Annotated in this window: 55 protein-coding genes and 1 tRNA gene; 23 read left to right on the top strand and 33 right to left on the bottom strand. The window is 40.8% G+C overall.

The window, feature by feature from the left end:
• The first annotated feature begins 13 nt into the window (after positions 1-13).
• Both EHO65_RS04115 and EHO65_RS04110 read left to right on the top strand, forming a co-directional pair.
• Entirely contained in the window at positions 14-1,231 is a 1,218-nt protein-coding gene (locus EHO65_RS04115; RefSeq protein WP_135772885.1) for a hypothetical protein, read from the top strand.
• Complete coding sequence (locus tag EHO65_RS04110; protein WP_100769381.1) at positions 1,231-1,695, top strand: chemotaxis protein CheX; 465 nt, start codon at positions 1,231-1,233, stop codon at positions 1,693-1,695. The genes EHO65_RS04115 and EHO65_RS04110 overlap by 1 nt, the downstream gene beginning before the upstream one ends.
• Here the strand turns inward: EHO65_RS04110 and EHO65_RS04105 are convergent.
• On the bottom strand, positions 1,692-2,666 hold the full coding sequence (locus EHO65_RS04105) for a tetratricopeptide repeat protein (protein ID WP_135772884.1): 975 nt from the start codon (positions 2,664-2,666) through the stop codon (positions 1,692-1,694). The two genes, EHO65_RS04110 and EHO65_RS04105, sit on opposite strands and share 4 nt — an antisense overlap.
• A 1-nt stretch (position 2,667) precedes the next feature.
• Positions 2,668-3,273: an LIC_11485 family protein gene (locus EHO65_RS04100; RefSeq protein WP_135772883.1), complete on the bottom strand. Its 606-nt coding sequence runs from the start codon at positions 3,271-3,273 to the stop codon at positions 2,668-2,670.
• Between the two features lie 211 nt (positions 3,274-3,484).
• On the opposite strand from EHO65_RS04100, the gene EHO65_RS04095 reads away from it, so the two are divergent.
• On the top strand, positions 3,485-5,203 hold the full coding sequence (locus EHO65_RS04095) for a DUF342 domain-containing protein (protein ID WP_135772882.1): 1,719 nt from the start codon (positions 3,485-3,487) through the stop codon (positions 5,201-5,203).
• 62 nt (positions 5,204-5,265) lie between these two features.
• Here the strand turns inward: EHO65_RS04095 and EHO65_RS04090 are convergent, their stop codons facing one another.
• The 3 genes from EHO65_RS04090 to xerD form a co-directional block, all read right to left on the bottom strand.
• The gene (locus tag EHO65_RS04090) at positions 5,266-5,670 is read right to left on the bottom strand and encodes an LA_2478/LA_2722/LA_4182 family protein (protein WP_135772881.1); all 405 of its coding nucleotides are present in this window, start codon (positions 5,668-5,670) and stop codon (positions 5,266-5,268) included.
• A gap of 61 nt (positions 5,671-5,731) precedes the next feature.
• Positions 5,732-6,157 (bottom strand): ATP-binding protein, encoded by a 426-nt coding sequence (locus tag EHO65_RS04085; RefSeq protein WP_135626253.1) that lies wholly within the window; start codon positions 6,155-6,157, stop codon positions 5,732-5,734.
• A 17-nt stretch (positions 6,158-6,174) separates the two neighbouring features.
• Positions 6,175-7,071, bottom strand: coding sequence for a site-specific tyrosine recombinase XerD (xerD, locus tag EHO65_RS04080; RefSeq protein WP_040507921.1), 897 nt, complete (start codon positions 7,069-7,071; stop codon positions 6,175-6,177).
• A gap of 172 nt (positions 7,072-7,243) precedes the next feature.
• Here xerD and EHO65_RS04075 point away from each other — a divergent pair, with 172 nt between their 5' ends.
• Both EHO65_RS04075 and EHO65_RS04070 read left to right on the top strand, forming a co-directional pair.
• On the top strand, positions 7,244-7,792 hold the full coding sequence (locus EHO65_RS04075) for a tetratricopeptide repeat protein (protein ID WP_135772880.1): 549 nt from the start codon (positions 7,244-7,246) through the stop codon (positions 7,790-7,792).
• Entirely contained in the window at positions 7,789-8,844 is a 1,056-nt protein-coding gene (locus EHO65_RS04070; RefSeq protein WP_135772879.1) for an LA_2486 family SGNH/GDSL-type esterase, read from the top strand. Before EHO65_RS04075 ends, EHO65_RS04070 begins: the two co-directional genes overlap by 4 nt.
• 164 nt (positions 8,845-9,008) lie before the next feature.
• On the opposite strand, the gene EHO65_RS04065 is transcribed toward EHO65_RS04070, so the two are convergent.
• A complete protein-coding gene (locus EHO65_RS04065; protein WP_135772878.1) occupies positions 9,009-10,439 on the bottom strand; it encodes an MBOAT family O-acyltransferase in 1,431 nt (476 codons plus the stop codon).
• A complete protein-coding gene (locus EHO65_RS04060; RefSeq protein WP_135772877.1) occupies positions 10,429-11,739 on the bottom strand; it encodes an LA_2490 family SGNH/GDSL-type esterase in 1,311 nt (436 codons plus the stop codon). Before EHO65_RS04060 ends, EHO65_RS04065 begins: the two co-directional genes overlap by 11 nt.
• Before the next feature lie 170 nt (positions 11,740-11,909).
• Between EHO65_RS04060 and trxB the strand changes: the two genes are divergently transcribed.
• A complete protein-coding gene (trxB, locus tag EHO65_RS04055; protein ID WP_135772876.1) occupies positions 11,910-12,857 on the top strand; it encodes a thioredoxin-disulfide reductase in 948 nt (315 codons plus the stop codon).
• 17 nt (positions 12,858-12,874) lie between these two features.
• On the opposite strand, the gene EHO65_RS04050 is transcribed toward trxB, so the two are convergent.
• On the bottom strand, positions 12,875-13,597 hold the full coding sequence (locus EHO65_RS04050; RefSeq protein WP_135772875.1) for a hypothetical protein: 723 nt from the start codon (positions 13,595-13,597) through the stop codon (positions 12,875-12,877).
• A 30-nt stretch (positions 13,598-13,627) separates the two neighbouring features.
• Positions 13,628-14,506, bottom strand: coding sequence for an early set domain-containing protein (locus tag EHO65_RS04045; RefSeq protein ID WP_135772874.1), 879 nt, complete (start codon positions 14,504-14,506; stop codon positions 13,628-13,630).
• Between the two features lie 122 nt (positions 14,507-14,628).
• On the opposite strand from EHO65_RS04045, the gene EHO65_RS04040 reads away from it, so the two are divergent.
• On the top strand, positions 14,629-18,369 hold the full coding sequence (locus EHO65_RS04040) for a tetratricopeptide repeat protein (protein ID WP_135772873.1): 3,741 nt from the start codon (positions 14,629-14,631) through the stop codon (positions 18,367-18,369).
• A 42-nt stretch (positions 18,370-18,411) separates the two neighbouring features.
• Here EHO65_RS04040 and EHO65_RS04035 read toward each other — a convergent pair whose 3' ends face one another.
• From EHO65_RS04035 to thiS, 4 genes are all read right to left on the bottom strand, one after another.
• Complete coding sequence (locus EHO65_RS04035) at positions 18,412-18,927, bottom strand: hypothetical protein (protein WP_135772872.1); 516 nt, start codon at positions 18,925-18,927, stop codon at positions 18,412-18,414.
• Between the two features lie 338 nt (positions 18,928-19,265).
• Complete coding sequence (locus tag EHO65_RS04030; protein ID WP_135772871.1) at positions 19,266-20,096, bottom strand: WecB/TagA/CpsF family glycosyltransferase; 831 nt, start codon at positions 20,094-20,096, stop codon at positions 19,266-19,268.
• A gap of 73 nt (positions 20,097-20,169) precedes the next feature.
• Positions 20,170-20,838 carry a thiamine phosphate synthase gene (locus tag EHO65_RS04025; protein WP_135772870.1) on the bottom strand — a complete coding sequence of 223 codons (669 nt, stop codon included), beginning with the start codon at positions 20,836-20,838 and terminating at the stop codon, positions 20,170-20,172.
• Positions 20,839-20,845: 7 nt separating this feature from the next.
• Positions 20,846-21,046, bottom strand: coding sequence for a sulfur carrier protein ThiS (thiS, locus tag EHO65_RS04020; protein WP_100724740.1), 201 nt, complete (start codon positions 21,044-21,046; stop codon positions 20,846-20,848).
• A 102-nt stretch (positions 21,047-21,148) separates the two neighbouring features.
• Between thiS and EHO65_RS04015 the strand changes: the two genes are divergently transcribed.
• Positions 21,149-21,487, top strand: a complete 339-nt coding sequence (locus EHO65_RS04015; RefSeq protein ID WP_135772869.1) for a hypothetical protein — start codon at positions 21,149-21,151, stop codon at positions 21,485-21,487.
• Here EHO65_RS04015 and EHO65_RS04010 read toward each other — a convergent pair whose 3' ends face one another.
• From EHO65_RS04010 to guaB, 3 genes are all read right to left on the bottom strand, one after another.
• Entirely contained in the window at positions 21,488-22,186 is a 699-nt protein-coding gene (locus EHO65_RS04010) for a 16S rRNA (uracil(1498)-N(3))-methyltransferase (RefSeq protein ID WP_135772868.1), read from the bottom strand.
• Positions 22,186-22,929: an outer membrane lipoprotein-sorting protein gene (locus EHO65_RS04005; protein WP_135772867.1), complete on the bottom strand. Its 744-nt coding sequence runs from the start codon at positions 22,927-22,929 to the stop codon at positions 22,186-22,188. The genes EHO65_RS04010 and EHO65_RS04005 overlap by 1 nt, the downstream gene beginning before the upstream one ends.
• A gap of 81 nt (positions 22,930-23,010) precedes the next feature.
• The gene (guaB, locus tag EHO65_RS04000) at positions 23,011-24,537 is read right to left on the bottom strand and encodes an IMP dehydrogenase (protein WP_135772866.1); all 1,527 of its coding nucleotides are present in this window, start codon (positions 24,535-24,537) and stop codon (positions 23,011-23,013) included.
• An 88-nt stretch (positions 24,538-24,625) separates the two neighbouring features.
• Between guaB and EHO65_RS03995 the strand changes: the two genes are divergently transcribed.
• Together EHO65_RS03995 and EHO65_RS03990 are read left to right on the top strand one after the other, a co-directional pair.
• A complete protein-coding gene (locus tag EHO65_RS03995; protein ID WP_135772865.1) occupies positions 24,626-25,786 on the top strand; it encodes a DUF1577 domain-containing protein in 1,161 nt (386 codons plus the stop codon).
• 123 nt (positions 25,787-25,909) lie between these two features.
• Complete coding sequence (locus tag EHO65_RS03990; RefSeq protein WP_135772864.1) at positions 25,910-26,770, top strand: fatty acid desaturase; 861 nt, start codon at positions 25,910-25,912, stop codon at positions 26,768-26,770.
• Here EHO65_RS03990 and EHO65_RS03985 read toward each other — a convergent pair.
• Positions 26,767-28,050, bottom strand: coding sequence for an EAL domain-containing protein (locus EHO65_RS03985; RefSeq protein ID WP_208743964.1), 1,284 nt, complete (start codon positions 28,048-28,050; stop codon positions 26,767-26,769). The genes EHO65_RS03990 and EHO65_RS03985 overlap by 4 nt on opposite strands.
• A 95-nt stretch (positions 28,051-28,145) precedes the next feature.
• Complete coding sequence (locus EHO65_RS03980; RefSeq protein ID WP_244243427.1) at positions 28,146-29,792, bottom strand: hypothetical protein; 1,647 nt, start codon at positions 29,790-29,792, stop codon at positions 28,146-28,148.
• Between the two features lie 120 nt (positions 29,793-29,912).
• Here EHO65_RS03980 and EHO65_RS03975 point away from each other — a divergent pair, with 120 nt between their 5' ends.
• The gene (locus EHO65_RS03975; protein WP_135772861.1) at positions 29,913-31,454 is read left to right on the top strand and encodes an LA_3751/LA_3752 family putative glycosyltransferase; all 1,542 of its coding nucleotides are present in this window, start codon (positions 29,913-29,915) and stop codon (positions 31,452-31,454) included.
• 69 nt (positions 31,455-31,523) lie between these two features.
• Here EHO65_RS03975 and EHO65_RS03970 read toward each other — a convergent pair whose 3' ends face one another.
• The 3 genes from EHO65_RS03970 to EHO65_RS03960 all read right to left on the bottom strand — a co-directional run bounded on the left by EHO65_RS03970 (position 31,524) and on the right by EHO65_RS03960 (position 34,624).
• The gene (locus EHO65_RS03970; protein WP_135772860.1) at positions 31,524-33,017 is read right to left on the bottom strand and encodes an FAD-binding oxidoreductase; all 1,494 of its coding nucleotides are present in this window, start codon (positions 33,015-33,017) and stop codon (positions 31,524-31,526) included.
• 17 nt (positions 33,018-33,034) lie between these two features.
• Positions 33,035-33,760, bottom strand: coding sequence for an SDR family NAD(P)-dependent oxidoreductase (locus EHO65_RS03965; RefSeq protein ID WP_135772859.1), 726 nt, complete (start codon positions 33,758-33,760; stop codon positions 33,035-33,037).
• A 75-nt stretch (positions 33,761-33,835) separates the two neighbouring features.
• Complete coding sequence (locus tag EHO65_RS03960; RefSeq protein ID WP_208743962.1) at positions 33,836-34,624, bottom strand: arginyltransferase; 789 nt, start codon at positions 34,622-34,624, stop codon at positions 33,836-33,838.
• 70 nt (positions 34,625-34,694) lie between these two features.
• Here EHO65_RS03960 and EHO65_RS03955 point away from each other — a divergent pair, with 70 nt between their 5' ends.
• From EHO65_RS03955 to EHO65_RS03935, 5 genes are all read left to right on the top strand, one after another.
• Positions 34,695-35,006: a hypothetical protein gene (locus EHO65_RS03955; protein ID WP_135772857.1), complete on the top strand. Its 312-nt coding sequence runs from the start codon at positions 34,695-34,697 to the stop codon at positions 35,004-35,006.
• A 5-nt stretch (positions 35,007-35,011) separates the two neighbouring features.
• The gene (locus EHO65_RS03950; RefSeq protein WP_135772856.1) at positions 35,012-35,407 is read left to right on the top strand and encodes a ribonuclease HI family protein; all 396 of its coding nucleotides are present in this window, start codon (positions 35,012-35,014) and stop codon (positions 35,405-35,407) included.
• 205 nt (positions 35,408-35,612) lie between these two features.
• Complete coding sequence (locus EHO65_RS03945; protein ID WP_135772855.1) at positions 35,613-35,951, top strand: hypothetical protein; 339 nt, start codon at positions 35,613-35,615, stop codon at positions 35,949-35,951.
• A complete protein-coding gene (locus EHO65_RS03940; protein WP_135772854.1) occupies positions 35,948-37,243 on the top strand; it encodes a CCA tRNA nucleotidyltransferase in 1,296 nt (431 codons plus the stop codon). Before EHO65_RS03945 ends, EHO65_RS03940 begins: the two co-directional genes overlap by 4 nt.
• Before the next feature lie 278 nt (positions 37,244-37,521).
• Positions 37,522-39,081 (top strand): outer membrane beta-barrel protein, encoded by a 1,560-nt coding sequence (locus tag EHO65_RS03935; protein ID WP_425269321.1) that lies wholly within the window; start codon positions 37,522-37,524, stop codon positions 39,079-39,081.
• A gap of 111 nt (positions 39,082-39,192) precedes the next feature.
• On the opposite strand, the gene EHO65_RS19875 is transcribed toward EHO65_RS03935, so the two are convergent.
• The 11 genes from EHO65_RS19875 to EHO65_RS03885 all read right to left on the bottom strand — a co-directional run bounded on the left by EHO65_RS19875 (position 39,193) and on the right by EHO65_RS03885 (position 51,572).
• On the bottom strand, positions 39,193-39,336 hold the full coding sequence (locus EHO65_RS19875; RefSeq protein ID WP_167482003.1) for a hypothetical protein: 144 nt from the start codon (positions 39,334-39,336) through the stop codon (positions 39,193-39,195).
• Positions 39,337-39,525: 189 nt separating this feature from the next.
• On the bottom strand, positions 39,526-39,927 hold the full coding sequence (locus EHO65_RS03930) for a hypothetical protein (RefSeq protein WP_135772853.1): 402 nt from the start codon (positions 39,925-39,927) through the stop codon (positions 39,526-39,528).
• 37 nt (positions 39,928-39,964) lie between these two features.
• Complete coding sequence (locus EHO65_RS03925) at positions 39,965-43,261, bottom strand: efflux RND transporter permease subunit (protein WP_135772852.1); 3,297 nt, start codon at positions 43,259-43,261, stop codon at positions 39,965-39,967.
• The gene (locus EHO65_RS03920) at positions 43,261-43,995 is read right to left on the bottom strand and encodes a hypothetical protein (protein WP_135772851.1); all 735 of its coding nucleotides are present in this window, start codon (positions 43,993-43,995) and stop codon (positions 43,261-43,263) included. Before EHO65_RS03920 ends, EHO65_RS03925 begins: the two co-directional genes overlap by 1 nt.
• A 5-nt stretch (positions 43,996-44,000) precedes the next feature.
• Complete coding sequence (locus tag EHO65_RS03915; RefSeq protein WP_135772850.1) at positions 44,001-44,996, bottom strand: efflux RND transporter periplasmic adaptor subunit; 996 nt, start codon at positions 44,994-44,996, stop codon at positions 44,001-44,003.
• Positions 44,993-46,411, bottom strand: coding sequence for a TolC family protein (locus EHO65_RS03910; protein WP_135772849.1), 1,419 nt, complete (start codon positions 46,409-46,411; stop codon positions 44,993-44,995). Before EHO65_RS03910 ends, EHO65_RS03915 begins: the two co-directional genes overlap by 4 nt.
• Positions 46,412-46,520: 109 nt before the next feature.
• Positions 46,521-46,877, bottom strand: coding sequence for a hypothetical protein (locus tag EHO65_RS03905; RefSeq protein ID WP_244243426.1), 357 nt, complete (start codon positions 46,875-46,877; stop codon positions 46,521-46,523).
• A gap of 107 nt (positions 46,878-46,984) precedes the next feature.
• Positions 46,985-47,470, bottom strand: coding sequence for a hypothetical protein (locus EHO65_RS03900; RefSeq protein ID WP_135772848.1), 486 nt, complete (start codon positions 47,468-47,470; stop codon positions 46,985-46,987).
• Positions 47,467-50,184, bottom strand: coding sequence for a preprotein translocase subunit SecA (secA, locus tag EHO65_RS03895; protein WP_135772847.1), 2,718 nt, complete (start codon positions 50,182-50,184; stop codon positions 47,467-47,469). Before secA ends, EHO65_RS03900 begins: the two co-directional genes overlap by 4 nt.
• 66 nt (positions 50,185-50,250) lie before the next feature.
• Positions 50,251-50,946 carry a type 1 glutamine amidotransferase gene (locus EHO65_RS03890; protein WP_135772846.1) on the bottom strand — a complete coding sequence of 232 codons (696 nt, stop codon included), beginning with the start codon at positions 50,944-50,946 and terminating at the stop codon, positions 50,251-50,253.
• A complete protein-coding gene (locus tag EHO65_RS03885; protein ID WP_135772845.1) occupies positions 50,943-51,572 on the bottom strand; it encodes a TlpA family protein disulfide reductase in 630 nt (209 codons plus the stop codon). Before EHO65_RS03885 ends, EHO65_RS03890 begins: the two co-directional genes overlap by 4 nt.
• 86 nt (positions 51,573-51,658) lie before the next feature.
• Between EHO65_RS03885 and EHO65_RS19870 the strand changes: the two genes are divergently transcribed.
• The 7 genes from EHO65_RS19870 (at position 51,659) to EHO65_RS03850 (ending at position 56,592) form a co-directional block, all read left to right on the top strand.
• Positions 51,659-52,198, top strand: a complete 540-nt coding sequence (locus EHO65_RS19870) for a DNA primase (RefSeq protein WP_208743961.1) — start codon at positions 51,659-51,661, stop codon at positions 52,196-52,198.
• A gap of 195 nt (positions 52,199-52,393) precedes the next feature.
• On the top strand, positions 52,394-53,572 hold the full coding sequence (locus EHO65_RS03875) for a 6-hydroxymethylpterin diphosphokinase MptE-like protein (protein ID WP_244243425.1): 1,179 nt from the start codon (positions 52,394-52,396) through the stop codon (positions 53,570-53,572).
• 110 nt (positions 53,573-53,682) lie between these two features.
• Entirely contained in the window at positions 53,683-54,174 is a 492-nt protein-coding gene (locus EHO65_RS03870) for a response regulator (protein WP_135626220.1), read from the top strand.
• On the top strand, positions 54,107-55,486 hold the full coding sequence (locus EHO65_RS03865) for a HEAT repeat domain-containing protein (RefSeq protein WP_135772843.1): 1,380 nt from the start codon (positions 54,107-54,109) through the stop codon (positions 55,484-55,486). Before EHO65_RS03870 ends, EHO65_RS03865 begins: the two co-directional genes overlap by 68 nt.
• Positions 55,486-55,977: an LIC_11959 family protein gene (locus tag EHO65_RS03860; protein WP_135772842.1), complete on the top strand. Its 492-nt coding sequence runs from the start codon at positions 55,486-55,488 to the stop codon at positions 55,975-55,977. The genes EHO65_RS03865 and EHO65_RS03860 overlap by 1 nt, the downstream gene beginning before the upstream one ends.
• On the top strand, positions 55,974-56,474 hold the full coding sequence (locus tag EHO65_RS03855) for a hypothetical protein (protein WP_135772841.1): 501 nt from the start codon (positions 55,974-55,976) through the stop codon (positions 56,472-56,474). Before EHO65_RS03860 ends, EHO65_RS03855 begins: the two co-directional genes overlap by 4 nt.
• Positions 56,475-56,518: 44 nt before the next feature.
• Positions 56,519-56,592, top strand: a tRNA-Ile gene (locus EHO65_RS03850).
• 597 nt (positions 56,593-57,189) lie between these two features.
• Here EHO65_RS03850 and EHO65_RS03845 read toward each other — a convergent pair.
• Complete coding sequence (locus EHO65_RS03845; RefSeq protein WP_135772840.1) at positions 57,190-57,519, bottom strand: hypothetical protein; 330 nt, start codon at positions 57,517-57,519, stop codon at positions 57,190-57,192.
• Positions 57,520-57,671: the final 152 nt, after the last annotated feature.

Below are 57,671 nucleotides of genomic sequence, written 5' to 3'. Positions count from 1 at the left end.
TGAACGTAGTTTTATGACAAATCCAGACGGAATTTCACTTAAAGATATTTTATTCAAAGTCGGATCAGCAGTTTTTTTGGGAATTCTTGTCCTGATGCTGATCATCATGCTATTAAAGCCAGATGTGGAACAAGTAGGTATAGATATGCTGGCCGGAAAGGCAAGCATCACCATGGGAAGCATTGACGACCAAAGCGTCCCAATCGATTCATTCAACGCAGCAAAAAGATTTTGTATCCAGATGTACCAAGGACAAGGTTCCGAGTCACTTTGGGCAGACTGTGCCTTCCAATCTTTAAAAGGCCAATATATCTTCCGCAAAATCGGAAATTCAGTAGGTTTTACAATCACTGAGGAATCCGAAAGAACTGCTCTTTGGGAAGAAGCTAAAAGAGTTTCTAAAAATTCTCTCCAAGGTGCAGGATATTCTGAAGAAGATCTGAAAAAACCGGAAGAAATTTATCGTCAGTTCCTCCAGCAGGCACCTCTACGTTTTAGGATTGATTATAAAGTGTCCCAGGCTCTTTTCCAAAACTTCCTTCCGACTGAGATCCGACGCACGGATGGAGAGCTAAATATACTCTCCGAAGCTTCCGGTGCAAGAGTGGATCTGGATGCGGTTTTATACACGGAAGAAGATCTAGTTAAAGCCTCCGAAAGAAATCTGGAGCCTACAGACATTCAGTTGAAAGAGCTGTACGACAAAGAGTCCTTAGACCCAAATACCTTAAAAGGTAAAGATGGTAAGCCTGTACCATTCGAGGAAAGAAAAACAGTCCTCAGAAGTAAGTTCTTATTAGAAGCACGTAAAAACTCTTTAGAGTCTTTAAAAGCAAAACTAGTCGCTCTACAAAACGAGCCGGACGGTTTGCAAAAGATCGCTACACTTTTAGGTAGACAAACTGTTTCCCTGAAAGGTAAATCTTTAGCCGATCTGAAAAAGATCAGTGTTGGTAAAGATGTATTCTCCTTAAGTTCCGACAAAAAATTCTTACAGGATTTGAGCCTTCCAGGTTTGACCCAAAAGAAAAATATCGGACCATATAGAGAAGGAGAAAAATATGCAATTGTTTCCTTCTCCGGAGTCAAATTAGGAACTCCTGATCCTTCATTCCTGAGAACCAGGGATAATGGCTCCTTACTTACTGCAATACTCATGGAAATTCCACAATCCCTAGAGGAAAGTATCAAAGTCGAACGAGCATCCGTTAGATCCGTTTCGGAGGAATAATGCAAATCCGCGCCGAGTTAGTAAACCCATTCCTGGAAGCAGCTACAATTGTCTTCCGGGATATATTACAGACCGACCTGATCCGTGGAAAGATCGGGATCAAAGACACTCCGGAAACCAATCTAGAACTTGCGATTATCATCGGAGTTTTAGGGACGTTTAACGGAGAAGTGATCTACGGTTTGAACTACGACGCGGCTTATAAAATTTCCAAAAAACTGATGCCTGGAATGAGCGACGACGATATCAAGAACGAATACAAGGACATCTTAGGTGAGATCGCAAACATGACCACAGGTAACGCGATGAATATTTTCGCAACTGCAGGTCAATCGATCGAGATCACTGCTCCGAATATCGTGGATGCAAAAAATGAAACGATCAAGATCCCTAAAAAACAAGCTCTTGGTATCAGTCTATTTTCCAAATTCGGAAAATTAGAAGTAAACGTAGCCTTAACTTAAAGATCGCTTCTCGCGAAAGATTCCATTTCCGTTCTCAAGGGGGAATACACTCCTTGGGATTCGGAAACAGACTTATCCAAATATTTTCTTAAAAACCTTTTTGCCCATTCACCTTCTCCAGCCTTATAACTGGATTTAAAGAGTAAATAAGCTCCTAGTTCCTTTTCTTCTCTTTGTCTTTTGAATTCTCTGGAGTTTGTATCATCTGCGTTCGGAAAAGTTTTGCCGAAACTATTCCAAAAATCCATAAGATAACTGCGAGCGTCGGAATATCTTCCCATCCTAAAAAGCATATCACCTAATTGTAATAAAGCCCTGGATCTATATTCGCCGTCTCCCTCGGTTGCGGTTCTCAGAAGAATGGATTCTGCTTCCGAATTTTTACCCTGAGCCCTAAGAGATCTTGCGGTTTCCAAAGAAGTTTTCCATCTGGAATCATCTTCCGCCGGAGCTTCCGCATTGGATTCAGGAGCCTTTGAGTTTTCTAATTTAGATAATTCTAATTTTGCCTGAGAACTTGCAGTTCCTTCTGTTGAAGCGGCTTTACCAAATTCTTCTTTAGCTGCATCTTTTTGTCCATTTCTAAGACGTAAAAGCCCTCGCTCGTATGCGGCTCTACTCGGATCAGTGCTCTCCTTCTTCTTGCCATTCTTTTTATCTTTTTTTTCCGCAAGATTCGGAAGTTTTGTTTTTTTCTCTTTTGCAGGTTCTAAAACAGTCTGTCTTGTTTCCCCAATCTTCGGTTCTTCGCCGGTAATCGTTGCATTTTCAGAAACTGCTTCTGTTCCAGCTTGTTCCGGTTTTTGTTCTGAAACTATATAACTCGCATCGATAGGAGGAAGCGGCTCATCCGGAGAAGTTCCCCTGGAGGAAACACTTCCCTCATTTGGTTCCGGAATCGGCAGAGGAAAATCTGCTACAATCTGATTTGCAAAAAGTAGGATACTTAAAGAAAGTACAATATGTTTCATCTCATTCTCCCCTAGGTCTTTGTTCTTTTCTAGGAGGACGGCTCAACCTGGACTCTTCCTTTTCTGCTGGAAGTTCCCTATTAGGCTGCTTAGTGTTAGGTTCCAAACGAGGAGAATCCGAGCCCTTATCACTCGGAGCTAAATCCTCCCGAGCAGGCCTTTCGTTTTCCGTAGGAAAGAAAACCCTAGGATCTCCTTCCTTCATTTTAGAATTACGTATTGTGTCCGACTCTTCCAGCTCAGTTTTAGGGGCAGAAGGGTCCATCTTCGGTTTTTCCAAACCGTATCTTTCGATATCCAAAGAAGAACTTCCCGAGTCCGAGTAAGAAGGATCACTCCATCTTACGTCCTTTCTTTTCCGATTGTATTCCCTTTCTATATCTTCTAAAAATAATGCCTTACGATCCAGTTCCTTGGCCTGATCTTCTTCTCCCGCCAAAGCTAGCCCTTTCTGGAAACTGAACCAGCCTAGAACAACTGCGACCAGGACCGCCAAGCTGAGAGCTGCGGTACCTATCGTCTTTACCACTTTTGGAGGTAGATTTCCCAAAATCTGGTCTATCGATACCCTGATATTGGTTAAAATGGAGAATGGATTGAATGCCATAGTACTACCCTAGGATCATCGGCCGTTTTCGGGGTTTTTCAAGGACATAATTTTTCAAAAAAGGAAGGGTTGTAGTAACTTCGACAGACGAGATCCAGTCTGAAAAATGACAAATTTCGGAGTTTTTCAGTCCTCAAGCATTAAGTCTTTTTACAGGTTTTCGATTGTAAAAAATAGGATGGGACTTACTCTCCAACAACGGCCCCCCAGGATGAGCGACTCGATCCGCAATTTTACCGAATCATTATTAAAAGATCTAGAAGAGAACGAAAACGGATTTTTCAAGGTGGAAAATCTGGACGGCCTCGCCTATCTCACCATCTTCCCCGCAGGAAAAAAAGGAAAGGAAGTAGAATATCGCGAAATTCTAAAACGATTAGAAGTTTTTAAGATTTCCGGGATCGCTGAAGAAGAAGTCAAACGTATCTTAAAGTCCAAAGATTCGGAGCCACATCTGATCGGAAAATGGCCAGGCAAACCGGAAGCTTCCAGCCTGGACCTGAAAATTTCAGAAGATAAAATGACAGTCTATGGGATACTTCATCCGCCAAAATTCGGCGGAAAATTATTAACTAGGGACGAAATACTTTCTCAACTACAAACAGGCGGGATCGTTTTTGGAATTATAGAAGAATCATTAGTCAAACTTTCTCAGGCAGAAGATTACGGAAAAAGAATATTAATCGCCCAAGGAGAATCTCCTATCCCAGGAAAAGACGGAGATATCCGAATCCTGTTCCAACATCCAGGCACGCCTACTCTAGAAGAAGACGAATTCGGAAGAGTAGATTTCAAAAATATTCAGATTATCCAAAGTGTGAAGAAGAATCAAAAACTTGCTGAAAAAGTTTCTCCTTCTCCCGGTAAACCAGGTAAAAACGTAAAAGGAGAAGTTCTTCCATTCGAAGAAGGTAAATTAGCAGAATGGAAATTAGGTCCTAATGTTAAAATTTCCGAAGATGGGAATTTAGTACAATCTCTCATAGATGGCCGGCCTCTTGTAGATCGTTTCGGAGTCATTCGTGTCGATGAGGTTTGTTTACTTGAAAATGTGGACTTCTCCACTGGAAACATAAACTTTCCGGGAACGATCATTGTAGAAGAATCAATCGCTGACGGTTTTACTCTCGAAACGGATGGTTCCATCATAGTTAAAAAATCAGTAGGCAAAGTTTTCCTAAAAGCAAAAGGAGATATCGTTCTTTCCGGAGGATTTATGGGAAGAAACGGCGGAATGATAGAATCGGGTTCCGATATTTATGCAAAATTTATAGAACAAGGAAAGATGATCGCTAAAAATTCAATCTTCATCGAAGAAGCTGCGATGCACTCGGAATTAATAGCGGGAGAATCCGTAGTTGTCAGAGGTGGAAGAGGAGAAATCATCGGAGGCCAATGTGTTGCAGGCAAAATGATCACCTGCACCAAACTCGGAGCAATAGTAGAGACCAGAACAGTACTTAGTTGCGGAATGCCTCCGGAACTTCTTTCAGAATTAGAGGATCTAAAATCAGAAATCCGCAAAAATCAGGATATATTAAAAAAAGTAGATACTAGTATCCAAAAACTAAGCGACGATTCCCAAAGAAGAAGTTTAAGCCCGGAAGAAAAAGACAGCTTACCTAAACTACAAGCAATTCGCCAAAAGTACAGCTCCATCCTGGAAAACTTATTTGCTCAGGAACAATCTGCAATTTTATCCTTCGATCCTGATAAAAATTCATTCATAGAAGTAGAAAGAGAAATTTTCCCAGGTGTAGAAGCTAACTTGGGCAGAAACAAAAAGTTTAGCGTAAAACTAAAAGAAATCCCAGGTCCTTCTTTTTTATACTTAGGAGGAGATGGACAAATCGCTCATTCTAAAGTAAAACCAAAACGACTTGGACTTTTACAGGAAGAACCTTCAGAATCTGAATCTTCGCTAGATTAGAAAATTTTAACCGTTCAAGCGGTTTTACACTAAAGGTAATTTAATTCATTTAAAATTAAATCTCAGTTCCCGTCAGGAAATAATTCCCGGCAAGAAGGGATCCCGCCGGCTTGTTCCATTTCCGAACAAGGAGTTTTTAGAAGATCGTCCATACAACGTTTTACTTTTCCAATCTGTTGGTCGGTTACTTTCTCATAATCGTCAGGGAGAATGGATTGGTTACTTTGTTCGGCCATACATTGGTCTAACGAAGAAAATCCCGACCTGGCCGCGCTCTGTTCTCCGGAAGGAAGTGATTCCAGGTATTGAGCGGAACATTCTAAATTCTTTTTACATAACTCTTTAATATAGTTTTGGCTTAGTTCCTTCACTTCTTCTTTAGATAAAGAAGGTCCCTTTCTGCAGGAAAGAATAAAGATCGAAAATACTAGTATAGAGATGAATTTCATTTGGATCACTGAAAACATATGCTCGGATTATACAGAATAGACGGACAATTCTATTATTCTGCAAGCCGTTCTTTTTTAATTATTTCATTTTTGTGAGAATCAGACGATTCCCTTTTCCGGACTGGTCTATATAAAAATGATCCGTTAGTTTTCTGACCAGATAGAGGCCGATCCCTTCTTCTCTATAATCTCCGGGATCGTATCCTCTGATCTCGGAAATATTTTTTTGAACTCCGAAATCCCTGATCCGGACCTCCATACGATTTTCGAGAACCGTCACTTCTAAAAAGATCGGATAATTCGTTTTTCCAAGATAAGCGTGTTTGATCACATTTAAAAGACATTCCCCCACTGCCAATTTCAGATCGGCAGCATCGTAGAGTGAAAATCCGGATTCTCTTGCTAGGTTATAAACGAAATTCCGCGCTACGGTCACGTAACGCGGATGGGAAGGAACTTGTATCCGAAATTGATTCGAATAGTCGGTTTTTTTGATCTCGGCCAAAATTAGGTCCGGTGAAATTATCCTCTAGGATGGAATTTCTTATGAACTTCCTTCAGAGTTTTATTCGCCATATGAGTGTAGATCTGGGTAGTCGAAATATCGATATGCCCCAAAAGTTCCTGAACCGATTTTAGATCCGCGTGGTTTTCCAACAAGTGGGTCGCGAAAGAGTGTCTCAGAGTGTGAGGAGTCACTTTTTTCTTGATGCTTGTTCTTTTGATATAATGGTTCAGAAGTCTCCAAACGGATTTCCTATTGATGAAAGATCCTTTTTTGGAAACAAACAGATAATCGCAATTTCTGTTTTTCAGAATATAAGGTCTGCTTTGTTTTAAGTAACGATTTAGAATATCCAAAGATTTCTCACCGAATGGAACTAGTCTTTGGCGTCCGCCTTTACCTTCTACAGTCAGGGTCATTCCCGACATATCCATATCAGTTAGTCTTAGGTTGCATGCTTCGGAGATCCTAAGTCCGGAAGAATACAGAAGTTCGAAAATACATTTGTCTCTGAGTTCGTAGAGATTATCCTCTTTGATCACATTGAACAATTCCTCGATCTCTTCTTGTGTCAGATAATCGGGAATGGATCTCATCACCTCAGGAGTTTCAATCTTCTCCGTTGGATTCGAATCCAGCTTCTTTTCGTCTTTTAGAAATTTATAAAATTGGCGGATGGCAACCACTTCGCGAGCGATTGTCTTTGCGGAAATTTTACGATTCCTTTCTTCGTTCAAGAAACGAACTATGTCGTTCGCTTGGACTTCAAGGAAGTCAAGATGTTCCTTCTCGAGGAAGTTCTTAAACTTGTTAAGGTCGTATCCATACGAGTAAATGGAATTGTCGCTCAGACCCTTCTCAACCGAGAGGTATTCTTGAAAATTTTGGAGTAGATTCTTATGAGAAGATGTCACTTTCTTAGTCCCGCTTCCGATTATTACAGTACTAAATCCTTCGGACAAATTCTCCCTCGAGATTGAAACTTTTTTAAGATTGCGGCACGAGGAGGCCCGTAAATTGTACAAATTCGACGGGCTGACATAACAAAAAACTGCCCTTTTTCTTATCCCCTAAGGGAAAAAAACTATGGAAATGAGACAGAAGTTCCGATACGCCATAATTTTGCTTATGTCCCAAATTGCTTTGAATTGTGATTCCTCAGGGGAACTAGCAAGCAAAGCGAGAGAAAAAGAAGCACAAGGCAACACTGCAGAGGCATTATATTATTACGATTTAGCACTTAGAGAAAATCCTGAAAATTTTACAGCGAATAAAAATTTAGGAATTCTTTTAGCAGAAAGCGGAGAAGCACCCGGATCCGCTGCACTCTATTTAGAAAAAGCTCTCAAAAAGGATCCTAAAAATCCTGAGATACTTCTATATCTTTTGGAAATTTATTTATTAGCAGGCTCGAAAGACGAGACTGAAACTGTTTTGAGAGGATTTTCGGAAAGTTGGGACAAGGATAGAGAGAGTCTCGCCAAGTTTTTAAGCTCCTGTATCTTAGATTCCAAAAAGAATGTTTCTGAAAGAAAGCGTTTTGTAGAAAACCGTATCCCTGAATCCAACCCTGCTTCAAAGAGGCTCTTTGCACTTTGTGGAAAAAAACTCTATGAGGAAATCCAAGGCAAATGAGAGAGGTCACCTACGCTCGAAAGATCCGATTTCAGTTTTTATTATATTCGATTTTTCTATTTTTCCTTTTAGAAGTTGCACTTAGACTTCCGTACTTCCCTTCCGTTCAATTCAGATTAGATGATAAAAAACTACATTGCCTCCAAACTTCGGGAAATTTACTTTCCATTCCTTGGATGAGGCTTTGTCCAAACCAAAGTTTGGACCTTTATCATCCAGAAAAGAATATTCAATACCATGTTTCTACGGATTTTAGAGGAGAAAGGATTACCTCTGCGGTTAATGCAACCATCTCTGATCGCGCTAGTTGGAACTCCTACAACAAGGGCATACCGGAAATTTGGGTTTTGGGGGATTCTGTTGCCTTAGGATACTTGGTTAGCGACCAGGAAAGTCTTCCTTGGACTTTGGATTCGATTTTAGAGCAAAGGAATTCCCAGATAAAAGTTAGAAATTTGGGAGTGGATGCACTAGGGAGTTTCGGGATCCAAGAAAGACTAATAGAAGTTTTAAAGGATTCTTCCCCGCCTAAGGCCGCGTATTGGATCTATCATATATCCGATTTTACGGATTCTTACAGAGAACTAGAATTACAAAATTCTGTTAAAAAAAGGATCCTAGTCCGAGTTTCCTATGTTCTTTCTATATTTAGCGCTGTATTCAATACATTCAAAATTGTTTATGAAAAGTACAAGCCTGAATCCGCAGATAATTTAGTAATTCCTTCAAGCGGTTCCGTTTTAGGTCCAGATCATCCACATAGAAAAGCGGCAATTTCTTTATTTGAATTTGTAAAAGAGAAGAAGATCCCACTCATTCTGGTATTTCTTCCAGAGCCGAATGAAAAATACGAGCCCGTGGTGGATTCTGCCCTGGTGAAGGAAGTCCGACAGATCGCGATAGATTCCGGAATTTCCTTGTTGGACCTCCAACAACCGATTTATGATTTCTGGCGGAAGAATAGCAAAGAGATCTTTCTTCCGAAAGACGGACATCCAAATCCTACATTATATCGTTTTATAGCGCAGGAATTAGGAAAAAATATTCGTTAAATACTCCTTCGCGATCTTAGCGCCTTTGCGTGAATCAAAAAGGTATTAGAACATTTTCATTTTCGCACGGAGCTCACAGAGAACACGGAGGGTAAATAGCTCGCCAAAAAGGTCCTACAAGATAACCCCTCAGTGCACTCCGTGATCTCTGTGCGAAATGAATGCTAGAACTGAAAATACAAGAAAGGAGCGCTTACCGTCACACTATATAAGATAAAACAAATAGAGATCAGAATGCCGGAAATCCCATAGACCCAGATTCGATTTTCGAAAAGTTTTTTGGCCCAAGGAGTTTCTTTTTCCATCAGATAGTCTCCGAGCATCAATATAAACACCGTAGAAAGAACGGATAATGGTACCGGCAAGAAATCCCCTTCGACTCCGGAGAACATTCTGCTTACCATTGCCCAACCTACTTGGACACTATTTCCGATACCTTCTACAGGTCTTGCTCGGAAGAAATACATAGAAATCCCGAAGATGGTAAATGGATATGCTACTTTGATAGTACTTGGGATCTTATCCCAATAGTTTTTGATACGCTCAAAAGAAAATGCGAATCTTTCGATCACCATTAAACTTGCATGAACAAATCCCCAAACTACGAAATTCCAATCCGCTCCATGCCAGATCCCACTTACGAATGTAGTAAGGAATAGGTTTAGATAAGTCCTGGAGATCCCTTTTTTATTTCCACCTAAGAAGATATAAACATATTCTTTCAACCAAGAGCTGAATGAAATATGCCAACGTCTCCAAAACTCTGAAACTGTTTCCGAAAGGAATGGTTGTCTGAAGTTTACAGGGATATGAAATCCCATGATCCTTCCGGTTCCGATAGCTACATCCGAATATCCGGAAAAGTCGCAATACATTTGGATGATGTATAAGGAACCTGTGACCGCTAAAGAGAACCAACCGTAATGAAGCGGGTCCGCAAATACCGGATCGATAACTGCTGCAATCGGATCGGCTACAAATGTTTTTTTGAAAAGCCCCCAAGCGAGTTGTCTGATCCCTGGCAGTAGATTTTCTTTTTTGAATGTATATGTATCCAGAAATTGGTGAAGCATGTCCTGGGCGCGGATGATCGGCCCCGCCACCAATTGTGGAAAGAAACTTAAGAATAATCCGAACTGAAATAGGCTTTCCGCGCGTTTCACTTTTTTATGATATACATCCACCGCGTATGCAATCGCCTGCAGTGTGAAGAATGAAATTCCCATCGGAAGCAAAATTCCCGAAGGATACGCATAATATGGCTCGCAAGGAACAAGTCCGAGGATCGTATTCCAAACAGCAAAAGAGAAATCCAGATACTTAAAGAAGTAAAGTAAAGATAGGTTTCCCCAGATGGCTATATTCAGGAAAAATAATTTTCCAAATCTGGATTCCGACTTATCCATCCAAAGTGTACAGAAATAGGTGATTGCGATGGAATAGATAAGTAATAGGATGAATGGAACCCTAAAAACTGCGTAAAAATATAAGCTTGTAACTAATAGCCAAAGTTTTTGGAATCTGGAAGGTACCAGAAAATAAACTATAATAACGATTGGTGCGAAAAATAAATAATGAAGGGAATTAAAGAGCAAGATCGGTCTCCTTCAATTTGGCCTTGAGAGAATCCGCCGCCCAAATATTTCCTCTTTTAGTAAAATGCCCATCTTCCGGAATATAATGATCTAATATTCCGAATTTTTTGCCGTTCTGATCAAAACCGCACATTGATCCTGTTTCTTTTTTGAAACGTAAAACTTTCACTCCTCGTTTTTCGAAAAATGCGGATGCTCGGGTCGCGTAGTTTTCTAAAGGATGGTATTTTCCATTATTATAACAATAGATCTCTTCTATTTGGATAGGAAGAATGACTGGAACCAGTTTAAATCCTCTTTCCTTTGCAAGATCTATCATCTTTTGGTAATATTCTTGTGTGAGTTCAGGTAGAACAGGAAGAGTTTCGAAAGAAGGAACCGAATTCGCACAAGTCACGTGAGAAGGAACCGGTTCGGGGCACATCGCTCCGAATACTGCAGAAGTTGGTGTAATATCAGAATCACAATTAGGTTTTTTAACCTGTCTGAAAAAGGAAGATTCAAAATAAGAAATTATATTTCCGGAAGCCTTTTTAGGTTCGGCAGAAACTTCGTCTCCGTCCAATAAGCGGCATCTATAGAATCCGACCGAGTCAAGCTCCTTGCATACTGAAAGTTTAGTAACTGCAAATGTAACTTGTATCTGTTCGTAAGCGAGTTTAAGCGCTTGAAGTGTATAAGAAATTCTTGTTAAAATAAATTGTAATTTAAAATTTCTGGCATAGTTCGGGTCTTTCTCCCTGATTGCATCCGTTTGGTCGTCAGGCAAAATTCCCTTTTTAGCAAGAGCTTCCGGCATATCGAAATCATTCGGAGAAATAAAGAATAACACTTCTTTTACATTGTCCAATTTCGCTGAAATATCTTTGAGTCTGTAATAAGAACCTCTGGATCCGTAGGCGTCTACTCCTAGGTTTAATGCCTGTCTAACTTCTCCCTTTAATTCGATTCCGTCCAAAAGTTGGCAGAATGTATCGGAGTCACCTACTCCGAATCCCATTACCAAACTATCTCCTAAGCAGAGAAGTTTCGGCTTTCCTGGGATGGGTTCTTCTTTTCCTCTGAGGCCGAGAGAGTTGATGCTGAACTGGCCCTCCCATTTCCCTGCGAAATGGCTGACATACTTAGATTGGCCAGGCTCCAAAGCCACGTAATAATCCGGATGAAAACTGTGGATGAGTTTGAGATCCCTATAGTATTGGAGAGAAGGACTGCGTAATAGAACCAAACCGGCTTCGGTTCCGAGAAAGATTAAGATCAAAAAAACTAGGCCGAAAAACGATTTTTTGGCGAAATCCATGAATACTGGATAGCATTTGGATTCCTACCCGGATGACAAGACAATTCATCTAGGAAAGGGACTGTTGGAATTCCGACTCTTTCTTCTGGAAAAAAAAGATCTACTTTACAATTCCCCAGTCTAAAAATAAAATCAATTTAGAATCATTCTAAATCATTAGAGGAAATGAGATGCCCCATAAAGTAGTCATCATTGGATCCGGTCCTGCGGGTCATACGGCAGCAATTTACGCAGCTAGAGCGAATTTGAACCCAGTTATGTACGAGGGATTTATGGCAGGGGGAATCGCTGCAGGCGGACAACTCACAACCACCACCGAGGTGGAGAATTTCCCAGGCTTTCCGGAAGGGATCGATGGAACCCAACTTACTAATTTGTTCCGTGCTCAGTCCGAAAAATACGGCACTAAAATTATTACCCAAACAATCACCAAAGTGGACTTCTCTAAAAGACCTTTCCGCATTTGGTCAGACGACGAGTTGATTGAAGCCGAGACTGTGATCATCGCAACCGGAGCCACTGCAAAAAGAATGTTTATCCCTGGTGAGGATTCTTACTGGCAAAAAGGAATTTCTGCATGTGCGGTTTGTGACGGTGCACTTCCAATTTACAGAAACAAGGAATTGGCTGTTGTAGGTGGAGGAGATTCCGCAGTAGAAGAAGCGGCTCACCTGACCAAGTTTGCATCCAAAGTCTATTTGATCCACAGAAGAGATTCTTTAAGAGCTTCTAAGATCATGCAAAAAAGAGCAACTACTCATCCTAAGATAGAAATTATTTGGAATACTGCGGTAGAAGGCGCTCAAGGAAATGGGAACCAACTCACTTCCCTTTCTGTGAAAGAATTAACTACGGGAAAAACGAAAGAATTAGCTGTAGGTGGTTTGTTTTACGCGATCGGTCATAAACCGAATACTGAAATTTTCGAAGGCCAATTGGATTTGGATGAAACAGGTTATATCAAAACTGTTCCGGGCACAACTCGCACAAGTGTAGAAGGTGTGTTTGCTGCAGGAGATGTTCAGGACAAAACTTATAGACAAGCGATCACCGCTGCCGGTTCCGGATGTATGGCAGCTCTTGAAGCGGAAAGATGGTTAGAAGCTCAGGAAGAGTAACACTACAGTGATTGCGCCTAAGGGCGCTCTATCATCTGACCTCTTTTTTGAAGAGTATCATAAATATATAATGTAGGAAGGTTCGGCTTCTTTTTATTGGGGCTGGACTCTTCTTCCCTTTTTACGATCATTACTAATTTGTTTTCCGGAGTATCCGGCAGGATCTTTTCCAAATAGAATTTTTTGGGAAGAATCGGCAAAAGTTCATCAGAGTTTGGATCGTATACAAAAACCTTCTTAGAATCCTTTTGGTTTAGATACCCGTCTTTATTAGTATCTTCCGGCATTCCAACGATCACAAATCTTTTTCCGGTTTTTAAGCCTGAGAAAACATCATCAGAGACTTCCCCAGTTTCCGAATCTGAACTCGGTTTTTCCGGTTCTGCTCCGTAAAAATAATCCCAGATATATACGCTCTTATTGAATACCTTACGATTTCTTCCTGTTTGAAGATCTACAAATACAAGGTTTTGGGCATGATTTAGCGTCTTACGAGGACCGAAATTTTCTCTGTCCCTGTTTAGGCCAAGTGGATAGTATAAAAATTTTCCCCAAACTACAGAAGAATGTTCTACCAGATCATCATCCGGTTCCACATATACAGTCTGTATGCTGTTAGATGGATGTTTTGCGAGTTCAATCCCTCGGTCGTATACAAACCAACTTTTTAAAAGGGTAAATACGATCAGGATGATTATGATCCCAATCACAAAATATACGGAGAGACGTAACTTTTCCATAGAACGGATCTAAAGAATCCGTTTTATGCCTTAGGGGTCAATCTTCTTTCTTTCCAAAACTCCGGTTCTGGTAGGAACTAATAATGCGGAAGATATCTCACCTGTGTCTTCTCTTAACACTGTAAGAGGATTATAAGTATCCACTACGATCTTTCCATCTACTAAGAAATTGTATTGATATTCACCAGGTTTTAACTTCTTCACAACCCTGAAGGTTCCATTCCTTTCTTTGATCAAAAAATCGGACTCTGGATCCCAGTGATTAAAATCTCCGATCAGACTTACTGATTCCGCTTGGGGTTGATAAATTCTGAATTCTACGGTTCTAAATTCTTTTTCTTCATAAGGAGAATCTTCCAAGACCCTGGTGCTTGTTTGTTTATTGGGTCCACCTTCCCTGAATGCGATCCTGGATACTAAGGAACCTTCTCCATCTTCTACAGTGTCCGGGTTTTCAGGATCATGTGTGAAGATACCATCCACCTTAAACTTATATTCATAAGCAGGTTTCGGCTCATAGAGTTGGTCTCCATGAATGTCCACTACTCCATAAAAAATTCCCTTATCATTCTTCTGTAAGGAAACACATTGCCAATGACTGAATTCTCCACAAACGCTTACCTCGTCGTTTGCAAGACCCTCGTAACTGAACAAAACTCCGCGGTTTAATAGTTTTCCAGTCTTCAAAGCGGCGAATGTATCCACGAATCGGATGAATCTAGGCGGGACAGCCTTTCTCAAATTTTCCAATTGCCAGAAATAATAAATTTTTTCCTCCGGAAGAGCTTCTTCCCCTTCCTCATAATCCACGGACCGGAAGGCTCCGATCCAGTCTTCCGCCTCTTCCGCAGCAAGGGCGAAGGTCAATATCAAGGTAAGTAAGGCAACCGCCTTGGCTTTATGCACCATAAACCGATTGTCGTAGGTTTTCCCGGAAACCCTAAGCGTATTTCCGGGGCCTGTCCTAGATCCGACATAAGGAAAAAATCTTTGCTCTTTCCGAGACCAGCCGATACTATTGGAAGGACTTTATGGCTGATTATTCAGAACAGGAACTGGATCAGATCCGCTCCATCTTGGATCCGTTGAACAAGAATCCGGAATCCTCCGAAGATTTGAATCCTATGCTTTCCTCGTTCCGCGAGAAGATGGGATACGGCGTTCCTATATCTATCGGGGACGATGATGAGGACCAACCGGAAGAAGGATCCGAAGAAAGTTTCGATCTAGGCGACGATGACGAAGCTCCTACACCTATCCAAAAGCCAAAGCCATTATCCTTCTCTGATGAAGATGATATCGATCTTGATGAATTATTAACTGAGCCTTCTCAAGGGGGCGAACCGAGCGCTGATGCGGGAGAAGATGATCCTTTTGGAGGATTTGACGAAGCTCCTACAGCATCCGACGATTTCGGCGATTTTGCAACTCCAGAGCCAGAATCTGACCCATTTGCGGACTCAGGCCTAGATGATTTCGGGGCACCCTCAGAACCAGAAGAACCTTCTGCGGAGCTGGAAGATTTCGGAGCTCCTACAAGTGAAGAAGATCCATTCGGTGGATTTGATTCTACTCCCGACCTTGATACTCCTTTCGAAACTTCTCCTAACGAAGACTTAGGCTCTACTCCGAGTGCGGATCCATTTGCGGATTCTGATCTTGGAATGGATGATTTCGGAGCTGGAACTTCAGATTCTTCAGATGATCCGTTCGCAGGAATGGGTGGAGAAGAAGCTGGAGGTTCCGGTCTAGAAGATTTTGACGCTCCTTCTTCTTCAGGTGGCGATGATCCATTTGCAGCATTTGATGCTTCTGGAATGGAAGACTCTCCTGGAGACGAATTCGGCTTAGAAGAAGGCGACCCGTTCGGCGCCTCCCCTACATCCGGTGATTCAGATTTCGGGGACTTAGGAGGTTTCGATTCGGAACCTTCCGACTCTGGGGACTTTGGCGGAAATGATTTTGCCGAAGCTCCTACAGATTCAGACCCTTTTGCAGACTTCGCACCTGTTTCAGGTGGCGATCATGATCCATTCTCGGATCTTTCCAGCGCAACTTCCATTCCGGAATCCGATCCATTTGCTGATTTTGCGGCAGAACCTGCTTCCCAAATGGAAATGGAATCTGTCCCGGAATCTTCAGATTTTACAAGTTTCTCACCTGACCTGGATTCAGATTCTGGTGACGAAGATTTGGGAGGAGCCGCGTTCGAAGAAGACTTACGTTCTTTGGGCGGAGAAGATAAGGACGAAATAGATAAGTCCCTCACAGACGAAGAACTCGCGATCATCCAAAGAGAAATACTTCGTTATCCTCCACTTCTACGTAGAACTGTCATTGAATCGATCGTCCAAGATCGTCTCTCTAAAAAGGCCCAAAGAGATCTATTAGAACTTATTAAAATAGAAAGTAGCCCTGAGGATATTGCTGCATTCTTATCATCCGCACTAGGAGTCACAGTTGCTCTTACGGATAGAAGTGGCGCTTATTCTGCAGATGGTGTCCCTATTATTTCTTCCGACCCGATCTATACAAGAGAAGGTGTATTAGAAAGAAGGAAGAAGATCCGTAGGACATTCTTCGCGGCTGCTGCTGCGTTACTGATCGGATTTGGAAGTTATTTCACTTACAAACATATCATTCTTCCTAGGCAAGCTGCTCAGAATTATGAAGCGGGTCTAGAACAGATACGCGAGTTAGGAGCCAAAAGATTCGCAGGAACTTTAGGCGAAGAAGATAGAAAAAAATATCTGATCAGTATTGAAGATTCTTATGATAAAGGATTCGATATTGATCCTTATAATCTTAAATACATGAACCTGTACGGTGTGGAATATAGCCGAGCGGGAGAATACGAACTTTCCTTCCAAAAATTATTCGGTAAGATAGAGCCGGATCTTGGAATGGGAACATTAGATTCTTGGAATAAAAGAGAACAATCTCCTATGGTTCGATTGGCCCAAGGAGAATCCTGGAATGATAAAAAATTAAAAACCAGCGCGGGTGTAAACCAAGGGAAAGAAGGGATAAAATTCCTTTTAGACCAAGAAAAGACCCCAAGAAAAGTATTAATCGCCGGTGCATTCCTCGCAATGAGGCTGAAAGAAAGAACTCATGATAATCAAACCTACAGAAACCTAGGTTGGTTCCATTCTCAGATCATGCCTGATTTCGCTGAGCCGGCTGAAGGTAAAAAAGGAAGATATAAAAACGACGCATTAGCTGTTGATTATTATTCCAAGGTATTCACTGACGGAGAAAGTCCTTATGATGAGGATTCTACCGCGGGTATCGCTAAAATATATTATAATAGAAGAGAATTCGGAAAAGCAGCGTCCTTCTATAATCGAATTGTAGAAGCAAATCCAAAAAGTATCCCTGGCCAAGCGGGTCTTGTTTCCACTTATTTGGAAATGTGGAAAGAAAGTGGGGATCCTCAATTCGTTTTAAACCACCACCGCTTGCTTAGGAATAATCTGGATATGGAGTCGGAACTCCCCTTCTACACTTTGGCAAAACTTGCATCTTTTTATGCTGCTATCGATCCGGAAGAACTTAGGATTAAATATAATATTAATCCAGTAGACCAAGTTTCTGGGATAGAAATAGAAGAAAGTGCAATCCGACTTTTAGATACTATCTACAGAAAGTCCATGGAAGACGAAAGGACTGGGGTTGAGATAGAAGGAAAAGATTACGCAGAAGGTTATTACCAACGCGGACAATATTACCTCTCTCAAAAGGAAAATAGCAATGCCAGAAGGTTCTTCGAAAAAGCGGCAACTTTAGATCCAAAACATTGGTTAGCAGTTTTAGAACTTGCGGAACATTCTATCCGTGTAGGAAATTTTGAAGAAGCAAAAGATCTTTTGAAAGAAGCGGAATCTCGTTATGAAAACAGCGAGCGTTGGTTCGGCTCAAAAGATGAGGACGAAACCTTATTCGAGGGAAATCCTGCTCGTATTCATTTCGATCTAGGAAAGATCAGATATTTATTATCTGCAGGACTTTCAGACAAAGATTCTCTAAAAGAATTCCCTGGAAGAAAAATTTATCCATTCCGTTCCCGTTCGGAATCTGACGGAAAAAGTCTTTCTGTCTTAAAAGAAGAAGAAGAAAAGAGAAATCGTAGGAACGAACTTAGAAATTCACTCCAAGAATTTGCAAAAGTGGATTCTGAAGAACCTAAGTTTGATCTAATCCGTAAATGGAGAAGAGAACTCCCCGGCTCCATGCTAAGAGAAATGAAATTTTTCAAAGGCTGGGTGGAGTATATGGACTCAGACTTCGACAAGTCTTTGGCGGATTGGACAGGCTTTGAAGATAAGGACGAATATTATAATCCTACCCTTCTCATGGCAAAAGGAAACGCATTCTTCTATACGGGTCAGACAAAAACTGCTCTTGGATATTTCCTAAGAGTAAAAGACGATATGGAAGAAAAACTCCCTCAAATGAGTTCTCCTAAAACGGAAGATCCATATCACCAAGAAGTGTATCAAACTCTGACTGCTGCTTACAATAATATTGGCGCTTGTTACGAAACCCTTTCTAAAAAAGCAAACGTTCAAGAATCTGAAAATTATACCGCACAGGCTTTACAAAATTATTGGAAAGCAATAGAAACTGCACGTAAGATCAACGAAGCGAGTGAGATATCACTTGCTAACAAAGATCTTTTATTCAAAAAAGAGGCTCTCAAAAGAGAACCTCTCTTAGAAGATTGGGTTTCACCGACTTTAGATTCGATTAAGGACCTAGTTCGTAAGTAAAACCGCAGAGTTTGTAGAATTTTAGTCCCTGCACGTTAAATTTTAATCTTTCGTACAACGGACCCGAAAGGATACAGTATTCGTAGCTCCACCTCCAAAAGGAGATACTCCACAATTTATGACCTGTAAATCATAGGTTGTAAGAGAATTTTCCATGATACTCGCAGGGCAAGTAGTGGTCGGAAAATACGTTCCAGAAGCAGTATCAATATCCACATGAAAAGGACCAGCTCCTCCAGTCACATTCACTCCGAAATTTACGGAAAAATCCACATTATGGATAAATAATGTAGGCATTTGATCCGCATCGTTCGTAAGAAATCCAATTCCCGTTGCTCCTTCCTTACAGTCCAATTTGTCTGTCAGGACAAAATTGTTCCCACCTACGATCATAGTGACCGTATCCACGTCCGGTTCTGGAAGGCTCGCGAACGAGTTCGCAGCAAGTAGAGCAATGATGCTCTTGTCGTTCCCATCTTTGTTCCCATCACAGCTTACAATATTCGTTACAATTAATGAACTGATGATTAGAATTTGAAAAAGTTTAGATATTCTCATCCGATTTCCTGTTTTGCTAAATTTTCGTTTTCGCTAGTTTCATTTATTTTTCCGTTCATCTGAAAACAGATGCAGTTATGCACCTTTCTCTTTCTCTGAGGAACAATTAGCAAAAGTCATATTTGTATGTTAGGTGGTTAAAATGAGCTTAATCGGAATGAACAATAAAATATGGGGAACTAACGTAAGAAATTTGTATGGAGAATTCGAGAAATAATCTGCAATAAGATAGGATTATTACAGTACACTTTACGAAAATAAATTATTGAACGGAAGTCTATATCACGCAAAAAACTTCAGCGTTCGTCGTGTCTGTGTCTATCTGGGAAACGGTAGATTTACTTTTTCTTTTTTACAAAAAGGGATTTGATAGCTACTATGATAAAGAATCCGAACATTCTGCTCAGACGAATTAGTCTCCAAGGACGGACCATAATTCTCCAAAGCCAAGTTAAACCTTTTAGTTTGAAAACATTCGGAGCTTTTTTCACTTTTCCGGAAAGAATATCCATAGCAGGACCGACTCCGATCACTACTGCATGACCAAAAAATGCGGTATTATTCTCTACCCAGATCTCTTGGTCAGGGAAATCCATTGCAAGAAATATAATATTCGGGCTTGTCTTGCGGATGGATTCTTTTACAAGTAATTCACGTTGTGTGTTCAAGTAACCGGCATGACGTCCTACGATACGAACTCCAGGAAAATGTCTAGAAAGATTGAAGTAAACTTTCTCTACGATTTCTTCCTTTCCGCCTAAAAGAAAAATAGAATAATTTCTAAGCTCACAAAGACGGACCAGATCCATCATAAGTGCGATTGTGGGAATTCTCTCTTTTAATTCTCCACCTAATTTTTTAGCAGCCCATTGTAGACCTGCACCTTCCGCTAGGATCAAGCTAGCTTTTTGCGCGATACGATGTAACTTCTTTCCCTTACGGACAGCCATTGTCTTGATCGGATCTAAAAGGAGAACATGATGGAATTTATCCTTCTCTTCCATGAGATGATAAATTTTTGCCACCGCCTCATCTAGGCTGGCGTTATCAAACGGTACACCTAAAATGGGAGCCTTTTCCAAATCATCCACATTCAGGGTCTGATAATCTAGTAAGTAGTCGCGATCATCCTTTGCAGATAGATGGCGTATTTCCCCTGGCTGTTTCATAGGGATCATCTTATTGGACATAATTTGTGAGTCAATTGAAACTTGGGATTCCGAACCTCCAAAAAACGGTTCGTTACGGATTCTTTATCTCCTTAAGGATACGAATACATTCATAAAACGAATCCCTTTCCGATGCCGAAGCGATCATTGCATATGATAATGGGCCTAACTCTGATAACTCGATAATCTGTTTAGGGCCGATCCCACCGATTGGAGTAACAGGTATTTTAGCAATTTGTAAGGCTTCTTGGAGGCCGGAAAGACCTACTGGAATATCCTTTGTATCTTTGGAATTCGTAGTATATACCGGTCCAAGACCGGTATAGTCCCAAACCCCGGGTTCCAAACCGGTAATATCTTCAGAATTATGACAGGAAGTACCTAGGTATAATCCGCTGGAGCGGACCTTCTTCTTATCCTCTAAGGAAAGAGAAGCATAATCCTCTTTTCCAATATGAAGTCCGAAACATTTCCATTCCAAGGCCTCTTTCCAATAATCGTTCAGTATAATTGGAAAATCGGGGAAGGCATCTATCAGGCTTTTATAAACCTTTCTTAATGTTTCGGGGGTCTCTTTTTTAGCGCGTATCTGATAGAATGGGATCCATTCTCTTTGGTAATTCCAAAGTTCCACGATATGGATCGGGTCCTTGGAAAATTTGGAACAATATTCTATATCTAGGATTGGATAAATGCCGGGTGCTCTCCAGATACTATGTCTGGGTCTAAGTGGGTATTCCAAAAATGATTCAACCTCCTCCTACAAATTTCAGGATCTCGATTTTATCACCTTCTTCTAAGGAAGAATTCTTCCAATGGTCCCTTTTTAGAATCTCTCCATTTCTCTGGATTGCAACCGTTTCCGGTTTTAGTTTTAAAGATTCCAATAGGGAAAATAAGTCCGGAGAAGAAAGTTCCCGGAGAGAGAATTCCTTACCGTTTACGATCATTCCATGCACCTCGGTCTAGATACTTCATTCCTTATGATTCTCCGCTAACGTCGAATGTTTTTTAGTTTACCGTTCTATCCCGGCCGAAAACGATTTACTTATATGACCCGATTTCTCCCGTTTTTACTAGCAATCGCAATCTTAGGTATTTTCTCATGTAATAGCGGAGAGAGAGATATCAAGGGAAATGCTTTAGCAACTTTCTACGCAAACTGCACGGGTGGATCTTATCCTGCCTGTAAGAATGCTTGTGAGAATAAGTATGGCACTTCGGTCACTACTGATAATCTAGTGGGTCTAAACACTTGTCTTTCTTCTTGTAATACAAGCTGTAATATTTCTACATTTTGTTTTCAATTATCCCAAAGTTGCAAAAGTGATTGTGATAATTATCTGAATACTTGCGTTTTAGTTTTAGGCGCGAGCGGATTCGCCCAATAATTAGCGCAAATTTCCCAACCTAAATAAAGAGGCCGCAAAAATTCCAGCGGTCTCTATTCTCAAAATAGATTCTCCCACATTCACAGATAAGACCCGAAACTGAGAGATCAGTTCTAATTCTTCTTTTCTAAATCCACCTTCCGGTCCTATCAAAACTGTTTTGTTTTGGATGTTTTCAGGACTGATTTGTATTTCAGATCTTGGATCAAAAAGTAGAAGTTCTTCATTTTTTGATTTGGATTCTTCTAAAAATTTAGAAAGAACAAACGGCCCTTTGATCTCAGGCAAAAAATCTTGGCCAGATTGAGAAGAAGCTTCCGCCGCAACTTTCAAAAGTCTTTCCGGATTTAGGTCCTTTCTATCCGAATGAGAAAATACTAAAAAAATAAATTCAGTGATCCCAAGCTCGGTCCCTTTTTGGATAAGCCATTCTAATCTGTTTCCTTTCGGAATTGCAGTCGCGATCTTTGCTATAGTTTTTGGTCTTTCTTTTTTTTGAGTGCCGATCAAACTTCCAATCTTAGAAGAAGAAGGTACATTATAAGCAAAACTTGCACCTGCACCGTCTTTTATGATTACCGTTTTCTCTTCCGAAAAAACTCGAAATGCTTTTAAGTGAGAGATCTCTTCTCCTTCTAATTTCAGTTCAGGAGAAAAAGAAAATCCAGGTCGAAAAAAAACGATCTCTTCCGAGGACATTATAGTCTGTTTAGATTATCCAATTCGAATAAAGAAGGATCCGGTTTTACATCTCGGTCAACTTCAGTATATTCCAATACGCTGATCGCACCGGTATTCAGATCCAACATTTCCAATCTACTGACAATATCTTCTTTGCTAACTTTCTGTTTTGCTTTTACCTTAACGGGACCGTACTTTATATTCATGGTTTTATAAAGTACCCCGTCTTTATCATGGAAATCCAAACGAGTAGGTCTTAATGTGTCCGGTTCCAAAAGTAGGATCAACTTGGAATAAAAATAAGGAACGATTGGGCGAAGTGCTACACGTTTCATCTTTTTACCTGCAATATCCAAATCACTTTGTACTATTGGATTATAATTTGCTTGGTAAGAAGTTCCTGCCAGATCCACAAAACTGAATCCGGTATTTAAATGGTTCTCGTATTTTTCTTCGTCGTTCTTTTTGAAAATTTTTCTGGAAAGCGCATTGAAGGCGAAGATCAATTCTCCGTCTTCTTTGAATAATATCTTATATTCTAGACCACGGCCTTTACTTTCGAATAAGGAGAGAGAATCTTCTCCCTTTCTAAAAATACTCAAGTCCCAGGTCCAAGAATCCCCTGTTTTTTTGATCAGGATCAGGTTTGCTTTTACTAAACCGTCCGCTTTCAAAAGCGCCTGGTCTAGTCTTGCGACTAGTTCCTGGGCGACTCTTGCTTTATCAGGTGGAGCCTGAGCATGGGAAATTTCCCCAGTCATGAAAATCGGGAATATTAGGATTATCGAAATAAGATGAAACTTTTTCAAAACCTTTCCTTCCCGGCAAATCCAAAGGTGTTATTATTCTGCTCTTAAACTAGGTGCACTATAAGAGTAAAGACTATGAACAGAACCTTGGGCTTGAGCGGATTCACTCCTTCTTTCGAATCTGAGCTTTCCTTGTCGGAGCCCTTGATGTAAATCTTGGACGGAACGGAATCCCATATCCTGAAAAGAAAGTCGCAATCCAAGACTTAAATATGGAATAAAGTTCAGAATTGAACCTCTATCCACTACTGAACCGCTAACTCCCTGAGCCACTTTTACTTTCTGGCCCTCGTTGAAATAACGTTTATCTCCACCGGCTTTCATCGCCTCGATACTTGCCATTCCACGATACTTTTTGAGACGTATTCCATTCTCATAAAAATACTCTCCGGGCGCCTCAGATGTTCCTGCGAACATAAATCCCATCATACATGCAGAAGCTCCGATTGCCAAAGCATTTGCGATATCTCCAATATTGGAAATTCCACCGTCCGCAATGACTGGAACATCATGTTTTGCCGCATGAGCTGCAGTTTGGTATACAGCAGTTGCTTGCGCCCTTCCCACAGCCATGGTGTCCTGTGTAATACAAATGGAACCAGGTCCCATTCCGATCCTAAGTCCATCTGCTCCGGCACCGATCAAGTTTTCAGCTTGGCCGCGGGTAACTACGTTTCCACCAATCACTTCCAGGTTTTTGAAATTAGATTTAATGAATTGGAGCATCTCTATCTGGTAGATCGAGTTTCCCTGAGCGGAGTCAATGATGATCACATCCACTCCTGCCTCATACAATGCAGCAACCCTGTCCCTTGATTCAGGTAAGGTAGAAACTGCAGCCCCACATCTGAGTCTTTTGTTCTCATCCTTAGAAGAATCTGGAAATTCCTTATTTTTTTTCAGATCGGAACGACTCACTAAAGAGACAAGTTTTCCGTCCTTGTCAATGATCGGAAGTTTTCCTATCTTCTCTTTTTTGATGATATCGTTTGCTTCTTTTAAAGTGATCCCTGCTTTTCCGGTAATCACTTCCGTAGTCATAACTTTTTCTACAGGGATAGAACGATCTCTTTCGAAATCGATATCTCTATTAGTCACGATCCCGACCAATTTAGAATTTCTGGTTCCATCAGCGGTGATTGGGATCCCAGTGAAGCCTAAAGTTTCTTTGATCCTATCTAGATCATGAATTGTATTTTTTGGTCCGAGAACAACAGGGTCTGAAATGAAACCGTTTTCGAAACGTTTCACTTTGCTAACTTCAGCAACCTGCTCTTCTACAGAATTATTATAATGGATAATTCCGATCCCTCCCATAAGGGCCTGTGCGATAGCCATTGCGGACTCAGTCACAGTGTCCATTGGGGAACTCACGAATGGTCTTTTGAGTTTGATCTTTTTTGTTAATCTAGTCTCTAGTTCTACGTCAGATGGATTGAAATCGATAAAACCGGGCAGGACTAAAAAGTCCCGATAGGTAAGCCCGATTTGCATGCTGAAAAGTTCTTCGCCGGATAGGCCGTCTAAAAATTGGGAGTCTCGGTAAGATTGGTTTGACATTAGTGTACCTTACCTATTACATCAAAACGAAGCCAAAGGCTGGAATCAAGATAATTTTCCGCCGGAATCCGATCGACCTAGGAATTTAATGGAAAAGGTTCAAAGGAAACAAAGAGACAAAGAGTTCATCACAGATCCTGGTAAAAAACTCCATATCATTGGAAAATTTCTACTCAAAACAGATCTACTCGTAAGGGATACGGAAACTCACGAATCCGTTCAACTCCTCTCCGTCAATAAGGACGCCACAAAAATTTTAGTACAAGGTCGGATGGCCGAACAATTTAAGCTGAATGCTCATATTGTTTTGTACAAATTACTCGCGAGATATGTCGAACTAGAGTGCGAGGTCCTGGAAGAAAAACCGAATAATCAATACATCATGCAGGTGGAACATGTTTCCATCGCGAGTAGAGAGAGGAAATTCACAAGGATCAAACCTCCGGATGGAAGTGTTTGGATCACTAACCTGCGTACTAGCAGGACCACAATCGACGCGAACTTATTCAATATTCCTACTTCTGTAAAAGTTAATTTTGCAGATACCGAAAGAACTCTTAAACCTAAGTTTGATATTGTCAAAATAGATGTTTTCAATTCCATCGGAGACAAGTTCGATCTAGTCAAAAAGACCGGCAAAATATTATATATTCCGAATACACAAAAACCGGATTGTTATAAATCTTCCGATCCGAACGGATTTATAGATTACGAACATGAACTAGGCGACGAAGATGATGTTCGTAAAAAGATAATAGAATACGCGAACCAAAAGATCAAATCCGAGCTAATCGTTCCAGTTATATATATTAACCATGATGAGCAGGCAATTCCTATAGGATATGTCCATGCCCAAAATAGAACCAGAGAAATAGATCTTACTGAAGTAATGGAGATCAAAACTCTTACCTTTGATATGGTGGACCGCATCAGGGAATCCAATACAATCCTTGTAAAGGAAAGATTTTCAGTGATAGATCTTTCAACAGGAGGCTTAAGAGTTAAGATCAATCATCCGGATCTAAATAGTGAGCTCCCCAGAAGAAAAGGATTCACATTCGATATATTTTTCAAAATGCAATCACCGATCACAGCATATGGAGTAGTCCGTTCAATTGCGAGAGATACGGATGGCAACTTATATGTAGGACTTTCTTTGGAAGGAAATTCCGCAAGACCTGGGGAGAAAAAACGTTTTATAGACAACGTAAATCGTATGCTTTCTGACTCAGGTGTAAAAGTTGGCTAAAATTGAAAAATATTTCCAAATGGAAATATTAATTTTGGCTTAATTGTTTTTCAAAAGGGTATATTATATAGAGAAGCGGGCAACGCCTAAGCCCTCTTAGAGTCCCGCTTTCATGGAGGCTCTATGATATACTCTCCAGAAATCAAAACTTTAGATCCTTGCGATGGCAAGATTGTCTGGGCGCCAACCAAATCCATTTTGTTCATAAGCTGCTTGACCATCTTCTTGGTCTTCGGTTATTCCACCTACTCTACTACAAACGTTTTGCTCTCCTTCTTCCTAACTGCGATCACACTTAGTTTTGGTCATTCAGTCGGATTACATCGAGGAATACTACATGATTCATTTTCTTCTTCTATATATTTAAAAAGAATTTTACTTTATATAGCGGTTTTAACCGGGCTCGGTGGCCCTTTATCTCTTAGATACTTTCATGATCTACGCGACTGGGCACAAAGAAGTAAGGCATGTCATCCCTACTTCTGCCATTACGATAATATATTTCAAGATTTTATAATACAGAACAACTTCACCATTAAAATGAAGGAACAGCAGATCTTTAGATATTCAAACGATTATGGAGAAGATAAGGTTATTCAATTTCTGGAGAAAACTTGGCTAATACAGCAAATTCCGATCATCGCGATCTTAGGCCTTATCGGTGGATTAGGAACAATCGTATGGGGAGTCTGCGGAAGAATTTCAATCTGTATTATAGGAAATTGGCTCGTAAGTCATTATGCTCATAAAAGCGGAGATTTAATACGAGTAGTTCCGAATGCTTGCACCCAAGGTTATAATGTCCCTTTCATTTCTCTTTTGACAATGGGAGAATCGCTTCATAATAATCATCATGCATTTCCTGAATCCAGTAAGTTCTCTCTTCAAAAAGGAGAAATGGATCCAGGTTGGTGGTGTATCCAATTTTTAAGTCTATTCGGTTGGATCAAATCAGCAAATGTAGCGGAACCGGAGAGAACTTAAGGAAAGTCCCACATCCGCACATCTACGAATAGAACATTATCCTCTTCCATTCTTTTGGAATAAGTTACTAAGAGTAGATGACTTTCCAGATCGTAGTAAGGGTTACTTGCAATCCATCCACCGGAAGAGTCCTTCGCATTTTTATAAAATTGTTCTAGGAAATAAGGTCTCCAGCTCCAGTTCCTTCCTACAAAGGTATCGTCTTCCAACATTCCAGAATCGGAGATCCCTGAATAGTTAGGAGAAAGTTGTCTTCCTTCATGGTTGGTCACATACATTCTAAAAACGGATTTTTCTAGAAGATAAGAATTCCTTAATTTAATAGTCGCAATACCGTTGGAGGTGATCACCTCGATACCGGAGGATTCCAAACGATCTTCCAGTTCCTTCTCCTTTTTAATCCGGCGTAACAACTGGTATTTTTTATAATTAAAGAATAATTCATGAAGTTGGGAGAATCGGATGCTCAAACTATTGATATCCATTAACTCAGGGCTCGGTTCCGCAAAATAGAAACCTTGTAAAAATCTGGCTCCATATGTCAGAGCATTGTATAACTCGGTCTCAGTTTCCAAACCTTCGAACAAAAGAGAACACCCTAAACTTTCGGCAAGTCTGGATAAAGTGAATAAGATTTCCTGGAAATTTCGAGAAGCAACTGAACTACGAATCAGGCCAAGATCCACTTTGATAATATCAGGATGTAAAGCACCGATCCTATCTAAGTTGGAAGATTTGGATCCGAGATCGTCGATCGCCACTAAGAACCCGGACCTTTTATAAAGATTGATCAAAGGTTTTAACTGATCTATTTCTCCGGAAAAATGTTCTTCCACAATTTCGATCACGATCCTTTTAGGATCCAAACCGGAACCTTTAGCGATCTGTAAAGTATAGGGTTCCTCATCCGTTTTGGAAGACAAATAGTCCTGCATGAAAGAAGGAGATATATTTAGAAAAAGTTTCGTTTTAGGATCTAACCCGTGCGTATTACTGATCTTTTCCACCGCTTTTTTGCGAATGGTCCTATCAATTTCTAATTTAAGTTTTTTGAATTCATCTCTTTCAGAAACGGAAAAAGAATGAGGAATATCAGCTAAGAAAAATGGGCCTAGGCTGTGGACCGTTCCTTCCTTATCTATAAAACGAGCCAGTGCTTCGTAACCGAAGATAGAATCTTTTTCGACGGACAAGATTGGCTGGAAGTACGGAACAATCTCACCTTCGGAAAACCATTCCCGCCATTTGGATGCATTCCAAGAAGCTCTTCCTTCGCTCATTCTTAACAATAAAATGGAAACCCTGTAAGAAGGATCAAGAATTTAAAATCAAAAGTTCAGACCAAATGATAAAAGAAGAATGAAGACTACTTAAACTAGTAACCGACTCCCAGTCCACAAGCGAAACCTTCTGGAATTCCAACCCATGGAGTTCTTGGTTCGGAATTTAGTAGCAAATATCTATTACCGCCTAAGTTTTCTCGGAGAATTTCCACAAATCTCTCTTTTGTGAAAAGATCTTGCGATTCGGTTAACAATTTCAATCGATCATAGTATACTTTTAGATTCGGATCTTGGATCTGGTTTTGTCTTGAAGTAACCGATTCCAAGTATCCTACTGGAATATTTCGGGTAAAATGCCCCACTCTCCAATTAGAAACTGATTTCAATTTACTTAATAAAGGATCCGTTAAAGCATTTGAGTCTATAATCTTACGGTTTTCGCCGGCAAAATAGCCATAAAAGCCTACGTTAATCGTAGCACATGCCTTGTCCGGGTCCTTAGGTGACTTTTTATACTTTCTACCCGCATCAGCCCAGCCGTGAGTTGGGTATTCCTGAAATTTAAAAGAGCGTAGAAGGTTTGTGCTTCTAAAATAAGCACCTTTCTCGTCTTGAATTTCCTTGTCGTTTCGAAGTCTAGTATAGTCTTTTGTAATATACAAGTATGAGTTTTGGTTTAACAGGAATAAGGCGACAAAGAATAGAACGCTCACTCTAGGAAGATACGAAGGTGAAATTTCCGAAAGCAAGAATAGGCAGACTACAAACGGAAGAGCAAAAAACCTTCCCGCCATAAAATCCCCGCCTATGGAACAGACATATAAAACATAAAGTCCTATCCCGGCAGATGTTGCGGCATGTAAAAATCTCTTTTTCCAAACGAAATATGGCAAAAGTAAAATTATAGAACTGATCGAAAGTGAAGTGAAAATATCCCAACGAAAACTATTCTCCAGATAATCCAGACCATAAGGCCATAAATGAGAAACAGTTAAATCAGTGTTTAATTTTGCATATGCGGTATTCGGAAATAGATATCCGTAATATATTAAAGAAAAAATTGACCAGAAAAGAACAGGCAAAAGTCCTAAAACTGCCGCCCCAATAAACTTACCCCAAGATTCTCTTTCTTTAAAAGGTTTATATAAATATAGAAGGAACGGAAGTCCCAGAAGAACTGTGTCTTGTCTGTTCAGATAAGATAAAGAAAGATAAAAAAAGAAAAGAAAAATCCCCCGAAAATCAACCTTCTTCTCCAAATCGAATGCCTTCGATAAAAACAAAATGATCAAAAGAAAAGAAAGTGGGTTTTCCAAACCGGAACTGGAGAAATCCACAAATGCTCTGGATATAAGTAATGTTAAAAGTATCCAAGAACCGTATTGCCAGTCCCCTTCTTTTTTCCCAAAACGAGAAATGAACAAATAGACGGTTGTTCCTACACAGATCCAAGAAAGGATTAAAGAAGAATAATATACAGGAATTTTACAAAAAGAAAGAACGATAAGACCAAATAGCCAAAGAGGATGAGTATATGCCTGAACTCTTTCGTAGGTATTCCATCTAAGTCCGAAGCCGTTTAGAAAATTATCCACCGTCCTAAAACTGATATAAGCATCTTCGGTGACCCAGGAATTCGCGATCACAACATAAACAAATAGAATACAAGAAATCGGAAAAAAGAATTTAGGAAGAGGCTTTTGAAAGAAGGACAATAGCTTTTCTAAGGCAGAATTCACAAGCTCCAAAAAAACATCCGGAATCCAACTGTCATTCAGAATTCGGATACTTAAGAATGGTCGAAATATTCCTTCGGGATTTCTTCTTGACCTTGGATTTTACTGGGACTTCCTAGCAGAATGTTCAATCGCCTTCTTTCCCGGGTTTCTTCTTTTACCGGCAAGCCCTCAGGATTTCTGATTTTCGGAGCAGTATTTTTATCCTTATTTTTAGCATGGCAGTACCAAACAGGGATCCGAGTCGGGGATGGAGCAGTCAAACAGCAACAACTTGCGGACCTTCTCCAAAACGGGTTACCTGATTTTTCCTGTAGATACTCCGGAAAAGAAATAGATCCTGAGTTCCAATTTTTACCTTTAGATCTGAAAAAAGGGTCCACGATGACCCATGTTTATAAAGGAAAATGTTATTATGTATTTCCTTTTTATTACACAGCGATCCAGTACCCATTTGCTCTTCTTATGGGAAGATTCGGAAGTTTTTTCTTATCTTTAGTTTTTGGAATATTAACTCTAAGGGCATTATTCCAAATTTCTGAAGTTTTCCAATTAAAGGAAAAATCTAAATTTTTCTTTTTGATCTTTCTACTTTTTGGTTCTGCGTTCAGCTTATTTTCAACGGATATTTCCGAAACAATCATAGCAATCTACGGAGTTACCCAAGGAATTTATTTTTTACTAAAAGAAGATGAATCATCCAATTCTGCGGACTTAATATTAGCCGGTATATTTTTCGGATTTGCAGCATTCTTTCGACAGGAAACAATTCTATTGGCGGCCAGCCTTTCTTTAGTTTATGCTTTTAGAATATTCAGAAATCCAAAAACTGCATTATTCCCATTCGTATTCGGGACATTCTTATTCATCCAAGCGGCAATCAATTTTTCAGTAGTGGGACATCCGTTAGGTTCTAGAGGCTATTTACAAGAATCCTCTTCCTATCGTTTGATCGCTCAGATCTATTATTTAGGACAATTGGTATTTTTAGGAAAAGGATCACTGGGATTATTTGGAGCCTATCCTGCATTGGCATTTATCGTTTTATGGAGGCCAAAATCGGACCCATTAACTCGAATTTTATACGGATTAGTGATCTTTATACTTATATCAGGATTTCTGACCTCTACAAAATTTTGGCAGGGAGTATTATTCGGGCCTAGGTTTTTAATGACCATTCTCCCATTTTTGCTTTTGGTCCTATTTTCTATTTTAGAAAAAAATTGGGAAAAACTCAGTAAACCTTTTAAAATTGCAGTTGTCCTTTTTCTTTCTTACTCGATCGTAGGCGGGGTCATATTTGACAGACTATATTATAAATTTACAAAGTCCATTGTGAATGAACAAAAAGAGCTAAGTGATCACACTTCAAAAATTGTGATCTACAGAAAAGGTTCTGTGTTTTTACCTTCTAATTCTTTTAGAGAAGAAAGAGAAGTCTATGAAATCGACACCGCCGAATCCTTCGATGTACTTTTAGAAAAATTACATACGATTGGAAAAACTCAGGTAACTGTAGTTGGTTTTAAGGATGCTTATCCGAAAGATATTTTAGTTCCCAAATCAGAACATTTTGAATTTAAGAATAGAAACTTCTATCAAAGTCCTTCTATCAATATGGAGACTTTAGAAATTATTAAAGTTCACGCGAAGCCGCAAAGATAAAAAGAGTTTTGTTTTACTTCTCCAAGAATCTTCTAAACTTAGCGACTTGGCGTGAAAAAAATGAGCTATCTACTTTCCCCAGACCCTTCTGAATAAGTCGGACTCTAAAAGATTTTTAGGATCTAATTTTTTCTTCATGGTTCTGAACTTTTCTAGGTTCTGTTTTGGCATGGACCTTCTGTAAACTTCAGGACGAAGAGTGCTGTCTTTTGCAAAATAGAATCTTCCTCCATTCTTTACAACGATCTCATCCATTTCTTTGGCAAGTTCCCAAAGTTTCGTTTTATTCCCGTTGGTCATCGGAAAATCCATAGCCATGGAATAACCATCTACAGCATGAGTGAGTAAGAACTTATCTGGTCTATGTTTCTTGAATACTCCGAGCCAGTTTACGATCCCTCTTTTTTGACAAATACTTAGGATTTCTTCAAATCCTTTAACTGCATTTTCTTTCGGAATAAAACTTTGGTATTGGATCATTGCACCAGGCTTATACATAAATTTCCAATTCGGAACATAGTCCAAAAGAAAAGCATACTCGGCATGTCCCTGCTCATACGGTTTATTATTATTTAAAAACCCTGAGATCCATTTCCCAAAGTTCACGAATCTCATTCCAAATTTATTGCTAAACGGATACATGAAAAGCCACATCCAAGATTTAGGAATGATCCCTAAGAATGTGCTTGGTAGGATTTGATTTTCCAATTTGCAATTTTCAGGAAAATCAGGATCTTCTCCTGCTTTTAGATGAACTGCTTTATGGATCTGTCCACGACCTATACCTTTCCCGGAAGCAAATCCATCCACCCAGCCAACTAGATAATCTGATTGTTTGTATTCTTTTTCGAAATAATCATACATCTCTTGTAGGTTTGAGGTATTCACCGGCCAAACCTTCATCTTACCTGAGTAGATTTTTTTGAGTTTGATTGTTACCGTTAGAAATGCGCCTAACATTCCGAAACCGGAAATTGCAGAATAGAATAGATCCGAATTCTTTTTAGGAGAACAAACGGATTCTTTTCCATCAGGACTTATAAAAGTAAATTCTTGGATATGATCGCCGATCGGTCCAACAGCGAAGTTATTCTTTCCATGGATATTCATAGAAAGTGCTCCGCCTAAAGTAGGGAACATCGTTCCACTTACAACAGGAGGCCAAAATCCCCTTTCAATCCCAAACTCCCAAAGTTGTTTGATGGTCACTCCGGACTCTGCAACCAAGATCCCGGTTTTAGGATCAAAAGATAAGATCTTATTAAAATTACGAATATCTACTACTATCCCTTTTTCATTTGTAGCAGCGTCACCGTAACTACAACCACCACCTCTAAATGCAACTTTAGTATTCGTATTTCTTGCGTAGGTGAATAGATCCTTAAAGTCTTGGATAGAAGTGGGTAAGAAAACCTTACTATTGGAGAAATGGTTCATTCCCCAGGCTTCTACCTTTTGGACAGGACTTAAATGTGACTCGAACTCTTTCAGATCGAAGCCAACTTTTTTAGTTTTAGTAGCTGTCTTTTTTTTAACTGTCTTTTTCTTAGGGGCGGCTGCCATTTTAGATCACCTTTTCCTTAAATGGAAAGTTTTCTGAAAATAAAGGAAGGGATAAGTCGAATGATCAAAGAGACCAAGGCCCAACGAGCAGGCACATAGAAATTCTCTTTTCCAGCATTCACTTTCGATAATATAACTTGAGCAGCTTCTTTAGCAGTGATGAGCCACATAAGACCAGGCAATCCTTCCGTCATTGGAGTTTCGATCATTCCAGGTTTTACTGTAACTACTTGGATTCCTTTTACTGCTAAACGATTTCTTAAAGCTTCCAAATAAGCAGACATTCCCGCTTTAGATGCGTTGTATACCGGGTTTCCTCTACGACCTCTATCACCTGCGATGGAAGAGATACCTATAATTTTGCCTGCCTTCTTCTCTTGGAAATAAGCAGCTGCAGAGTCCAACCAAGCAACACAACCTAAAAGATTGACTTCTAACATTTCTAGATCTTTTTCGATTGGGAATTCTTCCGGACCGACTCTATGCATCACACCGGATGCGTAATAAATTTCGTCCAGGCCACCTAAACTTTTTACTGCTTTGGCAAATTCTCCAGGGACCTTGGAGTATTCAGTAACGTCGTGTTTGACGAATAAGTTTTTTGCTTTGGAAGAAGGAAGTTTTTTGAGTTCCTTATCTCTTCTTGCAAAAGCAGCGACTTGGTGTCCCTGTTCGATCAATTGAGATGCAATTTCTTTTCCGATACCGCTAGAAGCGCCTACTACGATGATCTTTTTAGCCATACCAACCTTTCTGAGACGCAAGGCCAGTCTGACAAGCCTGATTTAGGTTGTTTCGGAGAGAAGAATGACCCATGTTCAAGTGTTAATACGTTTGTCTCCGTTTGGACCATTCTCTAAGATATAATCCGGAAGAAAAGATTCACTCTTCTTCCAAACACCCGTATCACGATTTAAAATTTCCGAAGGCTTCCAGTTCTTTTTATAATCCATCTTTGGATGTCCTGGAAGAAAAAGACCCAATTGAAATTCTTTAAATCCATTTTCCTTTGCCCAAAGGATAGAGGATAGAATAAGAAAATTTCCCAAACTTCTTTTACTTTCTTCCGGATCATAAACGGAATAAACTGCGGATACGGTTTCTTTTCCGATATCCAATAGGATCCATCCGAGTAAGTTTTCATCTTTCGAAAGAAGAAGTTCTAAAGAATTTTCAGAACCCACATACATTTGGTATTTCATCGTTTCCAAGATCTCAAAGTCGGATTCTCCATGAATTCCCTTATGCCTAGATCTTTGGTATCTCAAATATAAATTTTCCTTATTCGAGTCGATTTGAGGGAGAGATGTTTTTAGACCTAGATCGGAATTGATCTTTTCCAATCTTTTATGCGAAGAAGTTTTTTCGAAATTCTCCAGAGGGATACGATAGCTCAAACAATGAGAACAGCTTGAACAATTCGTTCTATAAAAAAAGTTCCCGGATCTTCTGAATCCGAATCTAAATAGTACATCCAATCCTTCTAAAGGAATATTTTCCCTTAGGATAAAACCTTTTACCTTTGAACGCCTCTCCGGATAATAACTGCATTCCGATTCAGGAGTTTCGGGGAGAGAATTTAGAAACTGAAAATAATCTATCTGCATTGTTATAATGCCAATATCCTAGATAGTTTTTACATTGCCAAACCAAAGCCTTCGAAGGATAGGACTATTGATGGTATTTGGTTTAATGATGGATCATCCGGCACGTTGGAACGCTTATAAATTGGCTTTCGGATTCACTGCCCTAAGCTATCTTTTTTATTTTTTATCCCTTCCTTTCGTTTTGTTTGCTTTATTAGCAGCCGGACTTTTTTGCCTGATCGGAGGGCTATTCTTCCCTCATACATTCGATCAATTGTATCGGACTTTCCAATTTTTGGTTTTAGGTGCGCTCTCCTTTTTAGTTTCCCTGCTAATCCTGATTGGATATTTAATTTTTTGGAGACCATTCCAATTCATTTTGGGCTCTAAAAGCCAAGATTAAACCCAGTGAAAAAGTTCAAAATATACTGCGACGGTGCTTCTAAAGGAAATCCGGGACCTTCTTCCATTGGGGTTGCGGTTTACGAAGGAGAAGCCGAGGTGCATTCTATCTCTCGTAGGATCTCCGACGGAACAAATAATGTGGCAGAATGGGCGGCCCTAGAAGCTGGGATAGAATATTGCCTCTCCCAAGACGCCGTAGAAGTCACTGCTTATCTGGATTCTGAACTGGTAGTGAAACAATTCAAGGGAGAATACAAGGTCAAATCCCCTCACTTGCAAATTGCAAAGGAGAAAGTCAAAGGCCTCACCTCTCAACTCAAACTATTCTCTATTCACCATGTTCCTCGGGAAAAAAATAAACGGGCAGATAAACTAGCAAACCTAGCTTTCGAATCTTAAATTTTCGGGCGGCTCTTCGCTCCGCTCAGACCGGGCTACTACGGGCTCCGCTATCGCTCCGGTCCTTCGGACTTCCCCTGCGTATCCCTGCCGCGGCTTACTCACACAGAGGCACAAAGACGCAAAGGATTCGAAAATGAAAATACTTAGCGACTTAGCGTGAAAAAAGGTTTCCTCTCAGGATTCTTATTGAAAAATTCCATGCATGGACAGTAAGAAAATCATAATTCTACTTCTTCTTATCCAAACCTGCAGAGCAAACATCTTAGATAAAATGAAAGAACTGCAAAAAGAAGGAAAGTATTTGGAACTTGCAATCCTGTGCAATGAGCATACCGACCAAGAATACAAAGAGATCTGCAATTCTGCCTGGGACGAAACAGGAAGAAGAATAGACCAAATCCTTTCCCAACAAGCTGACCTTCCCTTTTTGAGAGTCTCTGTGGACGGAAAAACCAAAAAGCAGATAGAGGAAATTTTTTCTAAAAATCCTGCACTCAAAGATCGTTATCTACCTATTTGGAAAAAGATCGTCCAGGAATGATGAACTCCGATCCGAACAAACTTATCTCCCAAATCCCTTCTCCTTTTTTAGAAGATCTATTAGAGATCAGTACCATAATACGAAACCATGGAGGAGAAGCTTATCTCGTTGGGGGAAGTGTCCGAGATCTGATCTTAAATAAAATCCCTCACGAATACGATCTTGCCGTTTCGATCCATCCGGAAGAAATGCAGAAGATCTTCAAAAGAACGGTTCCGACTGGGATCAAACACGGAACCATTACTGTATTATTCCATGATAGATCCTATGAATTGACCACATTCAGAAAAGACGAAGATTATATTGATGGAAGAAGACCGGAAACAGTACAATTCGGAGTAAGCCTGAGTGAAGACCTGAAAAGAAGGGACTTCACAATGAACGCCTTGGCATTAGATCTTCAAAAAAAGATATTGGTGGACGAACATTCCGGGATAGAAGACATTCAGAATTCTTTAATTAGGACTATTGGAAATCCGGTCTCCAGATTTACGGAAGACGGCCTCAGACCAGTTCGTGCAATTCGATTTGTCTCCACCCTCGGATTTGCGATCCATCCGGAAACCGCAGAAGCGATTGAAACCTGTAGGCCAATCACTGCAAAGGTTTCTACAGAAAGAATCCACGATGAATTTTTAAAGGTTCTCAAAAGCAAAAATCCGATCGGTGGATCGGATCTATTAAAAAAGTATAAAATTCTGGAATTATTCTCCAAAACAAAATTATATTCCGGAGACTGGGAAAAACATAAAAATGGATTTTCCAAACTTCTAGAGTCATCTGAAAAATCAAAAATAGCCTATTTCCTAGTTTCCTGTTTCTCCGAACAAAACTGGTTTTCCGACTCGAATGTATTCTTTAAAGAACTCAGATTTTCCAACCAAAGAACAAAAGATTCTCAGTTTCTAGTAAAAACTTTGTATTCTATCATCCAACAAAAAGAAGAATTAAAAACTTCTCCAGGGATTCGAACACATTTGCTCCATCCGATCGCTCAATATGCGGGTAAAAAGGATCTCTGGGACTGGTGTTTAGAACTTTCTCTTCTTTGGTCAGCTTTTTTAAATGAGGAAGCATTTTGGCTCCTAAGCGCGGAACAAGAATGGAAGAAGGATCCACCACTTCTACTCTCTGACCTGGCCATAGATGGAAATCTGATCCGAGAAAAATTCCCAGAACTTCCGGCTCCTAAATTGGGAGAACTCTTACGATCTTCTTTGCTCGCTGTTCTCCAAGATCCGAATCAAAATTCCGAAGAACTTCTATTAAGTCAGATTCGAAAATCGCACTAATCCAAACGCCTTAAATCTCCGTCTTATATTGTCGAAGTGCCTACAAAATTCCTCCTCCACCAAAACATCTTCTAAATTGCCTAATCTTTTAGCACCTCAATATATGCTTAATTTATAAGCACTATGTTAATATATAAAAAATAGCCTGAAAAGTTTATAAAATCTGAACATTGAATATTGGATTTAGAATCGTTTTTAAGCCTTATTTAGTCTCTTTGCCTATTTTTTTCATGTTGGCACGCTAGTTGCATAATTACGGGCATAGGAGATTTAGGAGAATGATGAGAAAAAAAACAGTCAACCTCATTGCTACCTTTACTCTGGTGACCGCCTCTTCGGTTTTTGCCCAACCGAAAAAGGAAACACCGGACCCGAAGGCAGCTCCGGCGGCGGCGGTAAAAGCCGAGCCTGTAGAAAAGAAATGGTATGACGCGGTAGATTTTTCCGGATTCGTGGATGTGTACTACATGTACAATAACAACCCGTTACAAGGAAACGATATCGACGCTACCAGAGCTTTCGAAACCAACAACAAGAACTTTGCAGTAAACGCAGCCGCATTAGCGGTCCAAAAAACTGCTGAGAAATCTAGCCCTTGGGGATTCCGTGTGGATTTCCAAAACGGATTGAACAACCCGTACCAAGAAGGTCTTTATAGCACTGTAAACGGTGTATATAACTACAACCTGTTAAAACAAGCATACATCAGTATGTATTTCCCGGTGCTTAAGGGAATGACCCTGGATATAGGAAAGATGGCAACTCATATTGGATATGAGGTGATCGAGTCAATGGGTAACCCCAACTACTCGATAGGGGCCATCTTCCAAAACACGATCCCATTCATTCACACCGGTGCTCGCTTAACTACTCAAGTTACCGATAAATGGTCTGGAACCTTTTATCTATACAACAGTGGTGGTGGTACCGGTTACCTAGCTCCAACTGAGGCAAATTTGTCCAATGGAGCAAAAAACACCTTCGTGGAAGGAGCTACTCAGCATAAAGCGGTTGGAACGCAGGTTAAAGGCCAGATCATTGAAGATAAACTTTCTGTGACTTGGAACACTCTGTATTCTCAAGACGGTGCGACAGGTGTAGTTGATCCTACTATGGCTTATTTAGCTGCTCAAGTTGGTGCACCTACCCCAGGAGCGCCTAGAGCTAAATATGATACTGACTACTGGTTCATGAACCATGCTATCGTTTCCTTCACACCTCACGAAAAAATCACCTTAGACTTCGACTATACTTGGAGTGAGAAGGCTGGTGGATTCGCACCGGTTAACAAGGAATCTGCTGCTGCAAATGCAGACGGTTCTGATCCATACACTTTGGAAAAAATCTTGGGTGGAGCTGTTAACACTAAAGATAACAAAGCAACCTACAAAGCTTATGGTTCTTGGATCAAAGTTAAGTTTAATGAAGAGTGGGGAGTTAACTTCCGCTTCGAGTACATCGACGACAGTAAATACAACACTCAGTTGACTACTTTCAACCCTTTCAGAAATGCAAACGCTTACTTAGGCGAGGCTCGTGCCGCTGAAGATGCAGCTTTAGCTGCAGCAGTTAAAGCTTCTACTCCAGCTCTTGCTGGCTTAAGCGATAACGAAGTATTGCAAATCTTGAAGCCGAAAGATTACACCAACTACGGAAACACTCACTACGGATCTTACAAAACATTTACAGTAACTCCAGTTTGGAACTTCACTGAAAATCTTTTGATCAAACTTGATATGAGAAGAGACTGGGCGAATGGATATCAATTCGTTAACTCTTCCGGTGAGAAAAGCAAAGACCAATATGGTTTAACCTTAGGTATCGTAGCTAAGTTCTAATCCGACTTAGATAACGATTTCTTGAAGAAGAGCGTCCGAAAGGGCGCTCTTTTTTTATTTTCAGATAAATTGATGGAATAAGATAATTAAGAAAAGAAGAAGGCTAACTATTCAGAAATCCAGATCCGATTGCCCAGACATGGCAACCAATTGTCTTCTGAAAGAATGAGGAAGGATATTCCAACAGGATCTGAATGTCTTTTTCCAAAAACCGGCATCTGCTTTTTTCAGTTTTGCCTTTAAATGCTCGCTCATCTCAGATCCCTCTTAAGATATTTAGAGCGAAAAATATGTAAAAAAATTTCGAACTGTTAATCGTTTCTCGGTCCGGAATTTTAAAAATCTACCCAAGAAATTGTAAGGTCCTTAGATAGATTTTTATGATTTATACGTCAGATAGTGAACCGGTTTTAAAACGGTAATCCCTCTCCTTCAACTGAAAGATTAAGCTACCAAAACCCCATAAACGATAATAGCAATCCCTACCAGGTTTGCAGTAACTCCAATCCCACCTAGGATCTTTCCAAGAGCTGGATTCTCTTTAAATTCGTCTTTGATCCCTTGGAGCCAATCCACTGTATCTTTTAAGGCAATAAATCCGGAAGAAACTGCGAATGAAATGGCACCGACTAGAGCAGTTGTTTCTGAAAGGGGAGCAAGCTGAAATGCGAATACCAAACCAAGGATCATAGCACCTTGCATCAATGGTCCGATATGTGCGGCCTGTAAATATCTGGAAGGAAATTCAGCCTTCATTCTCGCAAACGCATACGCGAAGCCCGTCAGACTTCCGTATGCTAAATTTAAGACCCCGGTTAGGATCAAAATTTTTTCGGGTAGATTCATAGTCATCACCTGTCTTTATTTAAGACAAGTGCATAAACTAACGTTTCTTTTTAGCGAGAACTTTTTTCTTTACCTTTTTACTTCCGTTCCTATGAGCTGGAGACGCGTCTTCGATATCATCTTCATCGTATAAGGAAACGTATGCTTCCGGATGAAGTTCGAATGTCTCTGCCTTTTCTACCGAATGTTTTCTATCCCCCACTAATACTAAATAAAGTGAAGGTAGCACGGTCAATACGAGGAATAAAGCGGAGAATAATCCACCGACGATTACTGTAGCCAAAGGCCTCTGAACATCTGATCCAACTCCGGACGCCAAAGTAGCCGGAATTAACCCAAGTAACGCAAGTAACATTGTCATCAACATTGGTCGCAACTGGATAACTGCCGCTTGTGTGACCGCTTCTTTAGTGGTCAATGTTGGCTCGTCTCTCAAAAGGTGATTTGTCCTGGAAACGAAAAGAACACCTGACATGGTTGCAATCCCGAAAAGTGAGATAAACCCTACCCCACTGGATACGTTAAAATAATATCCTCTTAACAGAAGTGCGTACATTCCTCCTACCAAGGAAAGTGGAAGACAGGCTAAGGCCACATAAACGTATTTTAAATTTCTATAAAGTAAGAACAATACTCCGAAAATGATCGCGATCGTTACCGGAATGACGATGGCTAATTTTTTACCAACTCGAGCAAGGTTCTCATATTGCCCTCCGTAACGTACCTCGTATCCTTCCGGCAGTTTTATCTTTTGCTGAACTTTCTTACGAAGTTCATTTACGAATCCACCTTGGTCGCGGCCCCTCACGTTTGTTCGGACGGTAATGGTCCTTCTACCTTCTTGGCGAAAGATCATTGTAGGTCCATCTTCCAAAGTAATCTTTGCCAATTGCGAAAGTGGAACTCTTTCCCCTTTAGGAGAAATGATAGGCATTGACTCGATTGCTCTTTTAGAAGCTCGATAGTCCTTTGAGAATCGAACTACGATACCGAAACGGGCAGGAGTTTTTGGAGGAATGTCGGAAGGCCCCTCATACAGTGTGCTAATTCTTTGCATACCGATGGCTGCTTCTACCATTTGTTGTATATCGCTTACATTGATCCCATAACGAGCCGCTGCTTCCCTGTCAATCCGAACAGTCAACTGAGGGCTATCCGCTTCTTGTTCAATACCGAACTCACTTGCTCCAGGCATATCCTTTACGATATCCAAGATCTCTTCCGCAAGTTTACGCATCACTTTTAAGTCTTGTCCGGATACGAAAACCGCCAAGTCCGCAATGGTTCCCATGATCGCTTCCGACAAGTTGTCCATGATAGGCTGAGAGAAACTGATCCTTGCTCCAGGAAGAGTTGCCTCCAGATCATTTTTCATTCTTAGAAGAAGTTCTTGTTTGGTGATCCTTTCCTTCCAATCGTCGTAATCTTTTAAGCTTACGAGCACTTCCAATCTGTTAGGAGGAAGAGGGTCGGTTCCATCGTCATTCCTTCCCAGCTGAGAAAGTACTACGCTTACCTGTTCGTTTTTATAGATCGTCTCCCGGATCTTAGGCATAAATTTACGAGCTTCCGGAAGAGAGATACCTACAGGGAAAAAGATCCTTAGGTTAAAACCACCCTCATCCATTTCTGGTAGGAACTCTGTTCCAAGTTTATATCCACCTATCGCCAAAAATATGGTAACAACAGTGAAAGCGCCAATGACTACTCTTCTCGATCTTTCTACTAAATAGTCTATTAATGTTTTATAACGTACTTCTATCCAACCATAGACTGGGTTATGCCATGCGATCGGTCCTGGCTTCTCCGATTCGAAATAATTTCGGAACATATAAGTCATCAAAACCGGCACCACAGTCATGGAGAAAATTAAAGCTCCGAAGATCGCGAAGGAAATGGTGAAAGCCATCGGCTTGAACAAACGTCCTTCGATACGCTCGAAAGAAAAAATAGGCAAATAAGCAAGTATGATAATCAGAATGGAGAATAAAATCTCCGTCCCGACCTCGGAGCCGGACTCTGCGGTCAGCTTAATGATACCCTTACTTTTATCCCCAGGGGTGGCATCCCTATATCTTCTCATGATATTTTCCACCATGATCACGGCGCCATCTACCACGATCCCGAAGTCTATCGCTCCTAAGGAGAGCAAGCTTGCTGGGATCCCGGTTATATTCATAAGAAGGAACGCAAATAATAATGCGAAAGGAATGGTTGCTACTACTACGAGAGAAGCTTTTGCACTTCCTATGAAGAAGATCAACACCAAGCTGACCACCATCACTCCTTCCAGAAGTGTTCTCCCAATAGTGCGTAACGTATAATTTACAAGGTCACTTCTATCATACGTAGTCCTGAGCTGTACTCCGTCAGGAAGATAATTCTCATTGATCTCTTTTACTTTTGCGCGGATCCGATCCCCCATTTCGTTAGGATCTCCCCATCGACGCATAGCCACGAGACCTTGGACCGAGGAATCTATATCCATAACTTGGTTGTCTATACGGACTGTATAACCTAAGACACCGCTCGGGATCGGGTGAGAAATTTCCACAGTTGCCAGATCCCGAACAAATACAGGGACTCCGTTTACCGTTTTTACTACGATATTCTCTATATGTTGGGCTTCTCGTATCGCACCCAAAGAACGGATCGGAAATCCTTGCTCACCTTGTAAAAGTAGGTTTCCTCCAGTATTCAGGTTATTCACCTGAACCGCCTGGATCACATCGTTTATCGTAAGTTTATAACGTACTAATTTGTCAGGAGAAGTTACTATATGGAATTGTTTAGGCAAACCACCGAAAGTAACCACATCCGCAATCCCAGGAATGGAGAGCATCTTAGGCATTACAATCCAGTCTTGGATCGTTCTGAGTTCCATTGGAGTATGGTTTCCGGAAGACTCCACCACATATCTGAAAATTTCTCCCACAGGAGAACTCATAGGTCCTAATGCAGGTTGGACTTCCTCAGGAATATCCGCATCAGCGACCCTTTCCATAAGTCGCATCCTCGCAAAATAATCATCGGTCCCATCTTCAAATACGAATTGAAAGACCACAAGACCATTGATAGTTCTCGAACGACGTACCGCTACTTTAGGGATCGCATTCAATACCCTTTCGATCGGAAGAGTAACTCTCTCTTCTACTTCTACAGCAGCTTTACCCGGGAATTTTGCAATTAAGCGAACTTGTGTATCTGCAATATCCGAATAAGCTTCCTTTCGAATATCTGTCCAGGCCCAAACGCCTAAAACCGCCACGAAAACAGAGGCGATGATGGTGGGGACTCGAAACTTGAGTACGGATTCAATGAGCCTATCTATCATTAGTATGACCTCGTATCGAAGAAATATCCTAACTGAATTAGAAGTTGAGGATTTTTATAATCTCCACTTCCTATTCCTCCACCAACTTGCAGGAAGAAATTTCCAAGAAGGAAATCATAAGTAAGCCCTACATATCTTTGGTTTAAAGTTACCTTCTGTTTGTCCCTACTTTCATATTCCAAAAAAGTAGCTAGATTCGGATTCTGTTCGGCTATATATGAGCGAATGATCAAATCTTCAAAAGTTGGATTTCTATGCTGGTATCCAGGAAAGTCGCTGCCCGTAGGATAAGAAGTTTGTCCCCCTCTTCCCAACTCAGGAGCGAAAGGGTCTACTTGGAATTGTCCGATTACTACGGAAACACTATGCGCAATAACGGAAGTTTTCCAAAAACTAAATCCTAGATCCGCCTGCCATCCCCACCAATGAGGCCCCCAATGACCGCCGGATCCTCGTATTACGATATCTTTATAATAATATCCTAAATTGAAGTTTATACTTCCTGGAGAACCTACACTTGCTCCGTATACGAAGAAGTTCGTAGATTTAGGAAGCGCTTTCTGAGAAAGATCGTCCTTTTCCTCTTCTCCGAATTTACTTTTACGATCCGCATCCGGAGTCCATTCCGGAGAAACATCTTCACTCTTATAATCCTTTTTCTTTTCCTGCGAATAAACGGAAGAAACAAAAGAAAATAAGAATATTATAATAATAAAACTTAGTATTCTTTTCATAGAGATTAAAATCCGAAACTAAGTCCTTTTAATAGAATGGCTCCTTCTACAACGACTTTGTCACCTTTGGTCAAACCTTCCAGGACATTGACTCTTTCTCTGGTGGAGATCCCAAGGACAACTTCTCTTCTAAAGAATTCGTGAGGAGTTTCTTCTACAAAAACGTAGTTTTTACCTTCGACGGTGACTACCGAATTGAAAGGAATAACCACCGAGTCACTTCCGGTTTCCTCCGGAAATTTAACTGTAGCAAACATCCCAGGCTTTAATCTATATCCTTCGTTCTTGATCGCAATCCTAACCTTTACAGTTCTTGTAAAAGGATCCACATTGTCTCCCAATGCTTCTGCAGTACCTGCCCATTCTTGGTTCGGGAAGGAGTTAAAAACTACTCTAACTCTTTTTCCTTTTTGCAGACTGGAAAGTTGGGATTCAGGAACATCTGAAATGATCCAAGCAGTTTGCCCTGCTGCCTTTTTGATCATTGCGGGGTTTAAGCCGACTGCTCTCAGTTTTCCTTCGAACTCCGCGAATTCAGCCTCATCATTATTCACTTCTGTCTCTGCTTCGATCAGATCCTTTTCAGTAGCGACCCTATGTTTGAACATATCTTTGATACGATCCAAGTTCTTGCGAGATCTGTTTAAACTGTTCTTCGCATGAACATAACCCACATATAGATCGTTTAATTCTGCAGATTCGAATAAAATGATCTGTTCCGAATCGGATACAGAAGGAGAAGTAGTGGCGATCAACCTTGCAGGAGCTTCTACATTCACGAATTCTCCAGGTTTGCCGATCTCAGCACTCTTTACGATATCGAGACCAGGGCTATTCTCCTTAAATTCTATCCTTTCACCGTGATCGTGGACGATCGCCTTTTGAGGGCGAGGAGGAGTTTTCTTCCCACCCTTGTTTAGCGTAAAAGAAACGATGGAAACGGAGATTGCCGCGACCACTACGATTAATAAAAGCCTAAGTTTGTTAGATGATGGAATCATTTCGAGCCCCCTTCATTAGCACCACCGGTTTCTCCGCTGGATTTGTAACTTGGGACAATCAGCCCCGTTCCGACCGAGTAATTTACTCCTTCGATCGCTTCCATTCTGTCAGTTTGGAGGCGTAACATTTCCACGATACTGGATCTGTACGTTTCGAAGAAGTCGGCGAATTCTAAAATGGATATATAACGTTTTTCGTAACTAAGGATCATATCCTCCGCCAGGTTTGCGTAATCCGAAGTATAAGTGTTTCTGAATTTTTTGTATAGATCGTCTTTTGCTTTTGCTGTGGCCAACGCAACGCTCACATCGTTCTCCACTTCCAAGATCAGGTTTTTCAATTCTTGTTTTCTGACTTGAATGGATTTTTCTGCTGCCTTGATATTACCTTGATTTCTATCAAAGATCGGAATGTTCAACTGAGCGGTAATCCCCCAATAGTTTTGGAAGGCCGTTCCCCCTCTGTTATACATCGGACCGAATGCAAGATCAGGGATCGCGTTTGCATGTTGCAATTCCAGATTCGCTTCTTCATATCTTAATGCTTGGACCGCTTTTTTCAGGTCAGGTCTATATTCCCGAGCCTTAGCAAGCATATTATCTAATTTTAATCCTTCGATTGTTGCCTTTTCCACGAAGTCCAGATCCAAAACAGGAACAATTGCGACGGATTGGCTTTTATAAGAATCCTCGTTGAGTAGAACTCTTAAGTCAGCTTCCTTCTCCAGGACCTTGATCCTGAGATCTTCTCTTTCTTTTCTTAAGAAGAATAGAAGTGCCTTTAAACGTAAAACTTCCGATTGGAGAACCGCTCTTCTTTTGTATGCAAGTTCAGCCGAGTTTACCGTTTTCTCCAGAGCTATTAAACTTTTGTCGTAAAAAGCGATAGCATCCCTATAATAATGAATAAAGTAGAAGGTCCTACGTAACTTAGTGATCAGTGCTCTCGCAAGATCATAAAACTCCTGCTCGCTCATCTTAGCGCTTAGCTCGGCGACACGAACACGTTTATCTATCTTACCACCAAGCAAGAATACTTGTTGGATCTGTACCACAGTTTGTCCCGATCTGGTAAAATCGAAATAACGTTGTGTAGGTTCCGCGAAAATACTCTGATCCACGAAAATATTCGGGTTCGCATAGAGACCTGCTTGTTCTATGCCTGCTTTTCTCGCGTCGATATTAAATTTGGAAGCGAGTAATAGAAGGTTATTCTTCCAAAGTAGTTCTTCTGCCTTGGCAAGTTCCAAACGAACTTGTGTCCTTTCCTGATCTCCGGAAGCGGCAGCGATCTTTGCATCCGAATACAAAGGATCTACTACACCAGGAGCACCCCCCGGTGTAGTATCTGGCTGAGATACGGTCTGATTCGTCGCCCAGACCAAAATTAGAAACGTTAGTATCTTTTTATTCATAGTTGTACGAAGTTATCCCTAAAGATAGCTTTTGCTTAAGCAAGACTCCCCTATGGAACGATGCCAATATACCTATGGCGCGAAAATCGTTCCGAAGTAATATAAACTATTAAACCAGTTTAGGTGGGGGAAGATTTGTTAGGGAAAAATGTAGAAGTCGGTCAGATCTGTATTGGCCGCTTACATATACGATCTTAGAATCGAATGTGGGTGGGGTCCAAGGATAACTAGATGACTCTTCGGCGATAAAATCGACAAGTCTGCTGTCTCTTTCTCTCGCTTGAGTATAAACTAATCCTTCGGAATCCGTAAGATCCGATTCCAGGGCGGTGGAGATGTTTTTCTTTGTTTGGGATAAAGAAATAGCACGACTTTCCAGGTCCTTATCTACCCATTCCATAGTGGATGAGAAGACTACTAGAGCTACCTGTAGTAAAATCAGCAGAATGTAAGGTATGCGCCGCACTATTATGCCAAAAGAATATAGACGATTATTTCGTCAAGATTTCGAGAATTTTTAGCCTGAAAAGAGACCTATATCGTTTAGTATAAAGTTACCATACCAAAACGTTATTAACGTAATGGATCTGGAGGGGTATGAGTAACTTTAAGTACAGCCCCTCTAGAAAATAGAATCTTAATTTCTTTATCCGGTCTCGACCCTTCCGCATATTTAGTGATCGGCCTAAAATATAACCATTCTTCCATTCCGGGGGCCCAACTATTTACGATACGTTTTTCGTCAGGTTCGCCAATCTTTCCTTTTACAAATAATTTATTTTGGCTCATCAAAGAACGGATCAACTCGGCGCGAATAAAAATATTGGAAGAAGCATCCACAGCATTCGGATCCGCATCTTTTCCTAATAAACTTATGTCAGCATCTGGAATAGATTTCACTACGAATTCTTTACACTTCGTATCATCTGCAAATGTTTCCATACACTCGGAATACAAAACTTTTGGGCTCTTCGATTCCTTATTCGATCCAGGAAAGAAATAAGCGCATTGAAAGATAGAGAATAAACAAAAAGCGGCTAATAAGAATACAGATCTCATTTTCTTTTTCTCCGGCTGGTCTTCCTTTCGGAACCTCCGCCTCCAGAAGTCACTGGCATTGCCTCTGCAGCAGGATTTTTAGGTTTAGCTCCCTGCAATTCTTGGAATCCTCCAGTAAGTTCCTGTCCTACTTTTTTATACTCTTTTTTCTCTTCTGGCAACTGAGTTTTTTCGGTAACTTCCACACGAACTAAGAAGCTAACGATCTCATATTTCATGTTCTCGATCGCTTGATCGAATAATCTGAAACCTTGCAGTTTATATTCTACAAGAGGATTCTTTTCTCCGTAACCTACAGTCCATATACCTTCTCTCAAATGGTCCATAGAATATAGATGTTCTTTCCAACGATGATCCAGAATATCTAAGAAAATATTTCTTTCTAATAATTTCCAAACATCGGCACCAATACGATCCGCTTTGTCTTGGTAAAAATTTTGAGCTGCATTGTTCAAAGAATCAAAAATAGCTAATTGAGGATTTTTAGATTTTTTGATTTCGTCTTGGTCTACTTTCCAAGGAAGTCCGAGTCCTTCGAACCATTCTTTTAAGGCATCCCATTCCCAACCGTTAGGATTTCCACCTTCGCAGGTAGTAACTACTTGGGCCTCTATCATTTCTTCTAAGAAACTTTTTGCCTGTCCGGTTACATCTCCACCTTCTAGGACTTCGTTTCTCATTTTATAGATAACGATCCTTTGGCGGTTCATTACATCATCGTATTCCAAAAGATGTTTACGAATATCGAAGTTATGACCTTCTACCCTTTTTTGGGCCCTGGCAATTGCATTAGACACCATTGGATGTTCGATCTCTTGTCCTTCCGGCATCTTGAGTCTTTCCATGATGCCTGCGATACGATCCGATCCGAAAATCCTCATGAGATCGTCTTGTAAGGAAAGATAAAATCTACTGGAGCCAGGATCTCCCTGACGACCGGAACGACCTCTAAGCTGATTGTCTATCCTTCTCGCCTCATGCCTCTCTGTTCCTAATATATGAAGACCACCTGCTTCCAGAACCTCTTCGTGGTTCTTTCTCCAGATTTTTGCACTAGTCAAGATCTCGTTTGCCTTGGTCTTTTTAGCCTGAGAATCTAGTCTTTGTGCAATGGATTCTGCTCTTTCAAAATCTGCACGAACCACTGCTTCCTTAAATTCACTTACCACTGGATCTGATTCTTTCCAAGATTCCAGGTTTTCTTTAAATAACTGAGCACCGCCGAGGACAATGTCAGTTCCTCTTCCCGCCATATTGGTAGCGATTGTAACCGCTGCAGGTTTTCCTGCGTTTGCTATGATCTCTGCCTCTTTCTCGTGGAATTTAGCGTTCAAAACATTATGCGCAATTCCAGCCTGAGCTAAAAGCCTAGCAAGTACCTCTGATTTTTCGATAGAGATAGTTCCAACAAGTACAGGCTGTTTTTTATCCCTACAATCTTTGATCTCATTTAAGATAGCTGTGAACTTTTCTTTTTCAGTTCTATAAACCCTATCAGCCGCATCCTTTCTTTGAACAGGAACGTTTGGTGGAATTACGATTACATCCAAATTATAGATCTTATGGAATTCTTCCGCTTCAGTGTCTGCGGTTCCAGTCATACCGGAAAGTTTTTCGTACAATCTGAAATAGTTTTGGAATGTGATACTTGCGAGCGTTTGGGATTCTCTTGCGATCGGCACTCCTTCTTTTGCTTCCAAAGCTTGGTGAAGTCCGTCCGAATATCTTCTACCGGACATCAAACGACCGGTGAATTCATCTACAATGATCACTTCTCCGTTTTGGACAACATAGTCCACGTCTCTTTGGAATATTTTATGAGCTTTTAATGCTTGGTGAACGTGATGAACCAAATCCACGTTTTGAGGAGCGTATAAGTTCTCGATCCCGAGAATCTCTTCTACATGAGCCACACCCTTTTCCGTCATTAGGGTGTTTTTGGCCTTCTCATCTTTCTCGTAATCTTCTCCTTCGACTAATCGAGGAATGATCTTGTCTATACGAGTATATTTGTCTGTGGATTCATCAGAAGGACCGGAAATGATAAGTGGAGTTCTTGCCTCATCGATAAGAATCGAGTCCACCTCGTCCACGATAGCAAAGTAATGCGACCTTTGCACTTTATGATCTATATGAGAAACCATATTGTCTCTCAGATAATCGAATCCGTATTCGTTATTGGTTCCGTAAGTGATATCGGCGGAATAAGCCTTTTTACGATCATCATGTTCCATATCATGTTGGATGATCCCAACAGATAATTCCAAGAAATCGTAAATAGGTTTCATCCAATTTGCGTCCCTTCTTGCCAGATAATCGTTCACTGTAACCACATGAACTCCTTTACCGGCTAACGCATTCAGATAAACTGCAAGTGTAGAAGTAAGGGTTTTACCTTCTCCAGTTTTCATCTCGGAGATATTTCCCCAATGAAGAGAGATACCACCCATCATCTGCACATCGAAATGACGCATGCCTAATTTTCTTAAGGCAGCCTCTCTTACTGTAGCAAATGCTTCCGGAAGGATATCATCCAGAGTTTCTCCCTTGGAGAGCCTCTCCTTAAACTTTCTAGTTTGAGAAGAAAGTTCGGAATCGCTTAGAGAGCGCATGGACTCTTCCAAAGAATTAATTTGGATTACAATTGGAGTGAGTCTTTTAAGATCTCTTTCGTATTTACTTCCGAATATGACCTTTAGTAATTTCTGAATCATGTATGCACCATCAACCGTTTCAATTCAATAGATAATGTCCCGGAATTCGGGACATTGGATAGAATATTATAAATCTAAAATTCCTTCGAAGAGCGCTCTGCCGGCTCTTTCCATCTGAGACCTAAGATCTTCCGTTTCGGGTCCGGGAATCCATCCAGCTTTTTTGATAAACTCAGAATGAACATTCTTCCAAACGCCTAACATATTCTCAGTTACTTCCAGATGACACTGGATACCGAATACACGGTTCTCATATCCAAACATCTGGTTAGAATAAAAACTTCCTTGTAATAGATGATCCGCACCCTTTGGGATCTCGAATACGTCTTCATGTAAATGAAATGCAGGAAAGCTAGAAGTTCCGTTTAATTTAGAGAACGCCGGATGAGATGGATTCACTAATTTAACGTCTGAGAACCCTACTTCTGGTCCCTTCTCCCCCTCGTATACTTTAGCTCCTAAAACTGTTGCGAGGATCTGGGAACCCAAACAGATCCCGATCACCTTCTTATCTTTCATAGATACTAGATGGGATGCGAGTTCCAGCCAAGGTTTGAAAAATTTATGCTGATCAGGATCATGAACAGTCTGGGGTCCGCCTAAGAATACAACCAAATCGAACATCTGATGAGCGGCAGGAACAATATGCACTCTCGGATCGTACGCGTTATGATAAGTAATCCTATAATTCCTAGCTTGCAAAGAATCTAATAGAGTTCCAGGACCTTCACAGTCCTTGAACCGAACGATGAGACATCTCATGATTGGCCGGCCATTCTTTTAAAGAAGATCACTTTCATATTTTTAGGGATTTTATTCGGGTCGGACTCTTCACTGATCGGCCCAATAAAATTATAATATAAGATCAAAGGTTTTGTTTTGAATAGAAGTGTTTCCGGAGTTCCCGTGACTAATCCTTCCGTGCGATCCACTTTGAAAGGTGGTTTCATGATAAGGACAGGAAGTTGTATCCCGAATTTTTTAACTTCTTCTTTCATGAGAAGCGCGGCTTCTTTCATTTTCTGTTCCGTAGAAAGAGCTTCCGGATTATCAAAAAATATATCCGGGTCCACGATCATATATAACTTGATATGCGGAGTTTTTTTCAATTCTGCATTCAGATAATTTAAAACAGGGATTTCCTTAACACAAGGAAGGCAATTGGGTCCGTATACATTTAAGGCGATACGATCGGCAGAAATATCGCTAATACGGATCTTCTCCCCTTCCAAACTGATGCCTTCAAAATCTTGGACACCTAAATTGGATTGTTCTGATGGAGCGCAAACAGTAAGAAGGCTCGCTATTAATAAAAGGATTAGGCGGAAGAAAATCCCCTTGGAAAAGGGAAAACTAAGCCTGGAATCGGAGTTGGCCTGAGAATCCATGGGCGTTTACCAAAATCGAAGATTCTCCCCAGAATTCAAGGAATAAACGAAAGATATAAGGGATTGACAGAGAAGAGAAATTGAGAATGATGGTAGTTTCAAAGGCCTCTATCCCCTCTCAGGAATACAAAATGACCCAGAACCAGAATTCAGAATTCGATATTGTAACTTTGATTGAACTGGCCAAAAAAAACAAGTACGAAAGAGCCGTAGCCGGCTTCCAAATCCTGGATAGAATCGACAGACTCGAATTACCTAAAAAGATCAAAGGACGCAAACTTGCCGTCCAAGCGATGTTTGCACTCGCAAACGACGAAGTTCAGTATAAATACGTAACTAAAGAAGAAAGAGCGATAACCGAAGCAGAAGCTCAAGGAAACGGAGCTACTTACTCCCAATTCAACGGACTATTCGAAGCTCCTCAAGCTCCTATCGCAGAAGAAGATATGGAAGAAGATTTCATTCCAGAAGAAGCTGCGAAACCTCTTATGGACATGGAAGATGGTGAAGAAGGAGAATCCTACGACGAAGAGGAAGATGATTCCGATGACGACGAGGATGAAGAAGAAGATGATGATGATTCCGACGACGATGATGACGACAAGGAAGAAGAAGACGAGGATTAATCCATCTTCCAGCTTGTCCGGCAATCTGACGGTTCTCTGAATTTGAAGGAGGAAAATTCCTCCTTCCATCTACATTCCACACAAAATCCAATAAAAGAGGGAGAGAGAATCTCCCTTTCTATTCCTTCCCCTCTCCAAAAAGACGAATTCCTGATAATCATTGGAATTGGCTGTGGGTATCATGCGGTTTCTTATTTGAAATCTGTCGAAGATACTACAAAAATCCTACTCCTCGAACCATTTTCCGAATTAGAATCCTTAGTTGGGGAAGAACTAAAGGAAAAATTAGGCGGAGTCCCTATCTATTTCGGTTGGGAGAAGTTTTCCGAATTAGATAGATCCGACTGGATGCCTTCTGGAACCAAGAACCTTAGAATTTTCATTCACCCGAATTATTCCAGACGATATCCGGATCTGAGCGAAAGGATCCTCTCCTTCTTCCAAAAGAAAGAATCTATTTCTCAAAACAAACTCGCGAAACAGGAATTCGGAAGACTCTGGGTCAGGAACTTCTTCAAACATCTGAAAAAATCTTCGGAAAGTCCCGACTCATATCGCATTTTGGGAAAAACTCTTTCTCCTAAGGTCGGAAAGGTCGGATGTTTTGTAGGAGCTTCGCCAAATTTAGAATCCGAGATCGATTGGATCCGGCAAAATAGAGATAAATTATTCTTACTCAGCTCAGATACTGCGCTTGGATATTTATTAGAAAACAATATCCAACCCCATGCGGTGCTCTCTATAGATAGCGGACTTGGTACATTCTACCATTTTCCGGAACATATTCCTGAGGATATTCCGATCTTCACTTGGTTTGGTGGAGCATGTAGGATCTTCGACTTGAAAAATCCAAAGATCATCTATCTTTCTACTTATCCATTGGACCAGATCTTGGGAGCAAAATTTTATCCAAAGGCACCAATCTTGGAAAATCCAACTCTAAATGTGGCTGGTCTTGCAATTTCTCTACTTCAAGCCCTAGGAGCAGAATCAGTTCTATTAAAAGGATTCGGATTTGAGAGAGAAGGAGGAAAAACTCACTGCAGATCCACAGGTTATGAAAGATACGATAGATTTTTCATCGATCGAAAGAGAAGCTTATATAATTCGAGATATACACCTGAATCTCGATGGAAAACAAGAACGAGTGTCCTAGAAATATTACAAAAATGGAGTCCTATCCAGATCCTTTCGGAAATCGACTCTAAGTTTGGAGCCTTCTCCGGTTGGGAAAATTCATTGGAAAGAACCCCTTCTTCTTTTCCTGGGTCCGGACAGAACTGGAGAAAACTCTGTTCCGGAATTTCGGATCTTCCAAGTGAGATACAGATCCTTCTTCCTAGAGAAACTAGACTTTTAGATCCAAAGACCTAATTTTCCAGTCGAAGAACCTACAAGTGAAAGATTCTACTACTTGACATTCCGGGAGAATTCTCCAAAACTCTCTAGTTCCGGGAAACCGGCCAGCCTTTCGGTCAGGGATTATGAATAAAGGTTATATTATTTGTGTCGATGATGAAGTGTCGGTACTGGAGACTCTCCAGGAACAGCTTCATAACGAGTTCGGAAAAACTCATGAGATCGAAACCGCAAGAAGCGCCGAAGAGGCACTTGCCTTATTGGATGAGATCCAGGCTTCCGGTTATGTGATCGAAGTTATCATTACGGACCAGGTGATGCCCGGTATGAAAGGAGCCGATTTTTTGGAATCGGTCCATAAACGGTCACCTGATTCGATCAAAATTCTGCTCACCGGTCAGGCCGGTTTGGACTCCGCCATCCACGCGATAAATTTCGGGGGATTGAGCAGATACGTGGAAAAACCTTGGAACATAGAGGATCTAACCAGAGACATCCGATCTTTGATAGAAAAGTTCCGGCAGAACCTGGAGAATCAACATTTAGTCAATGAGCTTAACAGAAGAATTAAGGACCTCGAAGAAGAAAACCGCAAACTGCAGCAAACAGGCGAATAACCAGCTGAATCAGTCCGGTAAAATTTCCCTAGGAAACATTTACTCGTTCTCCCTAGTACTTTGTTTGTTTTCTTTCGGCTCCTTGGCCGCAAAAGAAGCTCCACCTAAACCAAAATACACGGAAGAACAGATCCGCAAAAAGAAAGAAGTTCTCTCCAAGGTTTTAAAATACGGAACCACAAAAGAAAGAGCAAGCGCTCTCAGAGAACTAGAAGATTTTCCAAAAGAAGACGCAGGAGAATTGTACGACCAAGTCGGAGTAATCCTTTCCAAGGATCCAGATTGGTCCATGAAGATCTATGCACTTAGGATTTCCGGAATCCTAAAACTCACACAATTCGAAGATAAGATCATCGCATTATTAAAACATGACCAACAAGATGTGCAGAAGGAAGCAGTCTATGTAGTCAAAAAACTCAAATTCGATTCTGGAATCCCTGTTTTAACGGAATTACTTAAGGCCCAAGACTTCACTAAAAATTCGAATTTTCTCATCGCGCTCATCGAATCCTTGGCAGAATTTCCGCAAGCAAGTGAGCCATTCTCCGTATTAGAAGCAAGGTTCCAAGAGAAGTTTAATGATCCTGAAGTGAGAGCACAGATCGCACTTTATTTCGGAAAAGTAAAAAAGTCTTCGATTGAGAATGTTCTGATCGCAACAGTAAAAGACGAAAAAGAACCGATCACACTTCGAGCTTATTCAGTAAACGCACTCGGAAAGATCAAATCAGAAGCTGCAATCACTCCTCTTAGAGAACTTCTGGAAAAGATCCGGGCATTAAAATCTAAGAACGATATCCAAGATTACCAAGCTCTTAAGATACATACGATCACTGCTCTTGTTTCCTTAGGAGATAAGGAAATTATAGAAGAATTATATTCGTTCGCAAGAGATGACGATGCAATGGTTCGACTTCGAGCCATCAAACATTTGGCGGAAACAGAAGATCCAGCGGTGATCGAAATTTTAGAATATAAGGCGCAAAGAGATCCTAGTGAAAAAGTAAAACGTGCCGCGCAAAACGCGTTAGACCAACTTCGCAAAAAACTAGATCCGAATTTTGTTCCTGCAAGCACTGATACAAAACCTCCAAAAGATACTAGCACCCGAAAAGCTGGCGGATCATCCAACTCCTCTTCTTCTAGAAGATCCAGACCAAGTAGCGGAGGTGGAGAAGGTTCCAATCCGGTTCCATTAAGTGGAGAAGGTAGCGGATCTTCAGGCGGTGGCGGAGGATCCGGTTCAAGCGGAGGCTCTTCCGGTGGAGGAAAACCGTCCGGCGGAGAATCAGAGGATCTGGAAAACGATTAATGAAACAATTTCTTCTCCTGTCCGCGATCCTTTGTTTGATACCTACATTGGATGGGAGAAGATTGGATGCGGAACCCGCTGGAAACACGTATCGCGGGACAATCACCCTAAAAGAACCTAGAGCTCTCGATATAAAAGAATCCTTAACGGATTCTTCTCCTAATTATCCGGAAACGATCAAATTATATTACCAAGGTTTAAAGGAAAACTACGTAATATTCTATGATTGGAACGGACATACATTATATTATAAATATAGAGATAATAAATTCGATAGAAGATTAAGAAAATATGTATCTAAGCTGGCAGCGGGAGCACCTTACGAAGTCACAGGAGAATACCAAGGAGTATTCATTTTCGAAAACAAAACCATTCGAAAATTTAAGAAGAAGGGAGAAGATACACTCGCGGACAGAAAAGAAAAACAGTCCATCCCTGTATTCCAGCTAATCAAATATAGAGAATTGATCTTAGAGGAAATCATCTTTTGATCCGTCCCCCCTTCTCCAAAATTCTTCCGCTCTTATTCATCCTTACAAGTATATCTGTATATTCAGTTCCTTTAGATCCGGACCAAAAAGTCTACCAACCCGGAGAAACATTCACAGAGGATTTTATTAAGATCGATTTTCCGGAAAAAGCGTTGGTCCGTACCGAATCCAGAAAACGTTGGAGGGCAGTTCCTCTCAAAGACAGACCCTGGCTTGCAATCTGGCGCAAACTAGACCGAGTCGGAGAAGAAACCCTTGGAACCAAGGTATTAGAAACAGTATTTCCCGACACAACACCTGAAAAATTCAGTATATCCAGGACGGAGATCCTACGTTGGTCCAAAGAGGATAATTCTGGAGGCAACCCACTCCAACTCTATTTCTTCCTACTTCGAAAAGAGGACAAAGCCTACACGTTCTATATAGCTTTCTACAAAGAACGTCAGGACCTGAAAGAATGGTTTTCCAATCCGAACCGTTACCTAAACCCCCAATAAAATCGACTTGCTAGGAGGCGTGGTCCTCAAAAAATGGAGCCTCCGGGCCTATAGCTCAGTTGGTTAGAGCAGCAGACTCATAATCTGCGGGTCGAAGGTTCAAGTCCTTCTGGGCCCAAGAAATAATCCTACAATCAAAACAAAGTCACAGAAGGACTTGAAGCTTTCGAGCGAAAGCGTTTATAGCGACCCATAGGGAGCGTAAATAAACGCGTGCCGAGTCCATGGATGGACGAAGGCGCGAGAAAGACGCCGTGGAGCCAAGTCGAGCAGGATGCGAGACTGCGTAACGGCAAGTCCAACCTCATTCTCAATCGTTTATACAGCAGATTCAAAATCTCTGGGTTGCAGGTGCAGATCCTTGGCGCGAGAAAGACGCCGTGGAGCTAAGTCGAGCAGGATGCGAGATGAAAGTGCATCGAATCATTGCATCTAAAACTTCGGTTAAGCCTATTGGTTTTGATTTTATCTTTTCACTCGCTTAGCCTCGCAAAGCTTCGGCTACCGAATCGCTTACGCGTTCGTTTCCTCGCTCCTATTGTCGCTGCGGAATGTAACGGCAAGTCCAATATATTGGGATAAGAAGTTCTTTAAGCCAGATTTACCCCGCGGAAGGGATACGCAGGGCTTCAGTCCGGGCTTTGTCCGGATGAGCGCATGCGCGAACCCGAAGTAGCCCGTTCCGAGCAACGCGAAGGAGCCGCCCAAACTTTCTCTATCCGCCTACTCCATGATCCAAATTCGTTCTCAAAAACCAATCCACTCCGAAATATAAAAAGATACTTCCTGCATAGAAAAGAAGAAAGAAAACCCATTTCAATCTGGAACCATAACCTAATCCAAAGTAGATGAACAGACACACATTCAAAATATGTTGAATGCCAACAACTAGATAGAGCCAAAGAAATGCACGATCCAAAGCAGTAAGATGTCCGTCCGGAAAACCGATTAGAGATCTTTCATAGAAAAAATATGCAGAGAGGAATATTGAGATGATTCCCAGATAGATTGCAGTTGGTAAAATTCGTTTTTGGAATGCATTCATGTAGTATCTTCGACGATCTCAGTCGAAAGAAGACATAAACTATTTAATGAGACAGAATAAGGTAAAGAATTCTTTATATTATGTCTTTTGAATTAGTTTTTCCTTAGACCGATAATATTAGAAGCCAGTCTAATTTTTTCAGTTTTGCTTGC

Source organism: Leptospira andrefontaineae (assembly GCF_004770105.1).
GTDB lineage: Bacteria > Spirochaetota > Leptospiria > Leptospirales > Leptospiraceae > Leptospira_B > Leptospira_B andrefontaineae.
This window is presented reverse-complemented; position numbering and strand designations above follow the sequence as displayed.

What these genes read in the sequence shown, in the direction of transcription:
- EHO65_RS04115 (WP_135772885.1), top strand. Translation starts at nt 14, where the DNA reads ATGACAAATCCAGACGGAATTTCACTTAAAGATATTTTATTCAAAGTC.
- EHO65_RS04110 (WP_100769381.1), top strand. Translation starts at nt 1,231, where the DNA reads ATGCAAATCCGCGCCGAGTTAGTAAACCCATTCCTGGAAGCAGCTACA.
- EHO65_RS04105 (WP_135772884.1), bottom strand. Translation starts at nt 2,666, where the DNA reads ATGAAACATATTGTACTTTCTTTAAGTATCCTACTTTTTGCAAATCAG.
- EHO65_RS04100 (WP_135772883.1), bottom strand. Translation starts at nt 3,273, where the DNA reads ATGGCATTCAATCCATTCTCCATTTTAACCAATATCAGGGTATCGATA.
- EHO65_RS04095 (WP_135772882.1), top strand. Translation starts at nt 3,485, where the DNA reads ATGAGCGACTCGATCCGCAATTTTACCGAATCATTATTAAAAGATCTA.
- EHO65_RS04090 (WP_135772881.1), bottom strand. Translation starts at nt 5,670, where the DNA reads ATGTTTTCAGTGATCCAAATGAAATTCATCTCTATACTAGTATTTTCG.
- EHO65_RS04075 (WP_135772880.1), top strand. Translation starts at nt 7,244, where the DNA reads ATGGAAATGAGACAGAAGTTCCGATACGCCATAATTTTGCTTATGTCC.
- EHO65_RS04070 (WP_135772879.1), top strand. Translation starts at nt 7,789, where the DNA reads ATGAGAGAGGTCACCTACGCTCGAAAGATCCGATTTCAGTTTTTATTA.
- EHO65_RS04060 (WP_135772877.1), bottom strand. Translation starts at nt 11,739, where the DNA reads ATGGATTTCGCCAAAAAATCGTTTTTCGGCCTAGTTTTTTTGATCTTA.
- trxB (WP_135772876.1), top strand. Translation starts at nt 11,910, where the DNA reads ATGCCCCATAAAGTAGTCATCATTGGATCCGGTCCTGCGGGTCATACG.
- EHO65_RS04050 (WP_135772875.1), bottom strand. Translation starts at nt 13,597, where the DNA reads ATGGAAAAGTTACGTCTCTCCGTATATTTTGTGATTGGGATCATAATC.
- EHO65_RS04045 (WP_135772874.1), bottom strand. Translation starts at nt 14,506, where the DNA reads ATGGTGCATAAAGCCAAGGCGGTTGCCTTACTTACCTTGATATTGACC.
- EHO65_RS04040 (WP_135772873.1), top strand. Translation starts at nt 14,629, where the DNA reads ATGGCTGATTATTCAGAACAGGAACTGGATCAGATCCGCTCCATCTTG.
- EHO65_RS04035 (WP_135772872.1), bottom strand. Translation starts at nt 18,927, where the DNA reads ATGAGAATATCTAAACTTTTTCAAATTCTAATCATCAGTTCATTAATT.
- EHO65_RS04030 (WP_135772871.1), bottom strand. Translation starts at nt 20,096, where the DNA reads ATGAAACAGCCAGGGGAAATACGCCATCTATCTGCAAAGGATGATCGC.
- thiS (WP_100724740.1), bottom strand. Translation starts at nt 21,046, where the DNA reads ATGATCGTAAACGGTAAGGAATTCTCTCTCCGGGAACTTTCTTCTCCG.
- EHO65_RS04015 (WP_135772869.1), top strand. Translation starts at nt 21,149, where the DNA reads ATGACCCGATTTCTCCCGTTTTTACTAGCAATCGCAATCTTAGGTATT.
- EHO65_RS04010 (WP_135772868.1), bottom strand. Translation starts at nt 22,186, where the DNA reads ATGTCCTCGGAAGAGATCGTTTTTTTTCGACCTGGATTTTCTTTTTCT.
- EHO65_RS04005 (WP_135772867.1), bottom strand. Translation starts at nt 22,929, where the DNA reads ATGACTGGGGAAATTTCCCATGCTCAGGCTCCACCTGATAAAGCAAGA.
- guaB (WP_135772866.1), bottom strand. Translation starts at nt 24,537, where the DNA reads ATGTCAAACCAATCTTACCGAGACTCCCAATTTTTAGACGGCCTATCC.
- EHO65_RS03995 (WP_135772865.1), top strand. Translation starts at nt 24,626, where the DNA reads ATGGAAAAGGTTCAAAGGAAACAAAGAGACAAAGAGTTCATCACAGAT.
- EHO65_RS03990 (WP_135772864.1), top strand. Translation starts at nt 25,910, where the DNA reads ATGATATACTCTCCAGAAATCAAAACTTTAGATCCTTGCGATGGCAAG.
- EHO65_RS03985 (WP_208743964.1), bottom strand. Translation starts at nt 28,050, where the DNA reads ATGAGCGAAGGAAGAGCTTCTTGGAATGCATCCAAATGGCGGGAATGG.
- EHO65_RS03975 (WP_135772861.1), top strand. Translation starts at nt 29,913, where the DNA reads ATGTTCAATCGCCTTCTTTCCCGGGTTTCTTCTTTTACCGGCAAGCCC.
- EHO65_RS03970 (WP_135772860.1), bottom strand. Translation starts at nt 33,017, where the DNA reads ATGGCAGCCGCCCCTAAGAAAAAGACAGTTAAAAAAAAGACAGCTACT.
- EHO65_RS03965 (WP_135772859.1), bottom strand. Translation starts at nt 33,760, where the DNA reads ATGGCTAAAAAGATCATCGTAGTAGGCGCTTCTAGCGGTATCGGAAAA.
- EHO65_RS03960 (WP_208743962.1), bottom strand. Translation starts at nt 34,624, where the DNA reads ATGCAGATAGATTATTTTCAGTTTCTAAATTCTCTCCCCGAAACTCCT.
- EHO65_RS03955 (WP_135772857.1), top strand. Translation starts at nt 34,695, where the DNA reads ATGGTATTTGGTTTAATGATGGATCATCCGGCACGTTGGAACGCTTAT.
- EHO65_RS03945 (WP_135772855.1), top strand. Translation starts at nt 35,613, where the DNA reads ATGGACAGTAAGAAAATCATAATTCTACTTCTTCTTATCCAAACCTGC.
- EHO65_RS03940 (WP_135772854.1), top strand. Translation starts at nt 35,948, where the DNA reads ATGATGAACTCCGATCCGAACAAACTTATCTCCCAAATCCCTTCTCCT.
- EHO65_RS03935 (WP_425269321.1), top strand. Translation starts at nt 37,522, where the DNA reads ATGATGAGAAAAAAAACAGTCAACCTCATTGCTACCTTTACTCTGGTG.
- EHO65_RS19875 (WP_167482003.1), bottom strand. Translation starts at nt 39,336, where the DNA reads ATGAGCGAGCATTTAAAGGCAAAACTGAAAAAAGCAGATGCCGGTTTT.
- EHO65_RS03930 (WP_135772853.1), bottom strand. Translation starts at nt 39,927, where the DNA reads ATGAATCTACCCGAAAAAATTTTGATCCTAACCGGGGTCTTAAATTTA.
- EHO65_RS03925 (WP_135772852.1), bottom strand. Translation starts at nt 43,261, where the DNA reads ATGATAGATAGGCTCATTGAATCCGTACTCAAGTTTCGAGTCCCCACC.
- EHO65_RS03920 (WP_135772851.1), bottom strand. Translation starts at nt 43,995, where the DNA reads ATGAAAAGAATACTAAGTTTTATTATTATAATATTCTTATTTTCTTTT.
- EHO65_RS03915 (WP_135772850.1), bottom strand. Translation starts at nt 44,996, where the DNA reads ATGATTCCATCATCTAACAAACTTAGGCTTTTATTAATCGTAGTGGTC.
- EHO65_RS03910 (WP_135772849.1), bottom strand. Translation starts at nt 46,411, where the DNA reads ATGAATAAAAAGATACTAACGTTTCTAATTTTGGTCTGGGCGACGAAT.
- EHO65_RS03900 (WP_135772848.1), bottom strand. Translation starts at nt 47,470, where the DNA reads ATGAGATCTGTATTCTTATTAGCCGCTTTTTGTTTATTCTCTATCTTT.
- secA (WP_135772847.1), bottom strand. Translation starts at nt 50,184, where the DNA reads ATGATTCAGAAATTACTAAAGGTCATATTCGGAAGTAAATACGAAAGA.
- EHO65_RS03890 (WP_135772846.1), bottom strand. Translation starts at nt 50,946, where the DNA reads ATGAGATGTCTCATCGTTCGGTTCAAGGACTGTGAAGGTCCTGGAACT.
- EHO65_RS03885 (WP_135772845.1), bottom strand. Translation starts at nt 51,572, where the DNA reads ATGGATTCTCAGGCCAACTCCGATTCCAGGCTTAGTTTTCCCTTTTCC.
- EHO65_RS19870 (WP_208743961.1), top strand. Translation starts at nt 51,659, where the DNA reads ATGATGGTAGTTTCAAAGGCCTCTATCCCCTCTCAGGAATACAAAATG.
- EHO65_RS03870 (WP_135626220.1), top strand. Translation starts at nt 53,683, where the DNA reads ATGAATAAAGGTTATATTATTTGTGTCGATGATGAAGTGTCGGTACTG.
- EHO65_RS03865 (WP_135772843.1), top strand. Translation starts at nt 54,107, where the DNA reads ATGAGCTTAACAGAAGAATTAAGGACCTCGAAGAAGAAAACCGCAAAC.
- EHO65_RS03860 (WP_135772842.1), top strand. Translation starts at nt 55,486, where the DNA reads ATGAAACAATTTCTTCTCCTGTCCGCGATCCTTTGTTTGATACCTACA.
- EHO65_RS03845 (WP_135772840.1), bottom strand. Translation starts at nt 57,519, where the DNA reads ATGAATGCATTCCAAAAACGAATTTTACCAACTGCAATCTATCTGGGA.